Source organism: Acrocarpospora phusangensis, from assembly GCF_016862995.1.
GTDB classification, from domain to species: Bacteria; Actinomycetota; Actinomycetes; order Streptosporangiales; family Streptosporangiaceae; genus Acrocarpospora; species Acrocarpospora phusangensis.
Map to the genome: position 1 here is coordinate 1 of NZ_BOOA01000055.1, position 56,514 is coordinate 56,514.

The 56,514-nt window shown below is 69.2% G+C and carries 52 protein-coding genes and 1 riboswitch; of the genes, 28 read left to right on the plus strand and 24 right to left on the minus strand.

Annotated elements, in window-relative coordinates; all coding sequences use genetic code 11:
* Positions 1–328: 328 nt before the first annotated feature.
* Together Aph01nite_RS28290 and Aph01nite_RS28295 are read left to right on the plus strand one after the other, a co-directional pair.
* Positions 329–823 (plus strand): GNAT family N-acetyltransferase, encoded by a 495-nt coding sequence (locus Aph01nite_RS28290; protein ID WP_204044058.1) that lies wholly within the window; start codon positions 329–331, stop codon positions 821–823.
* A 575-nt stretch (positions 824–1,398) separates the two neighbouring features.
* A complete protein-coding gene (locus tag Aph01nite_RS28295; RefSeq protein WP_204044059.1) occupies positions 1,399–2,313 on the plus strand; it encodes an SDR family oxidoreductase in 915 nt (304 codons plus the stop codon).
* A 279-nt stretch (positions 2,314–2,592) separates the two neighbouring features.
* Here Aph01nite_RS28295 and Aph01nite_RS28300 read toward each other — a convergent pair whose 3' ends face one another.
* Entirely contained in the window at positions 2,593–2,805 is a 213-nt protein-coding gene (locus tag Aph01nite_RS28300; protein ID WP_204044060.1) for a hypothetical protein, read from the minus strand.
* 348 nt (positions 2,806–3,153) lie between these two features.
* Between Aph01nite_RS28300 and Aph01nite_RS28305 the strand changes: the two genes are divergently transcribed.
* The 3 genes from Aph01nite_RS28305 to Aph01nite_RS28315 are packed head-to-tail and all read left to right on the plus strand — an operon-like array spanning position 3,154 to position 6,024.
* Positions 3,154–4,221: a sensor histidine kinase gene (locus Aph01nite_RS28305; protein ID WP_204044061.1), complete on the plus strand. Its 1,068-nt coding sequence runs from the start codon at positions 3,154–3,156 to the stop codon at positions 4,219–4,221.
* A 16-nt stretch (positions 4,222–4,237) separates the two neighbouring features.
* A complete protein-coding gene (locus Aph01nite_RS28310) occupies positions 4,238–5,347 on the plus strand; it encodes a hypothetical protein (RefSeq protein WP_204044062.1) in 1,110 nt (369 codons plus the stop codon).
* Complete coding sequence (locus Aph01nite_RS28315; RefSeq protein WP_239162040.1) at positions 5,317–6,024, plus strand: response regulator; 708 nt, start codon at positions 5,317–5,319, stop codon at positions 6,022–6,024. The genes Aph01nite_RS28310 and Aph01nite_RS28315 overlap by 31 nt, the downstream gene beginning before the upstream one ends.
* A 7-nt stretch (positions 6,025–6,031) precedes the next feature.
* On the opposite strand, the gene Aph01nite_RS28320 is transcribed toward Aph01nite_RS28315, so the two are convergent.
* Positions 6,032–6,478, minus strand: coding sequence for a hemerythrin domain-containing protein (locus Aph01nite_RS28320; protein WP_204044063.1), 447 nt, complete (start codon positions 6,476–6,478; stop codon positions 6,032–6,034).
* Positions 6,479–6,637: 159 nt separating this feature from the next.
* On the opposite strand from Aph01nite_RS28320, the gene Aph01nite_RS28325 reads away from it, so the two are divergent.
* The 3 genes from Aph01nite_RS28325 (at position 6,638) to Aph01nite_RS28335 (ending at position 10,849) form a co-directional block, all read left to right on the plus strand.
* A complete protein-coding gene (locus Aph01nite_RS28325; protein ID WP_204044064.1) occupies positions 6,638–7,525 on the plus strand; it encodes an LLM class flavin-dependent oxidoreductase in 888 nt (295 codons plus the stop codon).
* A gap of 136 nt (positions 7,526–7,661) precedes the next feature.
* Positions 7,662–9,020, plus strand: a complete 1,359-nt coding sequence (locus Aph01nite_RS28330; protein WP_204044065.1) for a TrpB-like pyridoxal phosphate-dependent enzyme — start codon at positions 7,662–7,664, stop codon at positions 9,018–9,020.
* Positions 9,021–9,112: 92 nt separating this feature from the next.
* Positions 9,113–10,849: an ATP-binding SpoIIE family protein phosphatase gene (locus Aph01nite_RS28335; protein ID WP_204044066.1), complete on the plus strand. Its 1,737-nt coding sequence runs from the start codon at positions 9,113–9,115 to the stop codon at positions 10,847–10,849.
* A 1-nt stretch (position 10,850) separates the two neighbouring features.
* Here Aph01nite_RS28335 and Aph01nite_RS28340 read toward each other — a convergent pair whose 3' ends face one another.
* Positions 10,851–11,258: a DUF7144 family membrane protein gene (locus Aph01nite_RS28340; protein WP_204044067.1), complete on the minus strand. Its 408-nt coding sequence runs from the start codon at positions 11,256–11,258 to the stop codon at positions 10,851–10,853.
* Between the two features lie 361 nt (positions 11,259–11,619).
* Between Aph01nite_RS28340 and Aph01nite_RS28345 the strand changes: the two genes are divergently transcribed.
* Positions 11,620–12,189 carry a TIGR03086 family metal-binding protein gene (locus Aph01nite_RS28345; RefSeq protein ID WP_204044068.1) on the plus strand — a complete coding sequence of 190 codons (570 nt, stop codon included), beginning with the start codon at positions 11,620–11,622 and terminating at the stop codon, positions 12,187–12,189.
* Between the two features lie 7 nt (positions 12,190–12,196).
* On the opposite strand, the gene Aph01nite_RS42710 is transcribed toward Aph01nite_RS28345, so the two are convergent.
* Positions 12,197–12,274, minus strand: a complete 78-nt coding sequence (locus Aph01nite_RS42710; RefSeq protein WP_373315687.1) for a 50S ribosomal protein bL37 — start codon at positions 12,272–12,274, stop codon at positions 12,197–12,199.
* A 141-nt stretch (positions 12,275–12,415) separates the two neighbouring features.
* Here Aph01nite_RS42710 and Aph01nite_RS28350 point away from each other — a divergent pair, with 141 nt between their 5' ends.
* The 4 genes from Aph01nite_RS28350 (at position 12,416) to Aph01nite_RS28365 (ending at position 16,111) form a co-directional block, all read left to right on the plus strand.
* Entirely contained in the window at positions 12,416–13,228 is an 813-nt protein-coding gene (locus Aph01nite_RS28350) for a DeoR/GlpR family DNA-binding transcription regulator (protein WP_204044069.1), read from the plus strand.
* Complete coding sequence (gene galT / locus Aph01nite_RS28355; RefSeq protein WP_204044070.1) at positions 13,225–14,286, plus strand: galactose-1-phosphate uridylyltransferase; 1,062 nt, start codon at positions 13,225–13,227, stop codon at positions 14,284–14,286. Before Aph01nite_RS28350 ends, galT begins: the two co-directional genes overlap by 4 nt.
* A gap of 112 nt (positions 14,287–14,398) precedes the next feature.
* Positions 14,399–14,536, plus strand: a riboswitch (cyclic di-AMP (ydaO/yuaA leader).
* Positions 14,537–14,597: 61 nt separating this feature from the next.
* Entirely contained in the window at positions 14,598–15,485 is an 888-nt protein-coding gene (locus tag Aph01nite_RS28360; protein WP_239162041.1) for a coiled-coil domain-containing protein, read from the plus strand.
* A gap of 125 nt (positions 15,486–15,610) precedes the next feature.
* Positions 15,611–16,111: a DinB family protein gene (locus Aph01nite_RS28365; RefSeq protein WP_239162042.1), complete on the plus strand. Its 501-nt coding sequence runs from the start codon at positions 15,611–15,613 to the stop codon at positions 16,109–16,111.
* Here the strand turns inward: Aph01nite_RS28365 and Aph01nite_RS28370 are convergent, their stop codons facing one another.
* The gene (locus tag Aph01nite_RS28370; RefSeq protein ID WP_204044071.1) at positions 16,112–17,416 is read right to left on the minus strand and encodes a M50 family metallopeptidase; all 1,305 of its coding nucleotides are present in this window, start codon (positions 17,414–17,416) and stop codon (positions 16,112–16,114) included.
* 185 nt (positions 17,417–17,601) lie between these two features.
* On the opposite strand from Aph01nite_RS28370, the gene Aph01nite_RS28375 reads away from it, so the two are divergent.
* Positions 17,602–18,207, plus strand: coding sequence for a response regulator transcription factor (locus Aph01nite_RS28375; RefSeq protein WP_204044072.1), 606 nt, complete (start codon positions 17,602–17,604; stop codon positions 18,205–18,207).
* Between the two features lie 242 nt (positions 18,208–18,449).
* Here the strand turns inward: Aph01nite_RS28375 and Aph01nite_RS28380 are convergent, their stop codons facing one another.
* A complete protein-coding gene (locus Aph01nite_RS28380; RefSeq protein WP_204044073.1) occupies positions 18,450–19,562 on the minus strand; it encodes a PP2C family protein-serine/threonine phosphatase in 1,113 nt (370 codons plus the stop codon).
* A gap of 117 nt (positions 19,563–19,679) precedes the next feature.
* Here Aph01nite_RS28380 and Aph01nite_RS28385 point away from each other — a divergent pair, with 117 nt between their 5' ends.
* Positions 19,680–20,906, plus strand: coding sequence for a GNAT family N-acetyltransferase (locus tag Aph01nite_RS28385; RefSeq protein ID WP_204044074.1), 1,227 nt, complete (start codon positions 19,680–19,682; stop codon positions 20,904–20,906).
* A gap of 26 nt (positions 20,907–20,932) precedes the next feature.
* Positions 20,933–21,160: a hypothetical protein gene (locus Aph01nite_RS28390; RefSeq protein ID WP_204044075.1), complete on the plus strand. Its 228-nt coding sequence runs from the start codon at positions 20,933–20,935 to the stop codon at positions 21,158–21,160.
* On the opposite strand, the gene Aph01nite_RS28395 is transcribed toward Aph01nite_RS28390, so the two are convergent.
* Complete coding sequence (locus tag Aph01nite_RS28395) at positions 21,124–21,591, minus strand: ribose-5-phosphate isomerase (protein ID WP_204044076.1); 468 nt, start codon at positions 21,589–21,591, stop codon at positions 21,124–21,126. The two genes, Aph01nite_RS28390 and Aph01nite_RS28395, sit on opposite strands and share 37 nt — an antisense overlap.
* Before the next feature lie 75 nt (positions 21,592–21,666).
* Here Aph01nite_RS28395 and def point away from each other — a divergent pair, with 75 nt between their 5' ends.
* Positions 21,667–22,155 (plus strand): peptide deformylase, encoded by a 489-nt coding sequence (gene def, locus Aph01nite_RS28400; protein ID WP_204044077.1) that lies wholly within the window; start codon positions 21,667–21,669, stop codon positions 22,153–22,155.
* A 1-nt stretch (position 22,156) separates the two neighbouring features.
* Here the strand turns inward: def and Aph01nite_RS28405 are convergent, their stop codons facing one another.
* Positions 22,157–23,560: an aldehyde dehydrogenase family protein gene (locus Aph01nite_RS28405; RefSeq protein WP_204044078.1), complete on the minus strand. Its 1,404-nt coding sequence runs from the start codon at positions 23,558–23,560 to the stop codon at positions 22,157–22,159.
* A gap of 605 nt (positions 23,561–24,165) precedes the next feature.
* Between Aph01nite_RS28405 and pepN the strand changes: the two genes are divergently transcribed.
* Together pepN and Aph01nite_RS28415 are read left to right on the plus strand one after the other, a co-directional pair.
* Positions 24,166–26,724 carry an aminopeptidase N gene (pepN, locus tag Aph01nite_RS28410; RefSeq protein ID WP_204044079.1) on the plus strand — a complete coding sequence of 853 codons (2,559 nt, stop codon included), beginning with the start codon at positions 24,166–24,168 and terminating at the stop codon, positions 26,722–26,724.
* A 98-nt stretch (positions 26,725–26,822) separates the two neighbouring features.
* The gene (locus tag Aph01nite_RS28415; RefSeq protein WP_204044080.1) at positions 26,823–27,794 is read left to right on the plus strand and encodes a hypothetical protein; all 972 of its coding nucleotides are present in this window, start codon (positions 26,823–26,825) and stop codon (positions 27,792–27,794) included.
* A 56-nt stretch (positions 27,795–27,850) separates the two neighbouring features.
* Here the strand turns inward: Aph01nite_RS28415 and Aph01nite_RS28420 are convergent, their stop codons facing one another.
* From Aph01nite_RS28420 to Aph01nite_RS28430, 3 genes are all read right to left on the minus strand, one after another.
* Positions 27,851–28,204, minus strand: coding sequence for a DUF5130 family protein (locus Aph01nite_RS28420; protein ID WP_204044081.1), 354 nt, complete (start codon positions 28,202–28,204; stop codon positions 27,851–27,853).
* 5 nt (positions 28,205–28,209) lie between these two features.
* Complete coding sequence (locus tag Aph01nite_RS28425; protein WP_204044082.1) at positions 28,210–28,440, minus strand: hypothetical protein; 231 nt, start codon at positions 28,438–28,440, stop codon at positions 28,210–28,212.
* An 89-nt stretch (positions 28,441–28,529) separates the two neighbouring features.
* Positions 28,530–29,945 (minus strand): amidase, encoded by a 1,416-nt coding sequence (locus tag Aph01nite_RS28430; protein ID WP_204044083.1) that lies wholly within the window; start codon positions 29,943–29,945, stop codon positions 28,530–28,532.
* A gap of 279 nt (positions 29,946–30,224) precedes the next feature.
* Here Aph01nite_RS28430 and Aph01nite_RS28435 point away from each other — a divergent pair, with 279 nt between their 5' ends.
* From Aph01nite_RS28435 to Aph01nite_RS28445, 3 genes are all read left to right on the plus strand, one after another.
* Positions 30,225–30,905 (plus strand): nuclease-related domain-containing protein, encoded by a 681-nt coding sequence (locus tag Aph01nite_RS28435; RefSeq protein WP_239162043.1) that lies wholly within the window; start codon positions 30,225–30,227, stop codon positions 30,903–30,905.
* Positions 30,906–31,041: 136 nt separating this feature from the next.
* Positions 31,042–32,880, plus strand: a complete 1,839-nt coding sequence (gene ilvD / locus Aph01nite_RS28440; protein WP_204044085.1) for a dihydroxy-acid dehydratase — start codon at positions 31,042–31,044, stop codon at positions 32,878–32,880.
* 101 nt (positions 32,881–32,981) lie between these two features.
* A complete protein-coding gene (locus Aph01nite_RS28445) occupies positions 32,982–33,464 on the plus strand; it encodes a helix-turn-helix transcriptional regulator (RefSeq protein WP_204044086.1) in 483 nt (160 codons plus the stop codon).
* 449 nt (positions 33,465–33,913) lie between these two features.
* Here Aph01nite_RS28445 and Aph01nite_RS28450 read toward each other — a convergent pair whose 3' ends face one another.
* The 3 genes from Aph01nite_RS28450 to Aph01nite_RS28460 form a co-directional block, all read right to left on the minus strand.
* Entirely contained in the window at positions 33,914–34,132 is a 219-nt protein-coding gene (locus Aph01nite_RS28450; RefSeq protein WP_204044087.1) for an FmdB family zinc ribbon protein, read from the minus strand.
* A 712-nt stretch (positions 34,133–34,844) separates the two neighbouring features.
* Positions 34,845–35,684 carry a GNAT family N-acetyltransferase gene (locus tag Aph01nite_RS28455; protein ID WP_204044088.1) on the minus strand — a complete coding sequence of 280 codons (840 nt, stop codon included), beginning with the start codon at positions 35,682–35,684 and terminating at the stop codon, positions 34,845–34,847.
* Between the two features lie 31 nt (positions 35,685–35,715).
* Positions 35,716–36,225: an HNH endonuclease gene (locus Aph01nite_RS28460; RefSeq protein WP_155336186.1), complete on the minus strand. Its 510-nt coding sequence runs from the start codon at positions 36,223–36,225 to the stop codon at positions 35,716–35,718.
* A 323-nt stretch (positions 36,226–36,548) separates the two neighbouring features.
* Between Aph01nite_RS28460 and Aph01nite_RS28465 the strand changes: the two genes are divergently transcribed.
* Positions 36,549–38,618, plus strand: coding sequence for a prolyl oligopeptidase family serine peptidase (locus Aph01nite_RS28465; RefSeq protein WP_204044089.1), 2,070 nt, complete (start codon positions 36,549–36,551; stop codon positions 38,616–38,618).
* Positions 38,619–38,680: 62 nt separating this feature from the next.
* Here the strand turns inward: Aph01nite_RS28465 and purU are convergent, their stop codons facing one another.
* Complete coding sequence (gene purU / locus Aph01nite_RS28470; protein ID WP_204044090.1) at positions 38,681–39,529, minus strand: formyltetrahydrofolate deformylase; 849 nt, start codon at positions 39,527–39,529, stop codon at positions 38,681–38,683.
* A gap of 145 nt (positions 39,530–39,674) precedes the next feature.
* Between purU and Aph01nite_RS28475 the strand changes: the two genes are divergently transcribed.
* Entirely contained in the window at positions 39,675–40,112 is a 438-nt protein-coding gene (locus tag Aph01nite_RS28475) for an NUDIX hydrolase (RefSeq protein WP_275419304.1), read from the plus strand.
* A 64-nt stretch (positions 40,113–40,176) separates the two neighbouring features.
* Here Aph01nite_RS28475 and Aph01nite_RS28480 read toward each other — a convergent pair whose 3' ends face one another.
* Both Aph01nite_RS28480 and Aph01nite_RS28485 read right to left on the minus strand, forming a co-directional pair.
* Complete coding sequence (locus Aph01nite_RS28480) at positions 40,177–40,680, minus strand: GNAT family N-acetyltransferase (protein WP_204044092.1); 504 nt, start codon at positions 40,678–40,680, stop codon at positions 40,177–40,179.
* A complete protein-coding gene (locus Aph01nite_RS28485; RefSeq protein ID WP_204044093.1) occupies positions 40,677–42,248 on the minus strand; it encodes a tetratricopeptide repeat protein in 1,572 nt (523 codons plus the stop codon). The genes Aph01nite_RS28480 and Aph01nite_RS28485 overlap by 4 nt, the downstream gene beginning before the upstream one ends.
* A 326-nt stretch (positions 42,249–42,574) precedes the next feature.
* Between Aph01nite_RS28485 and Aph01nite_RS28490 the strand changes: the two genes are divergently transcribed.
* The 4 genes from Aph01nite_RS28490 to Aph01nite_RS28505 all read left to right on the plus strand — a co-directional run bounded on the left by Aph01nite_RS28490 (position 42,575) and on the right by Aph01nite_RS28505 (position 46,402).
* On the plus strand, positions 42,575–42,835 hold the full coding sequence (locus Aph01nite_RS28490; RefSeq protein ID WP_204044094.1) for a hypothetical protein: 261 nt from the start codon (positions 42,575–42,577) through the stop codon (positions 42,833–42,835).
* Between the two features lie 499 nt (positions 42,836–43,334).
* On the plus strand, positions 43,335–44,384 hold the full coding sequence (locus Aph01nite_RS28495; protein ID WP_239162045.1) for a mechanosensitive ion channel family protein: 1,050 nt from the start codon (positions 43,335–43,337) through the stop codon (positions 44,382–44,384).
* 104 nt (positions 44,385–44,488) lie between these two features.
* A complete protein-coding gene (locus Aph01nite_RS28500; protein WP_204044095.1) occupies positions 44,489–44,866 on the plus strand; it encodes a globin in 378 nt (125 codons plus the stop codon).
* Between the two features lie 30 nt (positions 44,867–44,896).
* Entirely contained in the window at positions 44,897–46,402 is a 1,506-nt protein-coding gene (locus tag Aph01nite_RS28505; protein ID WP_204044096.1) for a glycoside hydrolase family 13 protein, read from the plus strand.
* On the opposite strand, the gene Aph01nite_RS28510 is transcribed toward Aph01nite_RS28505, so the two are convergent.
* The 7 genes from Aph01nite_RS28510 to cobA all read right to left on the minus strand — a co-directional run bounded on the left by Aph01nite_RS28510 (position 46,392) and on the right by cobA (position 56,373).
* Positions 46,392–46,790, minus strand: coding sequence for an acyl-CoA thioesterase (locus Aph01nite_RS28510; RefSeq protein WP_239162046.1), 399 nt, complete (start codon positions 46,788–46,790; stop codon positions 46,392–46,394). The genes Aph01nite_RS28505 and Aph01nite_RS28510 overlap by 11 nt on opposite strands.
* 1 nt (position 46,791) lies before the next feature.
* Positions 46,792–48,456, minus strand: a complete 1,665-nt coding sequence (gene ettA / locus Aph01nite_RS28515) for an energy-dependent translational throttle protein EttA (RefSeq protein WP_204044097.1) — start codon at positions 48,454–48,456, stop codon at positions 46,792–46,794.
* 10 nt (positions 48,457–48,466) lie between these two features.
* Positions 48,467–49,780: a GGDEF domain-containing protein gene (locus Aph01nite_RS28520; RefSeq protein ID WP_239162047.1), complete on the minus strand. Its 1,314-nt coding sequence runs from the start codon at positions 49,778–49,780 to the stop codon at positions 48,467–48,469.
* Between the two features lie 322 nt (positions 49,781–50,102).
* A complete protein-coding gene (locus Aph01nite_RS28525) occupies positions 50,103–50,756 on the minus strand; it encodes a single-stranded DNA-binding protein (RefSeq protein WP_204044098.1) in 654 nt (217 codons plus the stop codon).
* 180 nt (positions 50,757–50,936) lie between these two features.
* A complete protein-coding gene (locus Aph01nite_RS28530) occupies positions 50,937–52,562 on the minus strand; it encodes a GTPase (protein WP_204044099.1) in 1,626 nt (541 codons plus the stop codon).
* Positions 52,559–54,565, minus strand: coding sequence for a GTPase (locus Aph01nite_RS28535; protein ID WP_239162048.1), 2,007 nt, complete (start codon positions 54,563–54,565; stop codon positions 52,559–52,561). The genes Aph01nite_RS28530 and Aph01nite_RS28535 overlap by 4 nt, the downstream gene beginning before the upstream one ends.
* A gap of 575 nt (positions 54,566–55,140) precedes the next feature.
* On the minus strand, positions 55,141–56,373 hold the full coding sequence (gene cobA / locus Aph01nite_RS28540) for a uroporphyrinogen-III C-methyltransferase (protein ID WP_204044100.1): 1,233 nt from the start codon (positions 56,371–56,373) through the stop codon (positions 55,141–55,143).
* Positions 56,374–56,514 lie beyond the last annotated feature (141 nt).

Here is a 56,514-nt window from a genome sequence, read left to right on the forward strand (position 1 = left end):
TAGAACACCTCGTTGTAGGTCTTGGGGGACAGAGTCTTGACCATTGCATCAGTTTCCACGCATAGCGCCCGCTATGACTACCCCGCGGGTCCGGGATTCCGGTTTCCGTCTGGTCAGCCCGTCACGGGCTCCCAAGGGTCCGATGGCGGCTCAAAGGTCCGGTAGTGGCGGCTGTCAACGATCCAGGTGGCGGCGGCCCTCAGGGTCCCGGGAGCGGCAGCCCTCGAGGGTCCGATGGTGGCGACTCTCAGGGATCTTGTGGCTCGGGTTTCTGTCGGACCTCGTGGCTAGTGTGGGCGGCGTGTTGAGTTCCGGTGAAGCTGTCATCGTGCGTCCCGCGACCCGGGAGGACGCGCAGGATGTCGCGAAGATCTGGATCGATGGGTGGCGGGACGCGCACCTGGGACACGTTCCCGAGGAGCTTGCCGCCGTGCGCACCGCGGAGTCCTTCGGCGTGCGGGCGTCGCAACGGGTCGACGACACCGTGGTCGCCGCCGTCGGCGGGTCCGTGGCGGGGTTCGTGATGGTGGTTGGGGACGAGGTCGAACAGGTCTACGTCGCCGAACAACATCGGGGAACCGCCGTGGCAGCCATCCTCCTGGCCGAAGCCGAACGGCTCGTCGCAGCCGCTGGGCACGGGAAAGCCTGGCTGGCCGTCGTCGCAGGAAACCCCCGGGCGCGCAGGTTCTACGAGCGCAACGGCTGGACCGACGAAGGCCCATTCGAGTACGCCGCCTCAGCCGCCGCCGGACCCGTGCTCGTTCCCACGCACCGCTACACGAAAGACGTAGTGGGAACACAACTGACTCGAAGGGCCAGGTAGACGCGACATACACGAAGACCTGACAGACCCAGGCCGTGACGAACACGTCGGGCAACGACACGAAGGGCCTGACAGATGCCAAAGGACCCCAGTGCGCGAGGTTTGTCGGATGCCCAAGGCTCGTCGAGTATCCGAGGCCACCTGGCCGACCGAACGGTCACCCCGCCGGCACAGCTCGACGATCTCGGCTTTGAACTCCGGGGTGAACGAGCGGCGTGGACGTCTCTTCTTGCCCATGCCATCCATCATGTGCACCATTCCGGGGACGAACCCCTGATCTCAGGTGTCCGTCAAACCGGATCAAGCCCAAAGATATTCGGATGCGAGAGGCCACCCGGTGCCTGAAGCCTGTCGGGCGCGAAGGCTCAGTCGGCTGACAAGAGCCAGCAGACCCGGAAGCTCTATCGGGCGGAAAGACCGAGATCTTGTTCGGAGGACAAGAGTCCGACAGATCCAGAAGCTCTGTCAGGCGGAAAGGCCGACAGGCGTGAGAAGTCATGTCGGATGACAAGAGCCCGGCAGTCCGGAAGGTCTGTCGGGCATGAGGCGCGATGGGGTGTGGAGGAGTTGTGCGTATGAGTAGGTCGCTGGATGGGAAGGTCGCGCTTGTCGCCGGGGCCACGCGTGGGGCTGGGCGGGGCATCGCCGTGGAGTTGGGTGCGGCTGGAGCCACGGTGTACGTGACCGGGCGCAGCACCAAGACACAGCGCTCTGAGATCGACCGCCCGGAGACCATCGAGGAGACCGCCGATCTGGTGACCGCCGCCGGCGGCTACGGGATCCCCGTGCAAGTCGACCACCTGGAGTCTGATCAGGTGCGTGAGCTGGTTGAGCGCATTGACTTTGAGCAGGGCCGTCTCGATGTCCTGGTCAACAACATCTGGGGCGGCGAGCAGCTGTTCAGCTGGGACCAGCCGCTCTGGGAGCACTCTTTGGAGAAGGGTCTCCGCATCCTGCGTCTGGCCATCGACACCCACATCATCACCAGCCACCACGCGCTTCCCCTGCTCATCAGGAAGCCCGGCGGCCTGGTCATCGAGGTGACCGACGGCACCGCCCAGTACAACAACGAGAACTACCGGATCTCCTACTTCTACGATCTGGCGAAGACATCGGTGATCCGGATGGCCTTCGCCCAGTCGAAGGAACTCGCTCCCCATGGAGGGACGGCCGTGGCGTTGACTCCGGGCTGGCTTCGCTCGGAAATGATGCTGGACGCCTTCGGCGTAACCGAAGCAACGTGGCAGGACGCCCTACAGGCTCAACCCCATTTCGCCATCTCCGAAACCCCCGCCTACGTGGGCCGCGCCGTCGCCGCCCTGGCCGCCGACCCCGCAGTGTCCCGCTGGAACGGCCAATCCCTCTCCAGCGGCCAACTGGCCCAGATCTACGGCTTCACCGATGTCGACGGCAGCCAACCCGACGCCTGGCGTTACATGGTCGAAGTCCAAGACCCCGGCCTCCCCGCCAACGTCACGGGTTACCGTTGACCTCCTCCAAGATGCCGATCACGGATTACCGTTGACCTCCTCGAAGGTGCTGGTCGCGGGTTAGCGCTGACTTCGCAACGGTGCAGCGCCACCATCGGACCTGCTCGATGCGCTGACCATCACCACGGGGGACGGCCGCTCCGCAGGAGCGAACCGACTGCGTGCGCGCTCAAATGCGGCCATCAGATCGGACCACACGCCAGGCTCTCGCCGTTATCCGGCGCCGTTAACGCAGGTGACACGCCATACCGGCGTCAAGGTTCATTCTGCCGAGGCCCCTCAGGGCAAGTAGGAGCGGGCTACGCGGGAGGCGGTTTCCAGGTCGACGTTCTTGGTGGTGCCGAGAAAAACGCGGACCAAGCTGCTGATCATGTTGGTGAGGGCGCCGATGTCCCCCCGGTCGACCTTGTCGTCGAACTGGACGGCGATTCTGGGGTCGGTGACGCGAGCTGAGGCGATGGTCGCTCGGATGTCGCTTTCCGTGACGTGCATGCCGGGCCTCCTATCGCGGGGCGGACGCGCGTGGCGGGTCTCCAGGGTGGGGTCCGCGCCCGGACCGTAACCGGGATCCGGTGCGGCCGTCTTTATTACAGCGGTCTGCACCCTGATCTGCGATGACGGTTTTTCAGCTGACATTCGCCTGATGCGATTGCGGCAGAACAGGGCCATACGGTCTCATGTTTGGCTGGGGAAGGCTTTACACTCGGACGGCGCTTTTCTGTCGCGACGTCGGCGAGTGAGACTCTGATGGCCCAGGGTGTTCGGCACCAGCACGGCCCCCCGGGCCGGACTCCGGCGTGGGCCGCCTTGATGAGGGTGACCGCGTTGTGCACTTCCGTCATGCGCGGGGTCACGGGCCTGGTGGCGGGCGTCGCGGGGCTGCTGAGCATCGCGCCGCCGGTGGCGGCGGATTGGCTGGTGCCCGCGGTCGCCGCCAACTTCGCCTGGACGGCGTTCTTCGCTCTGGTGGCCTGGCGGTGGGGGCTGGCGGTCTGGCTGGTCAGCGGGGAGATCCTGGTCACGACTGTGTTGTGCCTGCTGCAGGATCGCCTGATCCCGGCGGAGCTGCTGGCGGGCGGCGCGAGCTGGGTGGCCGGCCTGGTGACCATGACCATTGTCGCGGTGAGCCTGGCGTGGCCGCCGTTCGCGGCGGTGCTGGGCGGGCTGGTGGTCGCGGTGGCGCATCTGGTGGGGGCGCAGGCGGCGGGCGTCGCGGACGGCGGGTACACCGGGGCGGGGATCAATCTGGTGCAGATCGGGGCGACGGCGGTGCTGGCGACCCTGCTGAGGGGCGCGGCCCGGGCGGCGGACGCCCTGCTGTCGCAGCTGCGCGACTTCGAGGAGCGCGCCACGGTGGAGCGGGAGCGCCGTACGGATGAGCGGGCGCAGAACAGCCGGATGCACGGGAGTTTCCTGGCGACGCTCATGGTGATCGGCGCGGGCGGCATCCGGGCCACGTCGCCGATGCTCCGGGAGACCGCGTCCGCCAATCTGGCGGAACTGGAGCGCATCGCCCAGACCACCGAGCCGCACACCGCCTTCGTCGCGCTGAACGAGCGGATCCGCCTGGTGGCCGCCCGCGCCGACGTCAAGGTCAAGGAGCATCTGTCGCCATGCGCGGTCCCCTGGTTCGTGGCGGACGCCTTCGCGGAGGCGGTCGCGGAGGCGCTGGCCAACGTGCACCGGCATGCCCGTACGGACACGGCCGAGGTGCGCCTGACGACGGGCGACACCGACGTCAGGGTCGAGGTGGTCGACCATGGGACGGGGTTCGACCACGCCCTGGTGCCCGATCACCGGTACGGCATCCGCGTCTCGATCGTGGACCGGCTGGAGTCGGTGGGCGGTTCCGCGACGGTGACCTCGGACGGGCAGGGCACCCGGGTCGACCTGCGCTGGTCGCCATGACGGGGGTAGAGGCCGCGTGACCGTCACAGCGCCGGAATTACTCGTCGCCCAGCGGTATTCCAAGGCCAGCACGCGCGCCGCCGTGACCATCGCGGCCGCCTGGCATCTGGGCTCGGACCTGCCGTCGACCATTTTCGGCTGGTCGGAGTACCGGTGGCCGCTGCTGGCGCTGGGGGCCTGGATCCTGTACTCGGTGATCGGGGTGGCGGCGTCGGTGGCGCTGCTGAATCCGGGGCGGCGGCTGCCGTTCGGGCCGTGGGCCTCGGCGGGTCTCGCGCTCGTGTCGGGCGCGGTCGTGATCGTCGCGTGCCGGCCGGAGGCGATCATGTCGGCGGCGAACTGGGGCTGGGGGTCGGTGGGCTGGCTTGCGCTCATCCTGTTCTGGCCCAGGCGGACCTGGCCGTCCGATCTGGCCGTCTTCTTCCTGATCAACGCTTTGATCATGCTGGCCGGTATGGCGGCGGCGGATTCGCTGGACCGCGTCTGGATCGGCAAGTTCCTGGTGATCCTCTTCGGCAGCATGACGTTGCAGGCCGGGGCGAGCGCGGGCGCGCACGCGTTCGACCTGGCCGCGCACTGGGCGGCGGACAACTCCAGCATTCTGGCCCGCGCGGAGGCCACCCAGAAGGCCGCCGAGCAGGTGCACGCGGACCGTCTCCGCCGTTACGCGCAGGCCCGGCAGGCGGCCGCCCCGGTGCTGACGCGGCTGGCCGAGGGCGCGGACCCGAGCGATCCGGATGTGCGCCACCAGTGCGCGGTCGGCGCGGCCCGGCTGCGCCGCCTGATCGCCGAGACCGACGACGCGCCGAATCCGCTGCTGCACACGCTGCGCGCGTGCGTCTTCGACATCGAGAGACGCGGCGTCGTGGTGAATCTGCTCACCGCGGGGACGGTGCCACCCCTTCCTCTGGAGGTACGGCAAGCGCTGATCGAAGCCCCTTTGGAAGCGCTGGCGCGAGCCCGTACGCAAGCACGCGTTACATTGGTCGCCACCGCCAACCAAGTGATCATCAGCGTGCTGTCGGACGCCGAGGAGTTCGTTGTGCCCGAACCCGACGGCGTGCGTGTCGCGACGCAGGTCGAAGGAGGACTGCTGTGGATCGAGAGCGGCTGGACCGCCCCGTGAGGCTCGCCGTGGTGGAGGATCTGCCGGTGGTGCTGGAGGGCATGCGGTCGTGGGTGGCCGCCGATCCGCTGAAACGCGTCGAGATCATCGCGAGTGGCGACACGCTGGAGGCCGTACTGGACGGGCCGGGGGCGGACGCGGATGTGCTCCTGCTGGATCTGGAGCTCAACGGGGTGCTCATGATCGGGCGCATTCCGGAGCTGTGCGCGCAGGGGCGGCGGGTGGTGGTCTACTCGGTACACGAGGACGAGGAGACCGTACTCAACGTTCTCAAAGCGGGCGCGGCGACGTTCATCACGAAGGGGGAGAGCGCCGAGCACTGCCTGGAGACCATCGTCGCGGTCGCGTGGGACCGGCCTTATGTCACCCCCACGATGGCGGGCGCGCTGGTGGTCGCGGACGCGGGCACGGCCCGGCCGATGTTGTCCGCCCGCGAGCGGGAGGCGCTGCTGCTCTGGTTCCAGGGCATGAACAAGCAGTCGGTGGCCACCCGGATGGGCATCACGGAGGCGACGGTCAAGCAGTACATCGAACGGGCGCGCATCAAGTACGCGAGCACCGGCCGGGCCGCCCCGACGAAGACGACGCTGCTGGCGCGGGCCATCCAGGACGGCCTGATCACGCCGGACGACATCATCGAATACCAGTCGTTCGCCGCGGACGGCCCCCAGAACTGAGGAACCGTCAGAACTCGTCGGGCAGCAGGTAATCGGGTGTGGGCCCGGTGTGCCGGAGCGAATTGAGCGCGGCGGTGAGTTTGCGCTCCTCGAAGGCGAAATGCGAGTCGAGCAGCGCCGCGAGGCCGTCCAGTTCGCCGAGCGCGCGGGTCCGCTCGGCGGGGCTGGCCGCGGGGCCGAGGCCGTCCAAAAGGGCCTGGAGGTTGCCCATGATCGAGGTGACCATGAGGTGGTCGCGGCTGAGCGACTCCAGGGTCGGCCTGAGCTCGGGGAACTCCTCCGCGAGCTGGGGGAAGGCGACCGCGTCCTCGCCGGTGTGATGCCGTTCGAGCGCGGAGCAGAAGGCCAGGCAGTGCGCCTGGAGTTCTTTCGGGCGTCCGTCGCCGAGTGATTCGCGGAGTTCGGCCAGCTCCTCGCGCAGCCAGATGTGTACGTCGATCAGTTGGTTGCCCAACGCCGTGAGGCGATCGTTCAAGGAAATCCCAAGATCCGGCGCCTCCATGCCCTCGGCGGTCTCCTGGCCGGGTACACGCGACGCTGACGTGGGATCCCATCACCTTTTCCCGGGAAGGTCAACCGGAACAATACGCGTCACAAGGGGGTTCTCGCGGTCATGGACTACGGGCGAGACGTACAGTTCGGATATTTCCTGGTTCCTAACGCGGACGAGCCGCTGCTGGAGACCGCGCAGACGGCCGAACGGCTGGGCCTGGACCTGATCGGCGTCCAGGACCACCCCTACCAGCGGCGATATGTGGACACCTGGACCCTGCTGAGCATGATCGCCGCCACCACGCGGCGCATCACCGTCTTCCCCGACGTGGCGAGCCTGCCGCTCCGCCCGCCCGCCGTCCTGGCCAAGTCGGCCGCCAGCCTCGATCTCCTCAGTGGCGGGCGCCTGGAGCTCGGCCTGGGCGCGGGCGCGTTCTGGGAGGCCATCGCCGCGTACGGCGGAGCCGCCCGGGCCCCCAAACAGGCCATCGACGCCCTGGAGGAGGCCATCCAGGTCATCAGGAAGATCTGGAGCGGCGAGTCCAACCTGCGTTTCGCCGGCGAGCACTACCACCTGAGCGGCGCCAAGTCCGGCCCGGCCCCCGCTCATCCGATCGGGATCTGGCTGGGCGTGGCGGGCCCGCGCGCCCTGGCCCTCGCCGGGCGGACCGCCAACGGCTGGCTGCCCTCCTCCGGCTGGGCTCCCCCGTCCCGCCTGCGGGAACTGAACGACCGCATCGACACGGCCGCCGCCGGGGCGGGCCGGGACCCGTCCGACATCCGCCGCCTCTACAACGTCAACGGCACGATCACCGACGGTCCTTCGCAGGGCTTCCTCCGCGGCCCGGCCTCGCAGTGGGCCGACGAACTCACCGACCTGGCCCTCGCGTACGGCATGGACTCGTTCGTCTTCTGGGGCGAAGGCGACCAGGACACCCAGCTCCGCCGTTTCGCCGAGGACGTGGTCCCGCTCGTACGGGAACGCGTGAAGGAGGAGCGCCAGGGCTGATCACGCAACGTGATTGACCCGATCTCATGACAAATCGTGTTTTGTGAGGTCACAGGCGTGATCGCTTTGCAAATCCCGGGGAGAAGCGGAGACTGGGAGGGGTCGGATCACTCCCCGTCGCCGTGGAGGGCGTGTTATGGCCGAACCCACCAGGGTTCTTCTCGACGAATCCCGCATCCCCCGTAACTGGTACAACATCGTCGCCGACCTGCCGGCGCCACCGCCGCCGCCGCTGCATCCGGGCACGCTGCAGCCCGTCGGCCCGGTCGACCTGGCGCCGCTCTTCCCGATGGACCTGATCGCCCAGGAGGTCAGCCAGGACCGGTTCATCGCGATCCCGGAGAGCGTGCTGGACGTCTACCGGCTCTGGCGGCCGACCCCGCTGATCCGGGCGCGGCGGCTGGAGAAGAGCCTCGGCACCCCGGCACGCATCTACTACAAGTACGAGGGCGGCTCCCCGTCGGGCTCGCACAAGCCGAACACCGCCGTGCCGCAGGCGTACTACAACGCGCAGCAGGGCGTGCGCCGCCTGACCACCGAGACCGGCGCCGGCCAGTGGGGCTCCGCCCTCGCCTTCGCCTCCGCGCAGTACGGTCTGACCTGCGAGATCTGGATGGTCCGCGCGTCCTACGACCAGAAGCCGTACCGGCGGTCGCTGATGGGCGTCTACGGCGCGAAGGTGCACGCGAGCCCGTCCCCGGTGACCAGCGCGGGCAACAAGATCCTGGCCGAGTTCCCCGACTCCCCCGGCAGCCTGGGCATCGCCATCAGCGAGGCGGTCGAGGTCGCCGGCCAGCACGACGACACGCGGTACGCGCTGGGTTCCGTCCTCAACCACGTGCTCACCCACCAGACGGTGATCGGCGAGGAGGCCGTCGAGCAGCTGGCCGCGTTCGGCGAGACGCCGGACGTCATCGTGGGCTGCACCGGCGGCGGCTCCAACTTCGCGGGCCTCACGTTCCCGTTCTTCCGGGAGAAGCTCGCCGGCCGCATGGACCCCGTGATCCGCGCGGTGGAACCCCAGGCCTGCCCGACCTTCACCCGCGGCACGTACGCGTACGACTTCGGGGACACCGCCGGGTTCACCCCGCTGCTGAAGATGCACACGCTCGGCCATGACTTCGTGCCCGACCCCATTCACGCGGGCGGCCTTCGCTACCACGGCATGGCCCCGCTGCTGTCCCACATGTACGAGCTCGGCATGTTCGAGGCGGTCGCGCTCGGCCAGAAGGAGTGTTTCGAGGCGGGGCTGCGTTTCGCCCGTACCGAGGGGATCGTGCCGGCGCCCGAGCCGACGCACGCGCTGGCCGAGACGATCGCGGAGGCGGTGCGCTGCCGCGAGAGCGGCGAGGAGAAGGTGATCCTGACCGCGCTGTGCGGCCACGGCCACTTCGATCTGTCGGCCTATGACCGTTATCTGTCGGGCGAGATGGATGACTTCGCGCTTCCGCAAGAGCGGATCGATCAGGCTCTGGCGACTTTGCCGGGAGTCTGACAGGATACGGCTCCCGTGGGAAAAGCGGGAGCCGTACAAGTCTGGCAGAAAGCCTGAAATGCGTCGGAGCTCCTAATTACCATTCTGGAGAGATGAACCGGAACAGCGTGATCAAGGACCCCGTGCCCGGGGACCGGGCCGAATGGCGGCGGCGCAGTGCCAGTTCCGCGCACGAGCGGCTGGCGTTCCTCAACGAGGCCAGCCGCCGGATCGGCAGCACGCTCGATCTCGGCCAGACCAGCCGCGAGCTAATGGACGTGACCGTGCCGCGGTTCGCCGACACCGCCGCGATCATGGTGCAGGACCGGCTGGTCATCGACGGCGAGTTCCCGTCCCGCCCCACCGACGGTACCGCGCTGGTCCGGCGGGTCGCCATCGGCGTGGCCGAGGAGAGCGCCAAGGACTGGGTGGACGCCTTCCCGGTCGGCGAGGTGCTGGTGTTCCCCGCCCGGCTGCCGCACGCCCAGTGCATGGCCACCAACAAGACGATCATGTATCCGGAGCTGGACGACGAGACCGCCCAGCTGATCGGCTCCACGCTCGACCGCGAGGTGGTCGCCAAGCTGCTCTCCGGCGGCTCGTTCCTGGCGGTGCCGCTGCGGGCGCGCGGCCGGGTGCTGGGCTGCGCGGTGTTCACGCGCAGGGCGGGCGGCCAGCCGTTCGAGGAGCAGGACGTCGCGGTCGCGGAGGAGCTGGCCGCCAGGACCGCGGTCTGCGTCGACAACGCCCGCCTCTACACCCGGGAGCGCCGGACCGCGCTGACCCTGCAGAGCAGCCTGCTCCCCGCCGACTTACACCAGCCGCTGGGCATGGACATCGCCACCCGGTATCTCCCGGCCAGCGACCTGATGGGCGTCGGCGGCGACTGGTTCGACGTCATCCCGCTGCCGGGCTGCCGGGCCGCGCTGGTGGTCGGCGACGTGATGGGCCACGGCACCAGGGCGGCGGCCACCATGGGCCAGCTGCGCACCGCCGCGCGCACCCTGGCCAGCCTCGACCTCCCCCCGGACGAGCTGCTGTTCCGGCTCAGCCGGATGAGCCAGGACCTGGACCCGACCCAGATCGCGACCTGTGTGTACGCGGTCTACGACCCGGTCACCCGATCCTGCTCGATCGCCAGGGCCGGCCACGTGCCCCCGGTGCTGATCCACGAGGACGGCGCCACCGAGATCATCGAACTCCCCGCCTGCCTGCCGCTCGGCATCGGCAACGAGCCGCTGGAGATGCGCGAGCTGACACTGCCCGCCGGCAGCGTGCTGGCCCTCTACACCGACGGCCTGGTGGAAAGCCGGGCCAGGGACATCGACGAGGGCATCACCGCGCTGCGGCGGCTGCTGTCGATCCAGCGCGGCGACCTCGAGGAGATGTGCGACGTCACCATCAGCAGCCAGCGCCCCGGGCACGAGCGGGATGACATCGCGCTGCTGCTGGCCCGGGTGCACGAGCTGGCCCCCGACGAGACGGCGTTCTGCGCGCTGCCGGCCGATCCCCGCTTCGTCGGGCACGCCCGCAGGTTCGTCCGGGCCACGCTCAACGCGTGGGGCCTGGCCGGGGCGGTGGACACCACCGAGCTGATCGTGAGCGAGCTGGTGACCAACGCACTCAAACACGGCTGGCCGCCGATCGAGCTACGGCTGCTGCGCAGCCGCGGGGGCACGCTGGTCTGCGAGGTCTCCGACGGCTCCCCCACCCCGCCGGCCGTACGGACTCCGACGTCGGAGGACGACACCGGGCGGGGACTCCAGCTGATCAAACGGCTCACCTACCGGTGGGGCACCCGCCCGACCCCGGTCGGCAAGATCGTCTGGGTCGAGCTGCGGCTGCCGTGACTCAGGCCACCGAGCCTCTCGGCGGGACGACCAGCGCGTAGATGACGAACAGGCACAGCGCGATGGCGATGATCGACCAGAGCGGGAAGGCCGCGGCGAACGCGAACTGGCCGAGCATGGCCAGACCGGCCATCACGATGCCCAGGGTGCGGGCCCACATCTTGCCGGCCAGGATGCCGAACCCGGCGACGACCTGAACGATTCCGACGATCAGCCAGATCACGCCCCAGGCAGTGAAGTTCCAGAGCAGGATCTGACCGCTGCTGTTGGCGATGTAGTAGCTGCTGCGGAAGAGCGCGACGAGCCCGCCGATGATGTTGAAGATGCCCACCGTGATGCCGATGATCCCGGCGAAGCCGAGCCAGTTGGAACGCGTCGACGGCATCCGTCCGGGCGATGTGGTAGTCACCAGGTACCTCCCAGTCGAAATCCAGGGACACTTCACCATAGGCACATAAATGGGCGTATCTCATTATCTGTGACGCAAAAATGGCGGGCCATATTTTCCCTTTACCATTGAATGACTAATCATCGGGATTTTTCCGGGGAAAGGGTCTGACGGGGAAATTGTCGGGCAGGGTCGCCGGGCCGTCACCGCCTGCCGTGGAGGGCCTCGTACGCCGTCCTGGCCGTAGATGCGCGGCTGTGAGCGATCATCGTGAAAGTTCGGCCAGGGGCGTACTGCCCCTACCTGCGGATTCCGGGTCAAGGGGGCAGGACGGCGCAGGAGGGAAATGACGGGAACGCTCCGACGAGTTAACGTCAGAAGGGTGAGCATCGATATCAGAGACGCCTACCGGCGGGCCCTCGATGCCTTCGGTCAGCGCGTGCATCTTATTAGGCCCGGCCAGTGGGAGGTCGTGACGCCGTGCGTGGACTGGGACGTCCGCGCGCTGGTCAACCATCTCGTGAACGAGAACCTGTGGGCGCCCGAGCTGCTCGCGGGCCGTACCGTCGGGGAGGTGGGGGACGTCTTCGACGGCGACCTGCTGCACGACGACCCGATCAAGGCGTTCGACACGTCCGCGCACGACGCGGTGCAGGCCGCCTTCGCGGAAGGGGCCCTGGAACGGACCGTGCACCTGTCCTTCGGGGACGTGCCCGGGGCGGAGTACGTCACCGAGCTGTTCGCGGACGCCCTGATCCACACCTGGGACCTGTCCCAGGCGATCGGGGTCGCGGACCGGCTCGATCCGGAACTGGTGGACGCCTGCGCGAACTGGTTCGCGGGCGCGGAGGAGGCCTACCGGCAGTCCGGCGTGATAGGAGAACACGCCGACGTGCCGGTGGACGCCGACCCGCAGACGCGTTTACTGGCCGCCTGGGGCCGACGCGCCTGAACCCCCGCTAACGCCCGGTGGGGCGCTTGCCGTGGTTGGCCTTCTTCTTCTTGCGGGCCTTCGACTTGCGCTGACGCTTACCCATGGGTTCGTCCTTTCGCTCGTCGGCTGCTGATCTCGTCCCACTCTCCCCTGCCTGGCGTACCCCCACAAGACCCACCCCTGCCACCAGGATTCAACATTTGGTATGCCATAATTTGTTGGAATCTGTTGATAGGAGTGGTGGATGCTGGCGCAGCAACGGCAGCAGGCGATCCTGGAACGGGTCCGCAGGAGCGGTGGCGTCCGGATCGCCGACCTGGTCCGCGACCTCGGGGTCTCCGACATGACGATCCGGCGCGACCTGGAGGTCCTGGCCGAGCGCGGCCTGCTGGAGAAGGTGCACGGCGGCGCCACCGTCGCCGGTCCCGGTTCCACCGAGGAGCCCGGCTTCGCCGCCAAGTCGGTGCGGCAGCAGCCGGAGAAGGAGGCCATCGCCCGGCACGCGGCCCACCTGATCCGCCCCGGCAGCTCGGTCGCCCTCTCCGCCGGCACCACCACCTGGACCTTCGCCCACCACCTGGTGGACGTGCCGGAGCTGACCGTGATCACCAACTCCCTGCCGGTCGCCGACGTCTTCCACCGGGCCGGCCGTCCCGACCAGACCGTCGTCCTGGTCGGCGGCGTCCGGACTCCGTCCGACGCCCTGGTCGGCCCGGTCGCCGTGGCCGCCATCCGCTCCCTCAACGTGGACGTGCTGGTCCTGGGCGTGCACGGGATGAGCCTGCGGGCCGGTTTCACCACCCCGAACCTGCTGGAGGCCGAGACCGACCGCGAACTGGTGGCGGCGGCCCAGCAGCTGGTGGTCCTGGCCGACCACACCAAGTGGGGCACCATCGGCATCAGCAGCATCGCCCGGCTGGAGCAGGCCCACGTCGTGGTCACCGACGCCGGGCTGCCCGAGCCGGCCAGAGCCGAGCTGGCCGAGCAGGTCGGCGAGCTGATCGTGGCAGGAACAGACGTGGCAGGAACCGACGCCTCCCGGAGAGAAGCCCTGTGAAGAAGACCCTCACCCACCTCGCCGACGGCCGCGAACTGTTCTATTTCGACCGTTCCGACGCCGCCGACCGGAGCGCTCCAGACGAGCGCGAACTCCCCCCGCGGCCGCAGCCGTCCGAGATGCGCTACGACCCGCTGATGGACGAGTGGGTGACCATCGCCGGCCACCGCCAGACCCGCACCCACCTGCCGACGGCCGAGGAATGCCCGCTCTGCCCCGCCCACCCCGGTTCGGAGATCCCGTCCTGGTACGACGTGGCCGTCTTCGAGAACCGCTTCCCGTCCTTCAGCTTCGGCTCGCCGCATCTGGAGCCCCCCGGCGGGCTCAGCGAGGTCCGGCCCGGCGTCGGCCGCTGCGAGGTGGTCTGCTTCACCCCCGACCACCAGGCGTCCTTCGCCTCCCTCTCCCCCGGCCAGGTCGAGCTGGTGATGGAGGCCTGGGTGGACCGTACGGCGGAGCTGTCCGCGTTGCCGGGGGTCGAGCAGGTGTTCTGCTTCGAGAACCGGGGCGCGGAGATCGGGATCACGCTGCCGCACCCGCACGGGCAGATCTACGCCTATCCGTACGTGACGCCCAGGACCCGGCAGATACTGGACAGCGCGGAGCGGTACCGGGGGAACCTGTTCGCCGACGTACTGGCCGCCGAGCGGGCCGGGCCCCGGGTGGTGGCGTGCAACGCGTACTGGACGGCGTTCGTGCCGGCGGCCGCCCGGTATCCGTTCGAAGTGCATCTCTACCCGCATCGGCAGGTTCCGGACCTGCCGGCGCTCGACGCCGCGGAGCGGGCCGCGTTCGGGGCGGTGTACACGGATGTGCTGCGGCGGCTGGACGGGCTGTTCGGGGTGAGCATGCCGTACGTGGCGGCCTGGCATCAGGCGCCGGTGCGGGAGCGGAGAGAGTTGGCGTACCTGCATCTGCAGCTGTTCAGCATCCGGCGGGCTCCTGGCAAACTGAAGTACCTGGCCGGTTCGGAGTCCGCGATGGGAGCCTTCGTCAACGACGTCCGTCCCGAGGAGGCCGCCGCCATGCTCCGAGATCAGGAAAGCCAGACGGACTGATTACGGATTGATCTCTATCTGGTCGCGACTTTAGGTGGCGAGACCCTCCCTTTGCCATTACTATCCACTGCAACCGGCCGATTCACCCGGGTCTCTCCTGAGATCACATGTCTCGTCCGGTACGCCTAATCCCGAGTGCCTCACTCGGGAACCGGGGACCCAACGTACCTGGGGTGAACGCGCGTGAGCGCGAGGGCCTGCCTCCTGCCCGAACCCGTCAGCTAACCCGGTCGGCAGATGGAGAGGAGTGGGCGCTGCCCCCCACGTTCCGCCGCCATGCCTTGGTGACGGTCGGCGCGCTAGCGGCCGTCTTGACCCTGGGACAGGTCGCCACCGCGGCCCCCAAACCCACCAAGGAAGAGCTGAAGAAACAGCTCAGCAGCCTGGAGAAGAAGGTCGACGGGCTGATCGGCAAGTACCACGCCGCACGTGAGGACCTCGCGGAGGCGCGTACCGCCGAGAAGGGGGCCCGCCAGCGGCTGGCCAAGGCCGAGGCGGACTACCTCGTGGTCCAGCGAGAGGTCGCCGAGCTCGCCGGGCTGAACTACCAGTCCACCGTGGACGCCACGATGCTGCTGCCCGGCATGCAGATCTCCCCGCTGGCCGCGCAGCTCCAGGCCGAGAAGGCCGCCAAGATGAGAGAGTTCGCGAAGAAGGAGAGGGAGCGCCGCGACGCCGCGGCCACCGCCAAGAAGCTGATCGTCGACATCGACAAGCGGGCCGACGACATCGAGCGGCAGCGCAAGGACGCCGAGAAACTGATCGCCGAGATCCAGGACAAGCTCGACAAGCTCATCCCGATCGGGCCGGGCAAGCTGGCCAACGGCGGCTGGGCTCCGGAGCTGCCCACCGGCAGCGACAACATCACGCCGCGCACGCGGCTGATGCGCGAGCAGATCAAGGAAGCGTTCAAGCTGCACTACACCGTCGGCTGCTACCGGGTCGACAACATGGGCGAGCACCCGCTCGGCCGGGCCTGCGACTTCATGATGAGCACGGGCGGGTCGCTGCCGACCGCCGCCAACGCCGCCCTGGGCGACAGCATCTCCGCCTGGGCCCTGAAGAACCGCACCAAGCTCGGCGTCAAGTACGTGATCTGGAAGCAGCGCATCAACCACGGCTCCGGCTGGCGGCTGATGGGCAACCGCGGCGGCAACACCGCGAACCACATGGACCACGTGCACATCTCGATGTTCTGACCGCAGCACGATCACCCACAGACCAACTGCCCCACCCACCGATCACGCGGGTGTGCGTGTCCAGCCCCCGCGGCCGCACACCCGCGTGATCACCCCCCGGGGCCGCCACCTGGCACGATGACCCCATGAGAATCGATCCCCCACTCGTCGCCGGCGAGCGCGAGATGCTGCTGGCCTGGCTCGACTACCACCGCGAGACGCTGGCCGTGAAGTGCGAGGGCCTGTCCGAGGAGCAGCTGCGCCTCCGCTCCGCCGAGCCGTCCACGCTCTCCCTGCTCGGTCTGGTACGGCACATGGCCGACGTCGAGCGCAACTGGTTCCGCCGCGTCCTGGAGGACGAGGACGCCCCTCCCCTGCACTGGACCGAGGCCGACCCGGACGGCGATTTCGACAATGTGGACGGCGCCTCGGCCGCGGACGCCTTCACCGTCTGGCGCGCCGAGATCGAGGTGGCCAGGGCGAACGTGGCCCGCTGGCCCGACCTGGGCGCCGTCGGCCGCCGCAAGCGCCACGGCCGGGACTTCTCACTCCGCTGGATCCTGATCCACATGATCGAGGAGTACGCCCGGCACAACGGCCACGCCGACCTCCTCAGGGAGCGCGTCGACGGCGTGACCGGCGAATGATCACCCCGTGAGGCGGATCGGGTTGACGATGTCGGCGAAGATCAGCAGGCCGCCCATGAAGAGCAGCACGACCGCCATCGCGTACGTGAGCGGCAGGAGCTTGGCCACGTCCACGTAGCCGGGGGCCGGGCGGCGGGTGAGGCGGGCCCAGCCGCGCTTGACGCCCTCCCAGAGGCCGCCCGCGATGTGGCCGCCGTCCAGCGGCAGCAGCGGGATCAGGTTGAACATGCCGACAGCCAGGTTGAGGCCGGCCAGCAGGTTGATGAAGATTATGATCTTGTTTTCCAGCGGCGCGGAGGAGGCCGCGATCTCGCCGCCGATACGGCCGGCGCCGACCACGCCGATCGGGCCGTTCGGGTCGCGCTCCTCGCCGGAGAAGGCGGCATGCCAGACGCCCACCATCTTGCTGGGGATGTCCACCATCGCCACGGCGGTCCTGGCGGTCATCTCCCACATCTCGCTGAGCACGTAACCGGGGCCCTGGCGTTCCATGACCGGCGTCGGCTTCACGCCGAGGAAGCCGACCTTGACCAGCTTGTCGGGGTTCTCCAGGTCCGGCATGTCCTGGGTGATCAGCTGGGCCTGGAGGGGCAGCTCGCGCCCGCCCCGCTCCACCACCAGGGACACCGGACCGGCGCCGTGCTCGCGGATGAGCTTCTGGGCACCCTCCCAGGTGCTGATGGGAGAACCCTCGATGGACACGATGCGGTCCTTGGGCAGCAGCCCGGCCTGCGCCGCGGGGGTCATCGGGTCGGACGGCAGGCAGTTGTCGCGCTTGTCCGCCTGGGCGGCCGGGATCACGCACTTGTTGACCTCGGAGAGCACCGGCTTCTGGACCAGCACCCCGAAGCCCATCATGACCACCGCGAACAGCACGAAAGCCAGCAGGAAGTTCATGAACGGGCCGCCGGCCATGATGATGACCTTCTGCCACCACGGCTTGCGGTAGAAGACCCGGTTCTCGTCGCCGGGGCGGATCTCCTCGGAGGCGACCGCGCGGGCGTTCTCGATCAGGCTCTGCCAGGGGCCGGTGGAGATGTTGCGGAGCTTGGTGGGGTCGTCGCTGGCCCGGGGCGGGAGCATGCCGATCATGCGGATGTAGCCGCCGAGCGGGACGTACTTCACGCCGTACTCGGTCTCGCCACGGCGGCGGGACCAGAGGGTGCCGCCGAAGCCCACCATGTACTGCGTCACCCGGACGCCGAAGATCTTGGCCGGGACCAGGTGGCCGATCTCGTGCAGGGCGATGGACACCATGAGCCCGACGAAGAGGAGCAGGAATCCAGCCAGATAGACCCAGCTCATCGGCGCATACCCCCGTAGCGGAGAAAGGTGTCGTTCCCGTTTGAGGGTAGCCCACCGGCCCGGGGCCCGCGTCTGCCCGGGATGACCCGCTTTCCTTGATCAGCTTGCCAGGAGTTTGCCGAATGGAGAGACTTCGTTGACACTATGCGTCTGGCCGATCACCCTGAGGTAAGGAGGGAGCCTCTTTGATCAGGATTCTGGTCGCCGAGCACCTGCCACTGGTCCGCCACGGACTCGTCGTGTCGCTCGCCGCCGAAAGCGACTTCGAGGTCGTGGCCGAGATCGCGGCCGGGGAGGACATCGTGCCCACCGCCCTGGAGGTGAAGCCGGACGCCGCCGTCATCGACGTGGACCTGCCGGGGGTGGACGGGCTCACCGCGGCGGCCCGGCTGCACGAGAAGGCCCCCCGCTGCCGGGTGATGATCCTCTCCAGCCAGCCCAATCCCGGGCAGGTGCGGCGGGCGTTCGCGGCGCGGGCGCTCGGCTTCATGAGCATCCAGGTGGGGACCGAACAGCTGGCCGACGGCATCCGGCGGATCGCGGCGGGGCGGCGGGCGGTCGACTCCGACTTAGCGGTGGCTGCGTTACAGACGGCGGACAATCCGCTCACGCCCCGCGAGCTGGACGTGCTGCGCATCGCGGCGCAGGGCGCGCCCTCCAAGGAGATCGCCGACCAGCTGTTCCTGACGGTGGGAACGGTCCGCAACCACCTGTCCCGGATCATGTGCAAGACGGGGGCGCGCAACCGGGTGGACGCGGTCCGCATCGCCGCCGACTCAGGCTGGTTATAGAGGCACCTGGTCATAGAAATCCGGGTCCCGGGCGAGCCGCGCCGCTCGCCCGGGACCGGGAATCGGTGCCGGTTCGCCCCGGGCGCACCCCCCTGGGCACCCCTGGTCGCGTGCTCCGCCGGCGGCACCCCCGCGCCGCCGGTGGCGACGATGGTTCACGTTGCGTGGGGGGTACTTCAGGGTCCCAGAGCCGGAGCGCCGCCAACCAGTGACTACACGCATGCTCAGACCCATGAGGTTCGTCAGGGACGCCAGATCAGCACGAGCGCGCAGTCGTCGTTGTGCCCCGACGACATGGACGTCACCAGCTGGCGCGCCCCGCCCGCGAAACCGGACGGGAGCAGGCGTTCCGCCTCGCCGAGCAGCCGGTCGAGGCCCGCGTCGATGTCCCGCCCCGGCTGCTCGATCAGCCCGTCGGTGTAGAGCATGAGCGCGTCGCCCTTGCGCAGCACGCCCCGGTCCGGCTCGCAGTGCAGGTCGGGGACGACCCCCAGGACGACGCCCTTGGCCGCCGACACCCGCCAGGTGCCCGTGCCCGCGTCGAACTTGACCACGGGCGGATGGCCGGCCGAGGTGATCACGTACCCGCCGGTGGCCAGGTCGAGGCTGAGGTGCACGGCCGTGACGAAGCCCTCGCCCTCCCGCTGCCGGTGCAGGTACGCGTTGCAGGCGCCCAGGAAGTCACCGACCGAGCCCAGCAGACCGCCGAAGGTGCCGGAGAGCATCAGCGCCCTGGTGCCCGCGTCCACGCCCTTGCCGGACACGTCCACGACCGCGATCTCGACCCGGTCGCCCTCCCGCATGGACACCACGAAATCGCCGCCGAAGGAGGACCCGCCCGCCTGCTTGAGCACCACCTTGGCGCCCCAGTCCTTGGGCAGCGCGGGCAGCTCGCTCTGGCGTTTCAGCCGGTCCCGCAGCTCCAGCAGCATGGCGTCGCCGCGCAGGCCCTGGACGCCCAGCGAGCCACGGGTGCGCGCCATCAGCCAGGCGAGCACGGCGGTGACGCCGACGGCGATCAGCAGCCCCGGCCCGACATACCGGTCGTCAGCGGAGACGTCCAGGATGGTGAGCGCGACGGCCACGGCGCACAGCAGCACCGCCAGACTGCGCAGCTTGAGCTGCAGCCCGGCGAGCAGCGTGATCAGGATCAGCAGCGACGGCGAGAACCAGAGCACGGAGACCTTGACGCCGAGCACCCCGATGAGCAGGGCGGCGGCGACGAAGGCGACGAGCAGATGACGATCTTTCGACGAACTCTTCCTCACAAACCGGACAAGTGGCACCAAAAACGGCACCCGCACCAATATCGCGCGGAGCCGGGGAGGAATAAGCGGCACCGGACGGGAACTCATGATGCACTCGACTGTATCGGTCGACACCTCCGCAAGGCAGCCTCTTGACCAAGACCTTGATCATTAAGCACGGATATTGGGTGGCCGTCCCTCTTTGCCCGGGCCTACCGTGGAGCGGTGAACCTCCCGATACGTCCCATCTCCGAGGCCGAATGGCCCGCCTTCTGCGATGTGCTGGATGAGGCCTTCGCGACCACATTCCATCCCGTACAGATCGACCGATTCAAGGCGCTCACTCCCCTGGAGCGCACGCTGGCCGCCTTCGACGGCGACCTCCCGGTCGGGGTCACCGCGATCTTCGACTTCGACATGACGATCCCCGGCGGGACCCTCCTCCCGGTCGCCGGAGTCACCGCCGTAGGGGTGCTCGCCTCCCACCGCCGCCGCGGCATCCTCAACGGGCTGATGCGCCGGCAGCTGCGGGACATCAAGGAGCACGGCGAGTCCGTCGCCGTCCTGTACGCCTCAGAGGCGGGCATCTACGGCAGATTCGGGTACGGCCGCGCCGCCGACAACGTCTTCTACCGCATCCCCAAGCACGGCTCCGCCTTCGTCGCCAACGCCCCTGCCGACCCGGCCCTGCGCCTGCGCACCGCCGTACCGGCCGCGGCCCGCGAGGAGTTCGTGCAGGTCTTCGACGCCGTGCTGCGCACCCGGCCCGGCCTCTACACCCGCTCGCCGGAGCGCTGGGACTCGCTCCTGGCCGATGAGGAGTTCGACCGGCGCGGCGACGGCCGGCTCCGCTGCGTCCTGGCCGAGGACGACGGCGGCGTGCGCGGCTACGCGCTCTTCAAGATCAAGCGGGGGTTCACCGACCACGACGTGCCCGAGGGCGAGGTCCGCCTGATCGAGCTGTTCGCCGTCGACCCGGCCGCGTACGCCCTGCTCTGGCGGAGCGTGCTGGACCGCGACCTCTGCGCCAGCGTGTACGCCTGGAACCGCCCGATCGACGACCCGATCCAGCACCTCATCGCCGAGCCCAGGCACCTGAACGCGGGCACGCTGGACGAGCTGTGGGCCCGCCTGGTGGACCTGCCGGCCGCGCTCACCGCCCGCGCGTACGCGGCCCCGGCCGAGCTGGTCATCGAGGTCGCCGACGAGGTCTGCCCGTGGAACGAGGGCCGCTGGCGGCTGTCCACCGGCAAGGGCACCTGCGAGCGGACCGATGACGCCCCGGACCTGACCCTGCCCGTGCAGTACCTCGGCGCGGCGTATTTCGGCGGGCGGCCGCTCCTGCCGTACGCCGCCGCCGGGCTGGTGACCGAGCACCGGGCGGGAGCACTGCGGGAGCTGTCGGCCGCCATGGCGTGGGAGCCGAGGCCGTGGGCGGGGCTGGTGTTCTAGCGGGGGCAGCGCCGTACAGTAACGGCATGGCCTTGCAGAGCTTGCAGATCACGGCGATCACCGCGATGCGCGCCCGGGACGTGTCGCGCCCGACCCGCGAACAGCAGGAGGCCGCCGACCGGCGGCCGCTGCGGGACGAGATGCCGCGGCGGGAGACCCGCAGGGTCCCGGTCAGGGAGACGGGACCCTTGGGATCCTCGGGGCAGTTCGGCGGGGATCAGGGCAGCGGGGGCAGTTCGCCGTCGGTCTCGTAGTCGGCCAGCATGGCGATGCGGCGGGCGTGCCGCTCCGCGCCGGAGAACGGCGTGGCCAGGAACAGCTCCACGAAGCGGACGGTCTGCTCCGGCAGGTGCTGACGGGCGCCGATGCTGATCACGTTGGCGTCGTTGTGCTCGCGGGCGAGCTTCGCCGTGTCCTCGTTCCAGGCCAGGGCCGCCCGGATGCCGGGCACCTTGTTGGCGGCGATCTGCTCGCCGTTGCCGGAACCGCCGATCACCACACCGAGGCTGCCCGGATTCTCGGCCACCCCGACGGCCGCCCTGAGCACGAAGGGCGGGTAGTCGTCCTCGGGGTCGAAGTGCGCCGGGCCGCAGTCGATCACCTCGTGATGCTGCTCCTTGAGCCACGTGACCAGGTGGTTCTTGAGCTCGTAGCCGGCATGGTCGGAACCTATGTAGACGCGCACCCCGCTAGTTTCGCAGGTCCACTAGAGTAATGGCCAACCCTCCCCTCCGGCCCTTACCTGTTCATGGAGAGCGCGATGCGCGAGATCCGTTATCTCGGCGACCCGGTGCTGCGCACCCCGGCCGAGCCGGTCACCGAGTTCGACCGCGACCTGCGCCGGCTGATCGACGAGATGTTCGCGACCATGTACCTGGCGGACGGGGTGGGCCTGGCCGGCCCGCAGGTCGGCGTGGGCAAGCGCCTGTTCGTGTACGACATCAGCAACCGCAAGGGCCACGTGGTCAACCCCGAACTGACCGTCGACGACCCCGACGAGGTCGTCGAGGAGGAGGGCTGCCTGTCGGTGCCGGGACGGGAGACCCGCAAGCCGCTCTACGCGCCCACCCCGCGCGCGGCGGGCGTCACCGTGCGCGGCTTCGACCAGCTCGGACGGCCGGTCCAGGTCACCGCGCGCGGCATGCTGGCCCGCTGCTTCCAGCACGAGTTCGACCACCTGGAGGGGCGGCTCTACGTGGACCGGCTGCCCAGGGAGACCGCCCGCAAGATCATGCTCCAGACCCCCTGAGCTACAGCTGGAGGGCCTTGACCTCCAGGAACTCCTCCAGGCCCGGCTCCCCCAGCTCGCGCCCGACGCCGGACTGCTTGAAGCCGCCGAACGGCGCGAGCGGGTTGAACCGCCCGCCGTTGATCGCGACCTGGCCGGTCCGCAGCCGCCGCGCCACGCGTACGGCCTTCTCCTCGCTGCCCGCCCAGACCGCCCCGGCCAGCCCGTACGGCGTGCCGTTGGCGATGTCCACGGCCTCGTCCACCGAGCCGAACGGCACGATCGACAGCACCGGCCCGAAGATCTCCTCCTGCTCGATCGCCATGCCGGGCGCGACCCCGGCGAAGACGGTCGGCTCGACGTAGTACCCGCGCTCCAGCGGATAGTCGGTGCCCCCGGTGACCAGCCGGGCGCCCTCCTCCTGGCCCAGGTTGATGTAACGGATCACCCGGTTCCGCTGGGCGGCGGAGACGAGCGGGCCGAGGCGGGTGCCCTCCGCGAACGGGTCGCCCACCGTGTACGTGCGGGCGGCGGCGACGGCCAGGGAGACCGCGTCGTCGTACTGGTCCCAGTGCACGAGCATGCGGGTCAGCGCCGAGCAGGTCTGGCCGGAGTTCACGAACGCGTGCGACACCCCGGAGGCGACCGCCTTCTCCAGGTCGGCGTCCGGCAGGATGATGTTGGCCGACTTGCCGCCGAGCTCCAGCGCGACCCGCTTGACGGAGCCGCCGGCCAGCGCGGCCACCCGGCGCCCGGCCTTGGTGGATCCGGTGAAGGACACCATGTCCACCTGGGGGTGGGCGGCCAGGGCCTCGCCGACGACCGGGCCGTACCCGCTGATGAGGTTGAAGACGCCCGAGGGCAGGCCGGCGTCGTGCAGCACGTCGGCCAGCGCGTACGCGGCGAGGGGGGCGATCTCGCTGGGTTTGAGGACGACCGTGCAGCCGGCCGCGAGCGCCGCGGCGACCTTGCAGACGGCCTGGTGGAGCGGGTAGTTCCAGGGGGTGATCGCGCCCACGACACCGGCGGGTTCGCGCAGGATGAGCGAGTTGCCCACCCGGCTCTCGGCGGCCAGCGTCTCGGCCATCCGCGCGTAGGACTCCATCACCCCGGCGGGCATCAGCGTCTGCACCTTGAGAGCCAGCTTGATGGGCGCGCCCATGTCGGTCGCGATGGTGGCCGCGATCTGCTCGGCCCGGTCCTTGAGCAGCCCGGCCGCGTCGGCGAGCAGCTTGCCGCGGTCGGCGGGCGCGGTGGCGGACCAGGCGGCGAAGGCGGCGGAGGCGGCGGCGACCGCGGAGTCCACGTCACTCGTCGTGCCGGCCGGAACCTGGTCGATGACCTCCTCGGTGGCGGGGTTGATCACATTGACCACCTCGCCCGAGGTGGAGGGCGTCCAGGAGCCGTTCACGTAAAGGTGACGCATGTACCTCATCCTTGCGCGGGGACTGTCTGATGGCGAGCACACGAACCAGTAAGTGTTGCCATGAGCCATCCCGAAACGGCACATGCCTCAACTTGATCTTGCGGGTCGGCCGTGTGCGGTCCCGCGCAGAGGCAGCACACGATCTCCGATATTCAATTGGCCCCGTTGACTCGGCCTTGACCATGTGTTGGCCGTCTTTGCTCAGCGTACGGCGCGCCCGCGCGGAAAGACGAAGTCTTCCAAGATCGGTCTGACTCCCGCAATACCTGACGGAGAACGATTCCATGCCAAGAGGAAGCCCTGTACCACCCAGGGGGAAAGCTTCCTCCCCGCCCGCTCGACGGCTTTCGCCGCATCTGCTACTCAGTGTCATCGACCCGGCTGGGGACCGGGGCAGAGGGGGGCGAACCAGGAAACCGACTGCGCGCCTGACATTTGTTAGGGCGCGCAACTGGATTAGGGTTTGCATGGATCGACAACCGAAGTCAGAGTTCTCCCTATTACAGGTAGGGCAAATCTTGATTGCGGCTTTGTCAGAGCGTCGTGGCAGGATTCAGGGGTCCCGCGGCGACGAAGCGGCGGGGTCGTGTGGATGAGGAGCGGATGTGGCAGGCAATCTGACCCGTGACGAGGCCCGGGAGCGCGCCCGGCTGCTGACCGTCCAGTCGTATGCGGTGGAGCTCGACCTTACCGAGGGCGAGGAGCGGTTCGAGAGCGTCACGACCGCTCACTTCACCTGTGCCGAGCCGGGGGCGGACACGTTCATCGACCTGCACGGCGCGCACCTGCGCAAGGTCGTCCTCAACGGCGCCGAGCTGGACGTCAGCGCCTACGACGCGGAGCGCGGCCGCTTCCCGCTGCCCGGCCTGGCCGAGCACAACGAGGTGCGGATCGACGCCGACGCCTCCTACATGCGCACCGGTGAGGGTCTGCACCGCTTCGTCGATCCGGTGGACAAGAACGTCTACCTGCACAGCCAGTTCGAGACCGCCGACGCGCACCGGATGTACGCGTGCTTCGACCAGCCCGACCTCAAGGCCACCTTCGAACTGTCCGTCATCGCTCCGGGCGACTGGGAGGTCGTCTCCAACGCGGCCCCGGACTCCGTGGACGAACTCCCGGCCCACGAAGGGCGTCATGGCACGCTCCAAGCCGCCAAACGGTGGCATTTCCCCCCAACCCCGGTGATGTCCACCTACATCACCGCTCTGGTGGCCGGGCCGTACGCGGTGGTGCGGGACGAGCACGACGGCATCCCCCTGGGTCTTTACGTGCGGCAGTCGCTGGCCGAGCACCTGGACGCCGACAACCTCTTCGAGGTCACCAAGCAGGGCTTCGACTTCTTCCACCGGGTGTTCGGGCTTCGCTACCCGTTCGGGAAGTATGACCAGCTGTTCGTGCCCGAGTTCAACGCGGGCGCGATGGAGAACGCGGGCGCCGTGACGTTCCTGGAGGACTACGTCTTCCGGTCCCGGGTGACCGACGCGATGGTGGAGCGCCGCGCCGAGACCCTGCTGCACGAGATGGCGCACATGTGGTTCGGCGACCTGGTCACCATGCGCTGGTGGGACGACCTGTGGCTGAACGAGTCCTTCGCCACCTACATGTCGGTGCTCTGCCAGGCCGAGGCCACCCGGTGGGGGCAGGGCGCGTGGACCACGTTCGCCAACGTGGAGAAGGCGTGGGCGTACCGGCAGGACCAGTTGCCCTCCACGCACCCGATCTCGGCCGACATCCCGGACATGCAGGCGGTCGAGGTCAACTTCGACGGCATCACCTACGCCAAGGGCGCCAGCGTGCTCAAGCAGCTGGTGGCCTACGTGGGCCTGGACAACTTCCTGGCCGGCGTCCGCGACTACTTCAACGAGCACGCCTGGGGCAACACCGAGCTGAAGGACCTGCTCGGCGCGCTAGAGCGCACCTCGGGCCGGGACCTGTCGGCGTGGTCCAAGGAGTGGCTGGAGACCGCCTGGGTCAACACCCTGCGCCCGTCCTTCGAGGTGGACGCGACCGGCAGGTTCACCAGCTTCGACGTGCTCCAGGAGGCCCCGGCCGCCTACCCGACCCTGCGCTCGCACCGGATCGCCATCGGTCTGTACTCGATGGACGAAGGCCGCCTGGTCCGCGTCAAGCGGGTCGAGCTGGACGTGGTCGGCGCGAGGACCGCGGTGCCCGAGCTGATCGGCGAGGCCCGGCCCGACCTGGTGCTGGTCAACGACGACGACCTCACCTACGCCAAGATCCGCCTCGACGAGGAGTCGCTGGCCGCCCTGGTGGGCGGCGGCATCCTCGCCTTCACCGAGTCGCTGCCGCGCGCCCTCTGCTGGTCGGCGGCGTGGGACATGACCCGCGACGGCGAGATGGCCACCCGGGACTACGTGCGCCTGGTGGCCTCGGGCATCAACTCGGTCAGCGACATCACCGTGCTGCAGACCGTGCTCCGGCAGGCCCGCCTGGCCGTCCAGCAGTACGCGGCGCCCGAGTGGCGGGCCACCGGCATGGCCCAGCTGGCCAGCACCCTGCGCGAGCTGGTGCACGGCGCGGAGGCGGGCTCGGACCACCAGCTGGCCTACGTCAACGCGTTCGCGACCGTGGCCACCTCAGCGGAGGACCTGGCGCTGCTGGAGAACATCCTGTCCGGCACCGCCGTGCCCGACGGCCTCACCGTGGACGCGGACCTGCGCTGGACGCTCACCCACGCGCTGGTCTCCGGCGGCGTGCTCGGCGCCGAGGACATCGACGCCGAGCTGGTCAGGGACGCGACGGCCACCGGCGAGCGCTCGGCGGCCGCGGCCAGGGCGGCCATCCCGACGGCGGCGGCCAAGGCCGAGGCGTGGGCCTCCATCACCGGCGGCACGCTGAGCGGCGCGCTGCTGCGCTCGACCGTCACCGGCTTCATGGACCCGCACCACGTGGACCTGCTGGAGCCCTACGGCGCGGCCTACTTCGAGGAGGTCGGCCAGATCTGGAAGTCGTGGACGTCCGACATGGCGCAGACGTTCGCGATCGGCTGCTTCCCGGCGCTGCTGATCTCCCAGGACACGGTGGAGCGCACCCAGGACCTGATCTCGTCCTCGCAGCCGCCGCACGCGCTGCGCCGGCTGCTGCTGGAGGGCGCGGACGGCATCGGCCGGGCCCTGCGGGCGCGGGACAAGGACGCTTGATCCGTCGGAGGCCCGGGGCGTGCTCCCGGGCCTCCGCTAGGTCCGTTATGCGGTGCCTCGTGCGGCCGGGTCGCTCATGTCCATGAGAGGCTGACCCGATGGAATCGGCCCAGGACCTGCTGATCGCGCTCGCCCGGCGATATTCGTTCGGGGACGTGGGGGCGCTGGCTCCCGCCGTACTGGCCAATCCGGTCAAGGCCGCTCATGTGTCGGCGGTGTGCGAGTTCGGGCAGCGGCTGCTGACGCTGGACGCGGAGGATTTCGCCAGCGAGCTCGACGTGCCGACCATCCCCGCCGACCTGCGCCGCCGGGCGCGGGCCTGTCACATGCCGCAGACGCCGAAGGGGCAGCCGCGCGGGGCGCTGGACTCGCTGCGGCCGGCGTACGCGCTGCTCCTTGAGGTGATCAAGGTCCGCTGGGACCAGCGGGAGCTGAGCGCGATGATGGCCGCGCTGCACATCTCGGCGGAGTACCTGCCGCTCCTGGCGTACGAGACGACGCTGGGCCACTCCGGCGACCCCGCCCGCTGGCCCGCCGGGTTACGCGCGCCCGGCAGCAGGTTCGGGGTGATCGGCGACCGCGACTGCGACCACACCCGCTCCGAGCAGTCGGCGACCGAGCGCACGCTCCGGGTGGCGGGCGAGCCCGGCGAAGGCTGGCGCGCCTACTTCGACCGGCAGCACAGCCAGGTCGCCGGAGCCCTCGCCACCTGCGTGGCCAAATGCCGCAACCCGTGCCCGGCCGTGGACTGGGTCCAGGACCGCGAGAACCTCGCCCTGCGCTGCCGGGTGGCGCTCGCCTACGCCGAGACCCCGCTCGTACGGCTCCGCCACGCGGCCCCCGTCGGCCACGGCTTCGGCGTGCCGTCCCCGGAGGAGGTCCTGGACGCCTGGCAGCGCAGCCGGAGCGCGCTCGACAAGAACGGCGTCGGACACCAGGTCATGCGCCGGGACGGTTTCCCGCTGGCCGGTCTGCCCAGCCTGTTCTCGGCCATCGCGGGAGCGGACCTACGGCCGGCGCGCCTGCTCGCGGACGTGTCCGAGCATGTGATCACGCTCCTGCGGGCGTAGTTCCACCGCCATGGCTTGATAGCCGTGACTTCGCGGCTGTGGCTCCAGCGGGTGCTCTATCGGGCGCGTTCCGCGAGGGCGCCGATGCCGCCGGCGAGGCCGCCCATCAGGTCGCCGACGCTGAACCTGGTCGCCATGGACATGGCCACCAGGCGGCAGTCGCCGTCGGAGACGCGCTGCCGGGCCTCGGCCCCGGTGACGATCTCCAGGCCGCGCCCGGCGGTGTCCACCATGATCAGAACCGCGTGCGGCGCGATCTCGCCCAGCGCGGCGTGCAGGCGTTCGGCGAAGTGCCGCCGTGGCCCCCTCGCCGGGCCGGTGTACACCGCGAAGTGCAGCCCGGTCCTGCTGTCGGCGGCGCGCACCACCGTACGGATGTCGACCGCCTGAAGCGTGCTCAACGTGGCCATGCCGCTCACCACCCCGCCGACGCGCCGCCGACGTGGCGGCCGGGTTCCGCTGTCTCCGCCATCTCAGGCCAATCCACGTCCGGCGGATCGCCCTTCGGCACCACGCTGGTCAGTTCCAGCGTGCTCCGTCCCACGCCGTGCTCGGTGTCGTACGGGCCGCCGATCCAGACCACGTCGTCCTTGGTCCTGCGCCGGCCGCGCCCGGACAGCAGCAGCACCAGCAGTCCGATGCCCACGAATAGCGCACCTGACGTTATGACAAGAAACGCAAGAATCTCGAGCGCACTGTCCATATATCGACGTTACGCCCGATTTCTCGTATTTCCTAGTCCCAGATCTGCGGTCTGCGACCTCCCCAGAACCCGCCGACCGAGGCCTCTACCTGGGACGACAGCGAGATCAGGGTGCCCTCGTCGCCGTACCGGCCGGAAAGCATGACACCAATGGGCAAACCCTCGGGAGTCCAATAGAGCGGCAAATTCACGGCCGGTTGGCCGCTCACATTGCTGGTCGCGGCAAAGGGCGCGAAAGCCTTCATCCGCTCGAAAGTTTCCTTGGGGTCGTCCACGTCCTCGAACCAGCCGACCGGGGCCGGAGGCTGGGTGACGGTGGGGGTGAGGACGGCGTCGTACTCGTCGGTGACGAGCAGCGCGAAGCGCGTGGAGAGCTGGAGCGCCGACTGGGCCTTGAGGAAGTCGGGGGCGGGCGTGGCGAAGCCGCGCTCCCGCAGCCACACAGTCAGCGGCCTTAACTGGGACTCCATCTGCTCGGCGACGGGGTGCATGCAGGCGAAGCTGAACCACATGCGCTCGAACTCGGGCACCATGTCCGGCCCGAACGGCGTCGGAATGTCGATGATCTCGTGGCCGAGCCCGGCCAGCACGGCGGAGGCGCTCTCGTAGGCGGCGCGCACCTCCGGGTGTACCTCGGCCTCCTGGATCACCGGATCGAGGTAGCGGGCGATGCGGAGCCGTCCGGGGTCGCGCCCGACATAGGCGGAGAAGGAGCCCAGGGCGGGCGGGGGCGCGTAGTAGAGGTCGCCGGGGTTGTTGTGGGCCATCACGTCCAGCAGCGCCGCCGCGTCGGCGACGTCACGGGTGATCGGGCCGTTGGTGGACAGGCCCGCCAGGTCGGGGATGATGGGGGCGAACGAGATGCGGCCACGGCTGGGCTTGATGCCGTACAGGCCGCAGACGGAGGCCGGGATGCGGATCGAGCCCGCGCCGTCGCTGCCCTGCGCGGCGGGCGCCAGCCCGGCCGCCACCGCCGCCGCGGCGCCCCCGCTGGACCCACCCGCCGACCTGGTCACATCCCACGGCGTACGCGCCGGGGGGCCGACCGAGGTCTCGGTGTAACACGGCAAACCGAACTCTGGCGTGCTGGTCTTACCCAGCATGATCGTGCCGGCGTCCCGCAACCGTTCCACGACGCTGTCGTCGACCGGGGCGACGAACCCCTCGTACGTGGCCGAGCCGAAGCGGATCGGCACGTCCTTCACCAGATTGAGATCCTTGATCGGAATCGGCACGCCGAACAGCGGCCGCTTCTCCGGATCTTGTTCCGCCAACTGTCGTGCCTGGTCAAGAGCCCTCTCCGCGGCAACGGTGACGTAAGCCCCGACAGCGGCACCATGCCTGTCGATACGTTCCAGATAATGCTCAGTGATCTCAACCGGGGACAGTTCGCGGTTTCGTACGGCTGCCGCCAACTCCAGCGCGGTAAGGTCATGAATGCTGGTCACGCCACTGAACGGTATGCGCCCGGCGCGGAGATATCTAGAGATGGTGCCCACAAATGGTGCATGCGAATCGGCAGAAGCGGGCAACAAAAGTGTGAACCAGGCAACACTAGGCAACCTGTCGGCAGCTCAACTACCGTGAGTGACGTGGATACCGGTCTAGCGCCCGATGAGGGTCACGATACGTCACCGATCTGGGTGAGCGATCGTGAACGGTCCTCGACGCGACCTGATGCGCCCGCGTCGACGTATGCGCCCGTAGAGCGCGCATCCCTGCAGAGCATGCTCAAGCAGCCCAAATACCAGCATCTGCGGCGTCGAGCCGTGATCGCCGTAGCGGCCGGAGTCGTCTTCGGCGTGCTGCTGCTGAGCTGGCGCGTCGGCCTCACCGCCGCGATCCTCGCGGCCATCGCGGACACCGTCTATCGGGCCAGGACCCAGTCGTCGGTCCCCGCCTGGCGGCGACCCTCGGTGGCGGAGCGGCGGACCGAGAGCCAGCTCAAGAAACTGGAACGTGGCGGCTACAAGACTCTGCACGCCCGCGCCATCCCCAACAGCGACGCCCAGATCGACCACCTGGTCGTCGGGCCCACGGGGGTGTACGCGGTCGACTCCGAGAAGTGGGACAGGCGGCTGCCCGTGCGCGTGCAGTCGCACCGCAAGCTGTTCCACGGCCCCTTCAACCAGAAACCCCGGCTGGACGAGGCGCGCTGGGAGGCCAACCAGGCCAGCGACCTGATCACTCAGGCGCTCGGGCGCGAGGTGACGGTCGTGCCGTCCCTGGCGATCTACGGCCCGGCCATCCCGTGGCGCATTCTCAACATCCGGGACGTGGACGTGTTCTCCGGCAGCCTGGTCCGCAAGTGGATCACCAAACGGGAGAAGTCGCTCACCCCGGGCGAGATCGACTCGATCTACCAGGCCGCGGAGCACGTACTCCCACCCCGCTACGGCACCGACTGACCCCTTTGCCCGTCCTGTACGGCCCGCGCCAGTTTTGGCGTGGGCCGTACCGCTTTGTGGGACAGACGTCTCAACGACTGGGCGCTGGTCGTAACATGGGGAGACTCGAATTCGTCTTCCGATGGGAGTCCCGGCCATGCCCGCCCTCAGGTCTCGTACGGTCACTCACGGCAGGAACATGGCCGGTGCCCGGGCCCTGCTCCGGGCGACCGGGGTAGCCGGCAGCGATCTCGGCAAACCGATCATCGCGGTCGCCAACAGTTTCACCCAGTTCGTGCCCGGTCACGTGCATCTGCGCGAGGTCGGCGACGTGGTGGCCGGGGCCATCCGGGAGGCGGGCGCGATCCCGCGCGAGTTCAACACGATCGCCGTGGACGACGGCATCGCGATGGGCCACGGCGGCATGCTGTACTCGCTGCCGTCCCGCGAACTGATCGCCGACGCGGTCGAGTACATGGTGAACGCGCACTGCGCGGACGCGCTGATCTGCGTCTCCAACTGCGACAAGATCACGCCCGGCATGCTGCTGGCCGCGTTCCGGCTGAACATCCCGACGATCTTCGTCTCCGGCGGGCCCATGGAGGCCGGCAAGACCCCCGGTCGCAAGCTGGACCTGATCGACCCGATGATCGCCGCCGCCGACGACAGCGTCTCCGACGCCGAACTGCTGGAGATGGAGGAGAACGCCTGCCCGACCTGCGGCTCGTGCAGCGGCATGTTCACCGCCAACTCGATGAACTGCCTGGCCGAGGCGATCGGCCTGGCGCTGCCCGGCAACGGCACCATCCTGGCCACCCACGTGGCGCGCAAGAAGCTGTTCCAGGACGCCGGGCGGCGGCTGGTGGAGCTCACCCGCCGCTACTACGAGGACGACGACGAGAGCGTGCTGCCCCGCAGCATCGCCACCAAGGACGCCTTCGAGAACGCGATGGCGCTGGACGTGGCCATGGGCGGCTCCACCAACACGATCCTGCACATCCTGGCCGCGGCCAGGGAAGCCGAGGTCGACTTCGGCCTCAAGGAGATCAACGAGATCTCGCTGCGGGTGCCGTGCCTGTGCAAGGTCGCCCCGGCCACCGCGAAGTACCACGTCGAGGACGTGCACCGGGCCGGCGGCATCCCCGCCATCCTGGGCGAACTCGACCGGGCCGGCCTGATCCACCGGGACGCGCTGACCGTCAACGGCGGCACCATGGGTGACCTGCTGGCCCAGTGGGACGTGAAGTCCCCGGCCGCCCTGCCGGAGTCGGCCGAACTGTGGCACGCCGCGCCGGGGAACATGCGCACCGTCAAGCCGTACTCGCAGGACGCGCGCTGGGACACGCTCGACCTGGACCGCGCCGAGGGCTGCGTGCGCGACGCCGAGCACGCCTACACCCGCGACGGCGGCCTCGCCGTCCTGTACGGCAACATCGCCGTCGACGGCTGCATCGTGAAGACGGCCGGGGTGGACGAGTCCATCTGGCGCTTCTCCGGCCCCGCCGTGGTGTTCGAATCGCAGGAGGACGCGGTCGAGGGCATCCTCAACAACCGCGTCCGCGAGGGCGACGTCGTCGTCATCCGCTACGAGGGCCCCAAGGGCGGCCCCGGAATGCAGGAGATGCTCTACCCGACCTCGTTCCTGAAGGGCAAGGGCCTCGGCAAGGCCTGCGCCCTGATCACCGACGGCCGCTTCTCCGGCGGCACCTCCGGCCTGTCCATCGGCCACGCCTCCCCCGAGGCCGCCGAGGGCGGCGCGATCGCCCTGGTCCAGGACGGCGACATCATCGAGATCGACATCCCCGGCCGCTCCATCGACCTCAAGGTCAGCGAGGCCGACCTGGCCGCCCGCCGCGAAGCCCTCCTGGCCGAACTGGGCCGCCACCGCCCGCGCGACCGCAACCGCCCGGTCTCGGCCGCCCTCCAGGCCTACGCGGCCCTCACCACCTCCGCCTCCACCGGCGCCTCCCGGGACCTCACCCAGCTGTCCCGCTGACAACTCCTCAGGGCGCCCGCGACTCCTCGCGGGTGCCCTTTCCATCGATTCCTCAATCACGCGTTCGAAAAATGTCAGTGCGGGCCGGTAAAATCTGAGGTATGGCCAACGTCATTAGGCACACGGGGTCGCTGACGACCGCCGAAATCGCCGCGCTCGCGCTCTCCCTCGCTCACCTCGGCGCGGGCCCGCAGTCCGTGACGGCCCGCCGCGGCCTCCGGCACGCCTTCGAACACCTCGACCTCGACGACGACGTGATCGCGACCACCCTCGCCACCCTGACCACCCCCATGCCCCCCGACGTCGCCCGCCGCGCCCGCGCGGCCGCCGGCGCCATCACCACCCGCCAGGTCATCCGCCTCCAGTACCTCTCCGCCGACTCCACCCTCACCATCCGCGACATCGAACCGGTCACCTGCCTGGTCCACCGCGACTACTGGTACCTGGTCGGCTGGTGCCGTTTACGGCGGGGCATCCGGGCGTTCCGGTTCGACCGCATCATCGCGGTAGAGCCGACGGACATCCCGGCACGGCCGCATCTGCCGGAGCGGTATCTGCCGTTCCAGCGGCGCAAGGTCGCCTAAGTTGGATAAGCGCCCGGCATGTTTTCGGGCCGGGCGCTCATCGACAGGTTGCCAGGGGTACCGGTAAGCGCCCGTAGGCCTCGCTCGCCGCCGCCTCCAGTGGGTTGCACGTCCACTCGTGGGACGACGCCTTAAGAGCGCCTGACAGAATGACCCGAGGCACCGGCCTCTCGCCGTTATCCAGCGCCGTTAACGCAGGTGACGCTGCTCGCCGCACCGGCGCCAAGCGTGATCGGCTTCATTCTGTAGGGGTTCTTCACGTCGCCTTAGTAGTCGCTGATGAGCGTGACGCATTCAGTTGATCGTTCTTGTTCGCCGGCTCGATCAGGCCGCAGGTGTCCTGACCATGACGCCGGGGCTGTTGGCGCCGGTTCGCGGGTTTCAGGCGCGCGGGGGCGAACCGGCGGCTCCGGAGGGTCGGATTCGCCTGCCGGGTCCGGGTGTGGCGGTCAGCCGCAGCAGCCGCCTCCGCAGCAGCCACCGCCGCCACCGGAGGCGCGGGGCGCGCTCGCAGCCGACGCGGCTCCTGTCACCGCCACGGTGGACAGCAGTTTCACCGTGTCGTCGTGTCCGCCCGGGCAGGTCGCGGGCGCATTCGCCTCGGCCATCGGCCGGTTCAACTCGAACGTGGAACCACAGGACCGACACCGGTAGTCATAGCGAGGCATAGGCGCATCATAATCCGTGCCGGAGCCGGCATCGCGCCGGAACGGAGCCGATCGGTTCGATCCTGCGTCTGTGATCGGCTTGACAGGATGCCATAACTACACCGCCAGGGGTATGGGCGACGGTAGGCGGACGGGGCAACAGCCGTGCCGCCGGAGGCAGTGGCCATCGGAACTGGCGGTCGCGTGTGGGACATGGGCGCGTGGTCGGCTGCGCGCGAGCGCAAAGACGGGGATGCGTGGGGAGCAACCGTCCCACCGCCGGGGGCATGGGTGACGGCAACCGGGTGCGGCAGCAGCCGTGCCGCCGGAGGCACGGACGACCGGAGCCGGTGGCCGCGGCGCCGGGGAACGTGTCCGGCTGCGCGCAAGCGCAAAGACGGGGATGCGTGGGGAGCAACCGCACCACCGCCAGCGGCACGGACGACGGCACGCGGGCGGGGAACAGCCGTGTGGCCGGAGGCATGGGCCATCAGAACCGGTGATCACGCGTGGGGGCATGAGCGGATGGCCGGCTGCGCGCAAGCGCGACAAAGGGTGGGCGGGTGGGGCAGCAACTGTGCCGCCGCCGGAGGCATGGACGACGGCAACCGGCTGCCGCAACAGCCGTGTCGGCGGAGGCATGGGCCATCGGCACCGGTTGCCGTGTGTGTCGGGGCAGGAGCCGCGTGGTTGGCTGCGCGCGAGCGCGAACGAGAGTGGGTGGGGGAAACGCTCAAGAGAAACTGATGGTTGCGTAATCGGCTACCGGGACATAGCCGATCGCTTGGTAGATCGAATTGGAGATCGGATTCGAGAGATCCGTGAAGAGAAGGATCTCCGTCGCCCCATCGTCGATCGCTTTACGCGTCGCCGCGTACGTAACCGCCGACCCGTACCCATGCCGACGAAACTCCGGCGGCGTATAAACAGGCCCAATCCGGGACATTCCCGAGATCGGCACAGAGACCCCCGCCAAAGAGACAGGCTGCCCCGCCAACTCCCACCAAACAAGCTCTTTGCGATTCAACCGCGCCGAAACAACCGGCCCAGGATCAGCAGCGGCATCCACATGCGCCTCATGCTGAAACATCCTGAACCAGTGAACAGCGGCCCCAAGATCCTCCGGCGTCGCCAGCCGAGCCCGCCCAGGGCCGTACAAAGCGGACTGCCCACCAGGCCCCATGGGCGCCACCAGCGTGCTAAGCCGGTAAAGCCGCTCCGACCGCCGCTCCTTCTCCTGCTGCCACCACGCCGACGAGAACGTGGACACGGTCTCCACCGGCCCCGTCACCCCCGGCAGTTCCCTCCCCCGATTCACCAATTGCCCCACCAACGCCGGCAACTCCGCGAACGGCGAAGCCCCCAGCAACAGCGGATACGGCGGCGTATGACATAACGCCCCCCGAACCTCCCCGTGCTCGACATACCAGCCCAGCAAAGGATCCGAGTACTGGCCGCTCCGAATCCAGCGCAACACGGTCAACAGCACCGTGTTGCGCACAGGGTCACGGAGCAGCCAGGGCTCGGCTGCTTCGGCGTAGGCCGACACGTCTGAGGTGAGCGTCCACGTCATGATTCGATTGTGCCCGTCCGATCAGCGAGGTTCAGGCCGCCGACTCCGAGAGGTAAGGAGCCCACTGCGGATCACCGTCGAATTGTGCACCAATCAGCCGCCAGTGCGCACCGCGAGGTACGGCTGGGCTGACCCGGAGCGACCATCCGATCTCTTCCAGCAGCTTGTCCGCCTTGCGATGATTACAAGGCATACACGAGGCGACGCAATTCTCCCAGGTGTGCGGGCCACCTTTGGATCTAGGGATAACATGGTCAATGGTCTCGGCCCGCTGCCCGCAGTAGGCGCAGCGGAAATCGTCCCGGCGCATGAGCGCCGCCCGTGTGAGCGGGATCCGGGACCGGTACGGTATGCGGATGTACCGCCTCAGCCGGATCACGGACGGCACGTCCAGGGTCCGGGTGGCGGATCTGAGAACCGTGCCCCTGCCGTCCCGGTGGACGACGTCGGCCTTCTCCCGTAGCACCAGGATGATCGCCCGATGCAGGGAGAGCGTGGTCAGCGGCTCGTAGGTGGCGTTGAGGAGTAGGACTTGGCGCATCAGCCGGCCTCCACGGCAGTCTCGGCGGGCTTCGCAGCCGGCCGGAGAGTGGCGTGTCGCGGTGCGACGACTGTGCGCCTACGTTGTGGCCCCACCTGTTGGGACTCGGGTGTTTCCTTCACGAAGACCTCCGCCGGACGGTCCAGCGGATGGTCACCACGGCACCGTCCTCAACCAAAGTGTGGCCTTTGCGATGACCTGTCCGCCACCCCATAACCTGGGCGACTGATACGCCTGGTGCTCTTTATGCCCCAGCGATCATCTTTTTACTCCCCGCTATTCGGGGGTACGACTCTGTCGGTGGCCTGCCCTAAAGTGCGAGCATGACGTCACCGCCATACCCACCGGCTCCCCGGTCCGACATCGTCGACGAGCTGCACGGCACCCCCGTGCCCGATCCGTACCGATGGCTGGAGGATCCGGACGCGCCCGAGGTGAAGGAGTGGCTGGAGGCCCAGGGCGAGCTGTTCGCGCAGGCCGGCCTCTCCGGCCGGGAGCGCTTCCGCGGGCGGGTCGAGGAGCTGCTGAAGTCGGGGTCGATCGGCTCCCCGACCTGGCGCGGCGACCGGCACTTCTTCATGCGGCGCACCCCCGAGCAGGAGCACGCGGTGCTCTACGTGGTCGACGACGGGGTCGAACGCGCCCTGATCGACCCGATGGCGCTGGACCCGTCCGGGCTGACCACGCTGGACGCCTGGCAGCCCGACAAGGAAGGGCGGCTGCTGGCGTACCAGATCTCGGTCGGCGGGGATGAGGAGTCCCAGCTGTTCGTGCTGGACGTGGCGAGCGGCGAGGTCCTGGAGGGCCCGATCGACCGCTGCCGCTACTCCCCGGTCGCCTGGTTGCCCGGTGGCGGGACGTACTACTACGTCCGCCGGTTGGCCCCCGACCGGGTCCCGGAGGGCGAGGAGCAGTATCACAGGCGCGTCTACCTGCATGTTCTCGGCACTCCCGCCGACGATGACGTCATGATCTTCGGCGAAGGGCTGGAGAAGACCAACTACTACGGGGTCTCGGTCTCCCGCGACGGCCGCTGGCTGACCGTCTCCGCCTCCCGTGGCACGGCTCCGCGCAACGACCTCTGGGTGGCCGACCTGGAATCCTCCCCGGTGACGGCCCCCGCGCTGGTCACCGTCCAGCAGGATGTGGACGCGCAGACCGGCCTGCACTTCGGCCGGGACGGCAGGCTCTACGTCTTCACCGACAGGGACGCGCCGCGCGGCCGGATCTGCGTGGCCACCCCGCAGGCTCCTGCGTACGAGAACTGGCGGGACCTGATCCCGGAGGACGCGGAGGCCGTGCTCAGCGACTTCGCGATCCTCGACGACCTGGACGAGCCCATCATGCTGGTGGGCTGGACCCGGCACGCGATCTCGGAGATCTCGGTGCACCGCCTCGCCGACGGCGCCAGGACGGGCTCGGTGCCCACCCCGGGGCTCGGCACCATCGGCGGCATCTCGGAGCGCCCCGAGGGCGGCCACGAGGCCTGGTTCGGCTACACCGACAACACCACCCCGCCCACCATCCAGCACTACGACGCCAGAACCGGCGAGACGACCCTCTGGGCGGCCTCCCCCGGCTCGGTGGACGTGCCCCCGGTCAGGACCGAGCACGTCGTCTACTCCTCGGCCGACGGCACCGAGGTGCACATGCTGGTCATCTCCCCCGTCGACGGATCGGGCCCCCGTCCCACCGTGCTGTACGGCTACGGCGGTTTCGGCATCTCGATGACGCCCGGCTACTCGGCCTCCATCCTGACCTGGGTCGAGGCCGGCGGCGTCTACGCGATCGCGCAGCTGCGCGGCGGCGGTGAGCAGGGCGAGGAGTGGCACCGGGCCGGGATGCTCGGCAACAAGCAGAACGTCTTCGACGACCTGCACGCCGCCGCCGAGCACCTGATCGCCACGGGCGTCACCACGTCGGAGCAGCTGGCCATCTCCGGCGGCTCCAACGGCGGCCTGCTGGTCGGCGCGGCCCTCACCCAGCGCCCGGACCTCTACGCGGCCGTCGTCTGCTCGGCCCCCCTGCTGGACATGATCCGCTACGAGCGTTTCGGCCTCGGCGCCACCTGGAACGTGGAATACGGCTCGGCCGACATCCCGGAGGAGTTCGGCTGGCTGTCGTCCTACTCCCCGTACCACCACGTCCGGGAAGGAGTCGAGTATCCGGCGACGCTGTTCACCGTGTTCGCCTCCGACACCCGCGTGCACCCGCTCCACGCCTGGAAGATGGCCGCCGCGCTCCAGCACGCGACCGCGTCCGACCGGCCGATCCTGCTCCGCAACGAGACCGAGGCCGGCCACGGCGCCCGCTCGGTCAGCAAGACGGTGGCCCTGGCCGCCGACCAGCTGGCCTTCCTCGCCACCCACACCGGCCTGGCCAAGGACCGGTAACCACACCGCCACAGCCCGGCGGGAAGCCCTTCTCAGGGCTCCTGCCGGGCGCCAGGGTCCGGCTAGCGCGGGAAGATGACGGTCTTGTGCCCGTCCAGAAGGATCCGGTGCTCCGCGTGCCAGCGCACCGCGCGGGCCAGCGCCTGGCACTCGAGGTCCTTCCCGATGGCGACCAGGTCGGCCGCCGAGTGCGTGTGGTTCACCCGCGCCACCTCCTGCTCGATGATCGGCCCCTCGTCCAGGTCGGCCGTGACGTAGTGCGCCGTGGCCCCGATCAGCTTGACCCCCCGGGCATGCGCCTGGTGGTACGGCTTGGCCCCCTTGAACGACGGCAGGAACGAGTGATGAATGTTGATCACTCGCCCGGACAGCTTGGCGCACAGATCCTCGGACAGCACCTGCATGTACCGCGCCAGCACCACCAGATCCGCCCGGTAGTGATCGACCAGGGTGAGGATCTCGGCCTCCTGCCTGGCCTTCGTCTCCGGCGTCACCGGCAGGTGGTGGTAGTCGATCCCGTACGACTGGGTGAGCGGCCGAAGGTCCGGATGGTTGGACGCGACCGCGACGATCTCGATGTCGAGCAGCCGGGAGCGCACCCGGTAGAGCAGGTCGTTCAGGCAGTGATCGAACTTGCTGACCAGCACCAGCACCCGGGGCTTCACCGCCCGGTCGAAAAGTTGTAGCTCCATCCGGAATTCGGTGGCGAGCGCGGCGAAGGCGGCGTTCAGATCGTCCATCGGCGCCTCGCCGGTGAACTGCACGCGCATGAAGAAACGGTCCTCAGCGGGATCGCCGAACTGCTGGCTCTCGGTGATGTTGCACCCTCGCCCGGCGAGCAATCCGGAGACGGCCGCGACCACCCCGGGCCGGTCGGGGCACGACAGGGTCAGCACATATTCGGCAGTCATCCGGATTCCTTAGTGGCGCGTGTCCATCGGCAAAGATGATAGCGCTCCGGTGATTTCCCGGCCCGAATGCGACAGCGAGGCACTTCGCCGTCCCTTTGTCCCCCGCGCGCCCGCGGCCATGCGCCAGATGGCAGGATTGGCGGACGTGGCTGACTCCCGACCCGCGGCCCGGGTTCTCTGCGTGGACGGTCAGGGCCGTGTGCTCCTGCTGCGCTGGCATGATCACGTGAGCGATGTCGTGTTCTGGGAACCGCCCGGCGGCGGCATCGAACCCGGCGAGACACCCTTGGAAGCGGCCCGCCGGGAACTCGCCGAAGAGACGGGGCTACCCGGCGACAACGTCCTTGACCAGTGGATTCCCGTCGAACGGGACTACCACTGGCTGGGCGTGCACTACATCAAGACCGAGCCGTTCTTCCTGGCCCGGTACGACGGCACGCCCGACGTCGCCTCGGCGGAGCTCACCCCGGAGGAGCACGGCACCTATCGGGGGCACGCCTGGCATTCCCGGGCGGAGCTGGCCGCGCTCCCCGAGCCGGTCGAGCCGCCGAACCTGCTCACGATTCTCGACCACTTACTCTGAGACGCTTCAGGACCCCGCCCGGTTACCGGCAGACCTCGGAAACTTTCATTCCACCGGACATCATTTACCTGGTGAATTGACCAGAATTCACAGGAATTAGCGATTTTTCGCCATAAAGGACGACGCTGTCTCCGCGGACCTCGCGGCTCAGTTCGCGCCAGCCGTACTTGCGGTAGAGCTCGATCGCGGCGCCCTGCTGGAGGGTGGTGTCCCCCCGCAGCAGGCTGTAGCCCAGCTCGCGGGCGCGCTGTTCGAGGAGTTCGAGGATCTGCGCGCCGTACCCGCGGCGCTGGTGCTCCGGGTGCACGCGCAGGCGGCACATCTCCGCCGTCTCGTCGTCCAGGCGGCGCAGTCCGCCCATGGCCACGATCCGGCCGCCGGGCACCTCGCCGACCAGGAACTCGCCCCGGTCGGCCAGATACACCTCGGTGATCCGGGGGAAGTCGTCGTCGTAGTAGACGCCGTCGCCGGGAGCCAGCCCGACTTGGGCAAGGCTGATCTGGTGCAGCGCCCAGACCGCGTCCAGATCGGACCAGCGATAGCGCCGCACCCGTAACGGGAAGCTCATAAACCCCCCACCAGATCGCCGAGGTCGAGCTGGGCCCGGTCCAGGGCGACGTCCCTGAGCCGGTCCAGGCCCTTGACGTCCCCGTGCTTGGTCGTCACGCCGTTGATCAGCTCGTTCACGCGGGCGATCACCAGTTCGGTGCGGTGGATCTTCTCGATCATCTCCAGCGCCCTGGTGGCCAGCTGCACGGCTTCCTCGGGGTCGCCCTCGATCAGGCGGCACTGGGCCAGGTCGAGCCGGATGAGCGTCTGGTCCAGCGGCTCGCCCTCGTACTGCCCCAGGGCCTGCTCCAGGACGACGTCCGCCTCAAGCGTCTCGCCGAGCCGTACCAGCACGTCGCCCTGGTAGAAGTAGAGTTGGCGCTCGGTGTAGCCGAACGCGGTGTCCTCCTGCTCGGAGGGGACCATCTGGGAGAACGCGGTGCGGGCCCGGGACAGCGCCCGCTTGGCCTGGTCGACCACGTCCTTCTTCTGGCCGTTGCTGCCGGCCAGCATGGCCAGCGCCCTGGCCTCCACGACCGGGGCCATGGTCTTCGCCGCGCAGGGCGTCTGACCGGCCATGTCGCGGCTCTTCTTGGCCAGGGTGAGGGCCTCGCGCGGGTCGCCGTAGTACAGCGGCACGAGCGCCTCGCGGGCCACCACCCAGGCGCGCAGCGCGCGGTCGCCCGTCTCGTCCGCCGCGGTCCTGCCGGTGCGGAAGAAGGAGCGCGCGAGCCGGTGGTCGCCCAGGTCGATCATGATCATGCCGCACAGCCCGGAGAGCTGCGCCGCCATCCGGCAGAGCCGCTCCTGCAGATCGACCGGCTGGCGCCGTTCCATCGCCTTGCGCACCGCCGCGAATTCCAGCAGCACGTCGCAGAGCAGCCGCAGCGGCGGGGTGTTCATATATTGGCGGCCGAAGCCGATCGTGGACTCCTCCCACTGATCGAGCATGGCGGGCGAGACGGTCGCCGACACCATGGTGTCGTCCATCCGCCGCCTGATGTTCTCAACCGCACCCAGGACCTGGCCGTCCAGGCTCACCGAGGTGCCGGCGAGGAGCTTCAACAGCGTCCTCCGTAGCACGTTCTCGTCCTCCTCGCCCCCGCCCGTTGAGGGGTCGCCGCCGTCCGAGAGGATCAGCAGCTCACGCGAGACGGGGGATGTGTCGGATCTTCCGTCCTGCAGGTCGCCGCCGCGGACGACGCCCGGCATGCGGTGCCCATGACCGCAGATGCACGGACCGTCGTAGCCCAAGGCGACCGGCTCGACCCGGTAGACGCAACACAGGTAGTGGAGGTATTCGGGCCCGGGGCGTTTCAGTCCGGACTCGTACGCGGACAGCAGCGTTTCCCCGATCCCCGGGATCGCCTTCCCGTCCCGCTCGAAGAGGGCGCGCACCTGCTCGATCACGTCGGCGAGCGCGATGCCGTTCGAAAGCCGGTGGGATTTGATCCGGGTGGTGCCGAACAGCGGCGAGCATGTTTCGAAGATCTCTTCGGCGATGCTCGCCAGGCTCCGTCCGGCGGCCAGGCCTCGCGCCCGGACCCGCCTCGCGGTCTCCGTCTCCTTGTGTTGCCTGCCGGACATACCGGCCCCTCTCTCGTGGCCGGCCGTACGCGCCGCCCACATGTCCCTGACCGGTCCACATCTGCTGACTCAGCGTAACCCTGAGGTCGCACTGCGCCCAGACAAAATGATGGACCAGGTTTGCCCGGCCCGGTACCGCTGTCGAACGTGCTGATTAAGGATCGTCCACCCCCGGGCTGTTTCTTTCAACCCACTTGGTGGTAACCGCATCCAGAGCTGCCGTTCCGCTTCGTTGACCGGTGCGGCCCAGTAAGTCATCTTGGGCCAACCAGCACCGAAACGCAGAATCGCAAATCACCAAAAGAGCCTGAGAAGGAGGACGAACGGTGGGGGAGGACGATTTCGGGCATCTGGAGCGCCTCGCTTCGGAGCTCGGCACTCGGGGGTTTCATGCGCGAGTGGTGCACAGTCAGACCGGCCGTGCCTTCGTCCGCGTGATCAACCCGAATGCGACCAGTCTCACCGAGAACGTCGTCTGCAGGGCGGCGGACTACTGGTGGTCCTGGGGGGAGCGGATGCACCGGGCGGATGATCCGGCCGGCGCCGCGACGAAGGTCGCACGCGTACTCGCCGCGGTGGGCGAATAACCGAAATGATCGCACCCGCGATGAACCAGGTGAAGCGCAGTCACCTCGGCATATCGCGGCCACCGCGGCTCGACGGGACCGGCGGAATGCCCGGTGCGGAACGTTCCCTGGAGCGTTGTGGCATTCCGCCGGTCCCGAAACCAGCGAATGTGATCGGTACTGGTACGTGAATTTCGTGGGCCTTCGGGCTCACGCGGCTCGGGTACGGCTCCGGCGCGGAGCCGTACCCGGCTGAATGCCGTTCGGCACGGGAGACCGGGCTGGACGGCCATCGGGGGGATCCCCCTCCCGGAGAACGGCTTGGATCTGCTTCCGGGTGCATGTCCCAGCCCTGCCAGTCGTCACAGGAAGGTCCTGTCCCGCCCTCCGCGGCCCGGGTCAGGGCCCTCACGTCTCCCCGGCGTAATGTGACGGAGGCCGGTTCGCTCGGCAATAGGGTGTTGGTCGACCAGCGTTGACCATTTTTGCCGAATGAACTGATCCGAGGGGGATCCACCTCGTGTTCCTGCTCTCCCCGAGCCCGAGCCCGACACCGAGCATCACGCCCAGCGTGACGCCCACCCCATCCCCCAGCCCGTCCCCGCTCATCGATCTGAAAGAGGCCGGCCAGCACCTGGTCGAAGCGTGCTCGCAGGGCGACGGCATGATCTGCCAACTGCTGAACGCCCTGCTCCCGATGCGGGGCGCCTACCCGGCGTGGATCCAGCTGGCCGCCGGGGTGGCGGACGTGATCCTGATCGTGGTGCTGATCCTGGTCGCGGCCATGGTGGTCAGGAAGATCGCGCACCGGCTGATCACCCGGATCACGCTGCGGGCCGGCGAGGGCGTGCTGCCGGACCGGCTGCGCCGGACCGCCACTCCCGAGGACGCCACCTCCGCCATCCTGAGCGAACGGCGCAGGCAGCGCGGCGACACCCTCGGCTCCGTGCTGCGCAGCATCGCCTCCGTGGTCATCCTCGGCACCGCGTTCCTGACCATCGCCACCAAGCTCGGCATCCCGATCGCCCCCTTACTCACCAGCGTGGGCGTGCTCGGCGTGGCCGTCGGCTTCGGCGCGCAGGAGCTGGTCAAGGACTTCATCGCCGGCATGTTCATGCTGGTCGAGGACCAGTACGGCGTCGGCGACGTGATCGACACCGGCGTCGCCGTGGGCACCGTCGAAGCGGTCACCCTGCGCATCACCCGCCTCCGCGACGCCGACGGCAAGGTCTGGTACGTCAGGAACGGCACCATCACCCGCGTCGGCAACGAGTCCCAGGGCTGGTCGAGGGCGGTGATCGACGTTCCCGTGGCGTACGACGCGGACGTGATCCGGGTACAGGAGCTGCTGAAGACGATCACCACGGAGCTGTGGGAGGACTCGGACTTCCGGGACACCCTGATCGTCGAGGAGCCGCAGGTCTTCGGCATGGAGCAGATCTCCGACTCCGCCGTGATCTTCCGGGTGAGCGTGAAGACGGTGCCCGGCGAGCGCGCCACCGCCGCCCGCGAGGTGCGCCGCCGCATCAAGCGCGCCTTCGACGAGAACGGGCTCGTCTTCGCCGCCTGACCCACTGCCGGAGGAATCTTCCTCCGGCGGGGAACAACGCGGGATGAGAATTGTCCCCCGGGACCCGCGCCTTGACTGGTGAGTAGCTGTCTTAGGCTGAACCTGTGACCAGCGAGGAGAGTTTTTACGACCTCATCGGCGGCGAGGACGCCTTCAAGCGCCTCGTCCACCGGTTCTACGAGGGTGTGGCCGAGGATCCCCTGCTACGTCCGCTCTACCCGGAAGAGGACCTCACCGGAGCCGAGGAGCGGCTGCGGCTCTTCCTGATCCAGTACTGGGGCGGCCCGAACACGTACAGTCAGGAGCGCGGCCACCCCCGGCTGCGTATGCGGCACGCGCCATTCGTGATAGGCGAGGCGGAGCGGGACGCGTGGCTCAAGCACATGGGCGACGCCGTCGAGAGCCTGGAACTCCCTGAGGAGCAGCACCAGAAGCTCTGGCAGTACCTCGTGTACGCCGCGCACAGCCTGATAAACGCTTAGACGCCGTCATCGCGGGGCAGCCAGTGACACATGGACCAAATCCCCTGGTGGCATGACGCCGTCGTCTATGAGATCTACGTACGCAGCTTCGCCGACGCCTCGGGTGACGGAGTGGGTGATCTGGCGGGGGTGCGGTCCCGCCTGCCGTACCTGGCGGAGCTGGGGGTGGACGCGATCTGGCTGACGCCCTTCTACCGGTCCCCCATGGCGGACGGCGGCTACGACGTGGCCGACTACCGCGACGTCGACCCGCTCTTCGGCGACCTGGCCGAGTTCGACGCGCTCGTCAGCGCGGCGCACGAGACCGGTCTCCGAATCCTGGTCGACATCGTGCCCAACCACAGTTCGAGCGCCCATCCGTGGTTCCAGGAGGCGCTGAAGGGCATCGGCAGGGACCGCTACATGTTCCGGGACCGGCCCAACAACTGGCTGTCCGTCTTCGGCGGCCCGGCCTGGACGCAGCTGCCCGACGGGCAGTGGTACCTGCACCTGTTCGCGCCGGAACAGCCGGACTTCAACTGGCACAACCGCGAGGTCCACGAGGAGTTCCTGGACATCCTGCGCTTCTGGCTGGACCGCGGCGTGGACGGCTTCCGCATCGACGTCGCGATGGGCCTCTACAAGGCCGACGGCCTGCCCGACACCCAGCCGGGCTTCAGCGCCGCCTCCCCCATCTGGAGCCGCCCGGAGGTCCACGAGGTCTACCGCGAGTGGCGCAAGGTCCTCGACTCCTACCCCGGCGACCGCGCCGCCGTAGGCGAGGTCTGGACCGACTCCGCCGACGACTTAGCCCGCTATGTACGCCCCGACGAGCTCCACCAGAGCTTCAACTTCGCCTGGCTGGAAGCCCCCTGGTCGGCCACCGCCTTCCGCAAGGTGATCGACGACACGCTGGCCGCCGTCCCCGCGCCCACCTGGGTGCTCTCCAACCACGACGTGGTCCGCCACGTCACCCGTTACGGCGAGGGCTCCCTCAATCCGGCCGCCGGGCCCGCTCGCGCGCACGCCGCCCTGCTGGCGATGCTGGCGCTCCCGGGATCGGCGTACCTCTATCAGGGGGAGGAACTCGGCCTTCCGGAGGTCAAGGACATTCCCCCAGAAGCGCGCCAGGACCCCATCTTCTTCCGCTCCAACGGCGAGATCCCCGGCCGCGACGGCTGCCGCGTCCCCCTCCCCTGGTCCGGTACGGCCCCGCCGTACGGTTTCGGGTCGGGCGGCAGCTGGCTCCCCCAGCCGGACGCCTGGGCGGACCTCACAGCCGAACGGCAGGCGGGCGACCCGGCCTCGGCGCTGTCCTTCTACCGGCGCGCCCTGGCCACCAGGAAGGCCATGCGCGGCACGCTTCCCGGCACCATCTCCTGGCTCGACAGCCCGCCCGACACGCTCTACTTCAGCCGGGGAAGCCTCATCTGCGCGGTCAACTGCGGCGAACAGGCGGCCGAACTCCCCGCCCACCACCAGGTCCTGATCTCCAGCGGCCCGCTCGACGGCGACATGCTCCCGCCGGACACGGCCACCTGGCTGCTCACCCGGTGAACTTCTCCAAGTAGGCCCGCTCGTCCTCGGTGAGCCGCCGCGGCCTGCCCTCGGCCGCGTCGTAGGCCACCATGACCGAACTCGCCTCCACGAAGACCACGTCCTCGTCCCGAATCTCGTACGCCAGGGTGAAGCGCACCGGGCTGACCGAGGTCACCCAGGTCTCCACCCGTACGGGTTCGGGACGGAACGTCAGCGCCCGCCGGTAGTCGATCTCGTGCCGCGCCACGACCAGCCCGCGGTGCGGCCGGCCGCCCGCCCGGATCGGTTCCAGGTAGAGCATGGCCAGCCGCGCGTCCTCCAGGTAGTCGAAGAACCGCACGTTGTTGACGTGCCCCAGCTGATCGATGTCGGCGAATCGGATCTGCCGGGAGAAGACATGCCGCACGTTACTCGCGCGTCAACTTGCGGTAGGTGACCCGGTGCGGCCGGGCCGCGTCGGCGCCGAGCCGCTCGATCTTGTTCTTCTCGTAGTCCGCGAAGTTGCCCTCGAACCAGAACCAGTTCGAACCCTCTTCCCAGGCCAGGATGTGGGTGGCGATACGGTCCAGGAACCACCGGTCGTGCGAGGTGATGACCGCGCAGCCGGGGAAGTCGAGCAGCGCGTTCTCCAGCGAGGAGAGCGTCTCGGTGTCGAGGTCGTTGGTCGGCTCGTCCAGCAGGAGCACGTTGCCGCCCTGCTTGAGGGTCAGCGCCAGGTTGAGCCGGTTGCGCTCGCCGCCCGACAGCACGCCCGCCTTCTTCTGCTGGTCCGGGCCCTTGAAGCCGAACGCGGCGATGTAGGCCCTGGACGGCATCTCGACGTTGCCGACCTTGATGTAGTCCAGCCCGTCGGAGACGACCTCCCAGACGTTCTTGGCGGGGTCGATCGCGGCGCGGGTCTGGTCCGCGTAGGAGATCTTGACGGTCTCGCCGATGGTGATCGAGCCCTTGTCCGGCGTCTCGCTGCCGGTGACCATGCGGAACAGCGTGGTCTTGCCGACGCCGTTCGGGCCGATCACACCGACGATGCCGTTGCGCGGCAGGTCGAAGCTGAGGTTGTCCATCAGCAGCCGGTCCTCGAAGCCCTTGGTGAGGTTCTCGGACCGGATGACCGTGGTGCCCAGGCGGGGCCCCGGCGGGATCTGGATCTCGTCGAAGTCGAGCTTGCGGAACTTGTCCGCCTCGGCGGCCATCTCCTCATACCGCTGGAGACGGGCCTTGCTCTTGGTCTGGCGGGCCTTGGCGTTGGAGCGCACCCACTGGAGCTCGTCCTCCAGGCGCTTCTTGCGCTTGGCGTCCTTCTGGCCCTCCACCTTCAACCGGGCGGCCTTGGCCTCCAGGTAGGTGGAGTAGTTCCCCTCGTACGGGTAGCAGCGGCCGCGGTCGAGCTCCAGGATCCAGCCGGCCACGTTGTCGAGGAAGTAACGGTCGTGGGTGACGGCCAGCACGGTCCCCGGGTACTTCTCCAGGTGGGACTCCAGCCACTGCACGCTCTCGGCGTCGAGGTGGTTGGTGGGCTCGTCCAGCAGCAGCAGGTCGGGCTGCTCCAGCAGCAGCTTGCACAGAGCGACCCGGCGGCGCTCGCCACCGGAGAGGGTGGTGACCGGGGAGTCGGCGGGCGGGCAGCGGAGCGCGTCCATGGCCTGCTCCAGCTGGCTGTCGAGCTCCCACGCGTTGCGGTGGTCGATCTCGTCCTGGAGCTTGCCCATCTCGTCGAGGAGCTCGTCCGAGTAGTCGGTGGCCATCTGCTCGACGATCTGGTTGTAGCGGTCGAGCAGCGCCTTGGTCTCGGCGACGCCCTCCTCCACATTGCCGAGGACGGTCTTCTCCTCGTTGAGCGGCGGCTCCTGCTGGAGCATGCCGACGGTGAAGCCGGGCATCAGCTTGGCCTCGCCGTTGGAGGTGTTCTCGATGCCCGCCATCATCTTGAGCAGGGTGGACTTGCCGGTGCCGTTCGGACCGAGCACGCCGATCTTCGCTCCGGGCAAGAAGGAGAGCGTGACGTCGTCAAGGATCACCTTGTCGCCGACAGCTTTGCGCACACGTCGCATCGTGTAGATGTACTCGGCCATGGGCTCAAGCTTAGTGGGCCGCGGCGGACGTGCCGTCCGTCGGCGGATTCTGGGTGGCGGGCAGGCAGATACGGTCTCGGCCGAGTTCCTTGGCCCGGTAGAGGGCCAGGTCGGCGGCGGCGAGCAGCTCGATCAGATCGTCCCCGTGCATGTTCATGATCGCGACTCCGGCGGAAATGGTCACGGTGATCATCGCGTCGTCGGCGGCCACGGCCATCCGGCCGACCCTGGTCCTGAGCCGCTCGGCGACCCGGCGCGCCTCGGCCACGTCGGCCCTGGGCAGGAGAACCACGAACTCCTCACCACCGAACCGCCCGACCACGTCGTAGTCACGCAGCTGACTGCGCAACGTGGCCGCCACCCCGATCAGAACCTGATCACCGACCAGATGGCCATAGGTGTCGTTGACCCGCTTGAAGTGATCGATGTCGACGATGAGCAACGCCAGCATCTCCCCGGTACGGCGAGCCCTGACGATCTCGGTGTCCGCCTCGCGCTGCCAGGCGGCGGCGTTGAGCAGGCCCGTCTTGGGGTCGGTCCGCGCGGCGGCCTGAAGCTGCGCGTGGAGCAGGCTGCGCTGCAGCAGCATGACGGGCGGCAGCGCGAGCAGCAGCAGGGCCAGGTTGAGCCCGCACAGGATGGCCACCGAGACGCCCAGGCAGAGCTCGACCGCGTCGAGCAGCAGGCTCTCGCGATCCCACAGCACGTCCCGCCAGCGGCTGTCGGGGTCGGCGGTGTGGGCGGCGATGGCGATCAGCGCGGTGTTCAGCACGGTGAACAGGGCCGCGCAGGCGACCGCGGTCACAATCGGCCAGCCGGTGCCGTGCGCCAACTCCCCCGGATCGGCCACGCGGGCGTGGAAGACCACCGAGGCGGCTCCGGCGGCCAGGCCGATCGCGGCCGCGCTGAACACCCGCCGGTAGGTGACGGTGGCCCGGACCCGCAACTGCAGCAGGATCTGCAGCGGGATCGGCGCCACCAGCGCGTAGACCGGCGGCAGCAGCAGCGCGGCCGGCAGCCACCAGGCGGAGAGCAGGTCCCGGTGCACCCCGGCGGGCATGCCGAGCCGCCGGGTCGCTTCGATGCAGACCGCGCCACAGGCCGTCAGGGCCAGGAACGTGGCCAGGTCGGCGACCGCGAACGTGGTGGTCGCGGCGAAGTAGCAGATCGCGGCCAGATCCAGCGCCACGATCGCCACCAGGTACAGCACCAGCGGACGCCGCTGCGCCAGCAGAGGCCACCGGCCGCCGCGTGCGGGCATGCCGCCGAGCGGTTTGGCCGAGGTCTGACTGGGCGCCGTCATCCCGTCCCCCAACGCATCCATACGCTGACTCCAGCGTCTCACGATGTGTAACACAATAGTTGCGGAGTGTGCGGCGTGCGATGGGAACCGCTACCTTGGGCACCGTGGCCATTCGTTCTGATGGCCTGGGGGCTGTTCTGTGGTGATTCGCCACAGGCCGCCCGTTGGTGGGGAACCGCTCCTTCGCGGGGGCGGGCCGTGTGGGAAAGGAGCAGCCATGGTGCGGGGCGTCACCTGGACCTGATCTGGTGCTCTTGCAGCGACGCGGATCGTCGCCATCGGCCGATCTCCGGTCCCCTGATCGAGGGCACCGGCCGCGCACGGCCGATGCCCCCTCCCCACGTCAAGCTGCCAGCGGCATCGCGTTGTCAGGCCACGGAGTCTCGTTCCCGTCGTCCTTCGAACCGTCGGCGGCGCTGACAACACCGGCGGCATCGCCGTGTTCGTCGTTCGACCCTTCCGCATGGCTGTCGTAAACGGCGTCGAGGCTGTCCTGCTCGTCGTCGGGCCGGCCCGCGCCGCCTTCCAGCAGGCGCAGCGTGCTGGGCGGGACCGCCACCGTGGCGAGTTCCCATTCGCGGGTGGCGTCCTCCATAGCCCGGAGGTCACGAGGGGCGGCGACCGGGCCCGAGGAACCGCGCACCGGACGCTCGAAGCTGGTGATCCCCCATTTGAGGTCGTGGCCGACCGAGACCGCCTCCACCTCGACCCAGAAGCGCTGCTCTCCGCCCCGCTCGAACTGCTTCACCCGCAGCTTGCCCGACACCACCACCGGATGGCCCCGCCGCACCGACTGGGCCACATGATCGGCCAGTGCCCGGTAGCAGCGCACGGTGTAGTAGGTGGTCTCCCCGTCCTGCCAGGTCTGCGTCTGGCGATCCAGGAACCGGCGGTTGACCGCGACCCGCATCGAGGTCGCCCGGGACCCGTCACCGAAGTGGAACTGTTTGGGATCGTCGGTGACATTCCCCGACAGGGTGACGTAGATCTCGCTCATGAGTGCCTCCACGGTCCGGACCCTCGCCGGACTCGCACTCACCGTCCCGCGGGCCACCCTGGCGGCGAGCGGCCGAACGCCGCTCTGTGGATAACGCCCGCACTGTGGACGAACGGCGAGCGCCGGTCAGCGTGAAGGGCTGTGGACAACCGAGTTATCCACAGCCCTTCAAGCGGCGGCCTAGTACTTCGCGGTATTCAATGCCTCGTGATAATCGTTGTAGCGCTGCAGCTCGCGCTCCACCGGCTCCACCACCAGCTCCTGCGCCACGCCGGAGACCCGGCGGCGCATGTCCCGCTCCAGCCGGTCCCGCTCGGTCCCGGCCGCCAGCACCACGAAGTTGCGGCTGGCCACCGCGGAGAGCAGCCCGACCCCGAGCACGCTGACCATCATGAGCAGCACCCAGGGCAGCACGTCGAGGTCACCCAGCAGCTCCGTGGGCGGCGGTCCCGTCTTGAACCCGCCGTAGGCGATGATCGCACCGGTCACGCCGAGACCGGCCACGAACAGCAGGACCAGCAGGTACTGCCAGATCTTGGCCAGCCACCACCAGGCCGGCACCCGGTCCAGCGGCGGGGCGATCTCGCCCAGCTCGTCGGTCAGCACCTTGGGCAGCTGACCGGAACGCGACCTGGCCGCGTCCCTGATGCCGTCCTGCCAGACCTCGGGCATGCCCTGGCTGAGCCCGTCGGAGAGGGCCTGCACGGCGTTGTCCACCTCGGCGGGCTGGGCTCGGACCGAGCCGCCGACGAGGGTGCGGATGTCGTCCTTGACGTCGCCGAGGCGCAGGCTCTTGAGCGGATCCGGCCGCAACCTGCCCGCCCACCGGGCGTACGGCCAGCCGACCCAGTCGATCGAGCGCACGCCGTAGACGTTCTCGATGGCCTCGCCCACGGCGGGGGCGCCGACGGCGTCGCAGAGCGCGTCGGTGAGCCCCACCCGGCGGGCCCCGTCCACAGTGGGCTCGACGTGCAGCACGTCGGGCATGTCCTTGGCCACCCGGAGCATGAGCTTGTCGAGGTCGGCCTCCAGGCGGAGGTAGCCGGCCCGGCGCGCGCTCACCGACTCGGCCAGCACCGCCTTCAGGCTGTCGATGCCCTTGCCGTTCGTCGCCGAGGTGGCCACCACCTTCGGATTGGCCACGCCCTCCCGCTCCAGCAGGTCCTCCAGGTCGGCCACGCAGATGGCCTGCTCCTCCGGGGTCAGCCGGTCGGCCTGGTTGAGCACGAAGACGGTCACCGCGTCGTGTCCCGCCAGCTCGGCCACGTAGCGCCGGTGGGTGGCGGCGTCGGCGTACTTCTGCGGGTCGAGCACCCAGACGATCAGGTCGGCGGCGGTGATCAGCCGGTCCGCCTCGTTGTCGGTGAGCGCCCGGATGGAGTCGTGGTCGGGCAGGTCGAGCAGGATCAGGCCGTGCAGCTGGCTTTCGCCCTTGTCCAGCGCGCTGGCCCGGGCGAACCGGTGCCGCCACTGGATCTGCAGCCAGTCCAGCAGCGGCGCGGCGCCCTCCAGGCCCCACACGCAGGCGTGCGTGCGGGCCGTGGTCGGGCGGCGCACCCCCGTCGGCGAGAGTTCGAGCCCGGAGACCGAGTTGAACAGGGATGACTTGCCGCTGCCGGTGCCTCCGGCGAGCGCCACCACCGTGTGGTCGGGCGAGAGTTTGAGCCGGTTGCCGGCTCGCAGCAGGAGCTGGGTGGCCTCGTCGAGCAGCTCCGGATCGACCCGTCCCTGGCCCAGCTCGACCACCTTGGCGAGGGCGGCGAGCCTGGTGCCGAGTCCGTGCCGGGGTTCGGCGCTGATTGTCATCGGGCGACCTCGAGGTTGTAGGTGGCCTGGTACAGCCGGGTTGCCGCGGCCTCGTCCGGGATCCCGGCGCTGTCCAGGGCGTCCACGTAGCGCAGGGTCTCGTCGTCGAAGAGCAGGCCGATCCTGGCCCGCAGGTCGCTCCGCGCCTTGGCGCTGATGCTGCGCAGCGACTCGGCGCCGAGCAGCCCGCGCAGCAGCCGCTGCGGCAGGGCGCTGTTGCCGGAGCCGACCGACACGTCGGTGGTCCCGTATCCGAGCAGACCCACCGTGAAGATCAACGACAACGACTGCACATCGAAGGAGACCAGCTTGGCCACCGAACGTTTGGTGACGCCCTCGGTCCTGATCAGCTCGGTCACGTGGTCCTGCCACGAGGTGACCATCCGGGCGGTCCGGCGCACCGCCTCCTCGGTCGGGCGGCCGAGACCGGGGATGGCGGCCAGCTTGTCGCCGGCCCCGGCCCGCTGCCGCCAGCGGGTGACGACCTCCTCGGCGGCGCGCTGGGCGGCCGAGGTGATCACCGATTCGAGGCCGGTGTGCAGGGCACCCTTGAGCGCGCGTAGCCGTTCCGGGCCGTGCTGGCCCGACTTGGAGGCGCGGCGCAGCTGTAACGTGCGCATGAGATCACCGGATCCGGCGAAGTCCTGCCACCGGGCCAGCACCTCGCCGCGCAGCAGCGAGCCGTTCCTGGTCGCCTCGTCGATCTCGGCCAGCGCGCTCATGTACGCGGAGTCCACGTCGGAGCGCAGGTCCGCGCGGAGCGCCACCTGGGTCTCCAGGTGGCGGGCGAGTGCCGGGACACGGTTGCGGAAGCTGTTGAGCACGCCGTTCAGGGTCATCTGGATGGCCTGGGTGCGCCGCTGGTCGTCCACGGACAGTTCGGCCAGCCACATGCGCAGCTCGGTGACCTGGTCGTCGGGGAGGCGGCCGTTGGTGACCGCGGTCTCGTTGACGACGAAGCGTTCGACTTCGCCCAGGCCGTACTCGTCGAGCATGCGGACGAAGTGCTTCACGATCACGTCGCGGGACTTGACGGGGACCCGGGACAGGATGATCACCAGGCGGGCGTTGCGCTCCTTGGCCAGGCGGAGCAGGCCCCAGGAGGGGGCGTCGGCGTACCGGGCGGCGGTGGTGACGAACACCCAAAGGTCGGCGGCGTCGAGCATGCGGTGCGCGATCTGGTGGTGTTCCTCGACGACCGAGTCGATGTCGGGGGTGTCGAGCAGGGCGACGCCCTGGGGCAGCCGTTCGGTGGGGGCGATCACGATGCTGTCCACGCCCGCGCCCTCGCCCGGCTTGTCCAGCCTGGTCAGGCCGGCGAGCAGGTCGCCCTTGACGAACCAGTCGCGGTCGTCGGGATGACAGGCCAGGACGGGCGTACCGGTGGTCGGGCGGCGGACCCCGGTGGCGCTGACCTGCTGCGCCGCGAGCGTGTTGACCAGGGTGGACTTGCCCGCGCCGGTGCTGCCCGCGACCACGATCAACGCGGGGGCGGTGCTCATGTGCACGCGCGGGATCACGTAGTCGTCCAACTGCGTCAGGACGGCGGCCTGTGCCTTGCGCGCTTCGTCGGCGCCGGGCACGTCGAGTCCGAAATGCAGGCCGGTGACGGCTTCCCTGAGCTGGTTCAGCGCGGACGTCAACGCGGCCGAGACCGTCGTGGGCAGCTTCTCCTCATGGACGGGTTCCGTGAACTCGCGGACGGGTTCCGTGAACGTTCCACTCGCCTGCGGCGACCCCGCCGCGTCACGGGGGATATTCCACCGGGTATCGTCGGTGGAGCCGCTGGCGGCGAAATGGCCTACGGAGCGGCTTTCGGGCTTCTCTGGTTCGGGAGAATCGGCCGCGAAAGGCTCAGGGTCGGCGGAGTCGGCGACCTGGTCTGCGATGTCGTCCAGGGTTGCGTCATCCGCGGAGTCCGAAAGATCATCCGGACGGTCCGTGAGGCCGTCGCTCTTGGGGCCGCTGCCGGCCTTCGGCGGATGTGTGGCGGGCGAGGACACGGAATTGTCCTCCTTGGTGCTCGCCGTTTCGATAGAAGAGTCCGGCTCACGTTTAGGACTGTTCGCCCTGGCGATCGGCGTGAACGCGTCGCGAGGCGGAGAATCGCTCGCGGAATCGCGTGGCGCCTTGGTTCTGGAGGGCGGGGTGAAATAACTCCGCGGTTCGTCGGATTCACCGAATTCCGACTCCGCAGGAGTTTTGTCGGATTCCGCCGCACCAGGCTCCGCGTCGGACTCCGAGGCGGAGGGGGCTCCTGGTTCGGGGTCCGGCTCCTCCGCTGGGGTCGAACTGACCGACAGGTGGGCCCAGGCGCTCTCCGATTTCCTGCCCGCCGACCCTTCCTGGGCCGGGAGGACCTTCGCCTTGGCGGCCGTGACGGCAGCAGAGTTGATCACTGGTTCCGGAGTGGAGTCCGGTGGCGGGTCGTCGGGCCTGATGGCGCGGAACGACGCCGTCTGCTCACCAGGACCCTCGTCGACCTGGTCATTCACGATTTCTCCCGAGGCGCCGCTCGCTGGGTCACCCGGTGCGTCACCGGAAGCATGCTCGTGTCCGGGCACGTTGGCGGCCGACTTCACGGAACCCGCTCCGCTCGCACCATCTCAATCTCCTGGCCGACTCCGACGACGTCCCCGACGATCACGATCGCCGGGGGCCGAAGCCCGGCGGCGGTCACTCGCTCCGCCACAGTGGACAAGGTGGCGATTACTGCGCGCTGGGTGGGAAGAGTACCGTCCTGTACCACCATTACGGGAGTTTCCGGCGAACGTCCGTCACCTTGCAGCCTTTCGGCGATCTCAGCGATACGTTCAACCGCCATCAGAAGTATCAGGGTTCCCTGGGATCGCGCCAATCCCATCCAGTCCACCGTCGAATCCGGATGCCCCGGCGGCACGTGGACGGAGACCACGTGGAAGTCCTGGCTCACCCCGCGATGGGTGACCGGAACCCCCGCCGCGGCCGGGACCGCCACCGCGCTCGTGATGCCGGGCACCACGGTCACCGGGATGTCCGCCTGCGCGCACGCGATCATCTCTTCGCCACCGCGCCCGAACACGAACGGGTCGCCGCCCTTGAGGCGGACCACGAAACGCCCGGCCTTGGCGTGTTCGACGAGCAGTTCGTTGATGCGTTCCTGGGACAGGAACCGCCCGTACGGCACTTTCGCGGCGTCGATGAGTTCGACGTCGGGCGGGAGTTCGTCGAGCAGGCTGCGCGGGGCGAGCCGGTCGGCCACGACCACGTCGGCCTGGGCGAGGAGTTGGCGGCCGCGGACCGAGATCAGGCCGGGGTCGCCGGGCCCGCCGCCGACCAGGGCCACGCCGACCGGTTTGGTGCGGTGGCGGCGGGCGTCGACCGTACCGTCCCGGAGGGCGCTCACCACGGCGTCGCGGATTCCGGCGGCGCGGCGGGGGTCGCCGCCCGCGGTGACGGCGATGCCGACCTCGTCGACCCGGCCGCTCGCCGGGGTCCAGGCGGCGGAGGCGTCCTTGTCGTCGGCGCGTACGCACCAGATGCGTTTGGCGTCGGCTTCGGCGGCGATGGCCGTGTTGGCCTCACGGTTGCTGGTGCAGGCGTGGACCAGCCAGGCTCCGTCGCAGTCGCCGGGCTGGTATCGCCGGCGCTCCCAGATCACGCGGCCGTCGGCGATCAGGTCGTCCAGGGCCGGGGTGACGCTCGGCGAGACCAGGGTGATCGACGCACCCGCGTCCAGGAGGGCGGGCACCCGGCGCTGGGCGACGCGGCCGCCTCCGACGACAAGCACCCGCCGTCCGTCGAGCTGCAGTCCGAGCAGATAGGGCGCCATCTCTCCCCATTGGGTCAACACCAGTCTGTTTAAGAGGTAAACCTACCTCCTGACCTGTGACGCCACTCACGAGATGGGCCTTATCGCCCGTCAAACAAGGGCTTCAGCGCCCTTCGGGCCGGGACTACGGCGCGCTACGTG

Bases quoted from the DNA above. Each gene is read 5' to 3' on its own strand.
- Aph01nite_RS28525 (WP_204044098.1), bottom strand. From the start codon at position 50,756: ATGAGCGAGATCTACGTCACCCTGTCGGGGAATGTCACCGACGATCCC.
- Aph01nite_RS28480 (WP_204044092.1), bottom strand. From the start codon at position 40,680: ATGAGCTTCCCGTTACGGGTGCGGCGCTATCGCTGGTCCGATCTGGAC.
- Aph01nite_RS28460 (WP_155336186.1), bottom strand. From the start codon at position 36,225: ATGCGCCAAGTCCTACTCCTCAACGCCACCTACGAGCCGCTGACCACG.
- Aph01nite_RS28350 (WP_204044069.1), top strand. From the start codon at position 12,416: ATGCTGGCGCAGCAACGGCAGCAGGCGATCCTGGAACGGGTCCGCAGG.
- purU (WP_204044090.1), bottom strand. From the start codon at position 39,529: ATGACTGCCGAATATGTGCTGACCCTGTCGTGCCCCGACCGGCCCGGG.
- Aph01nite_RS28305 (WP_204044061.1), top strand. From the start codon at position 3,154: ATGCGCGGGGTCACGGGCCTGGTGGCGGGCGTCGCGGGGCTGCTGAGC.
- Aph01nite_RS28335 (WP_204044066.1), top strand. From the start codon at position 9,113: ATGAACCGGAACAGCGTGATCAAGGACCCCGTGCCCGGGGACCGGGCC.
- def (WP_204044077.1), top strand. From the start codon at position 21,667: ATGCGCGAGATCCGTTATCTCGGCGACCCGGTGCTGCGCACCCCGGCC.
- Aph01nite_RS28445 (WP_204044086.1), top strand. From the start codon at position 32,982: ATGGCCAACGTCATTAGGCACACGGGGTCGCTGACGACCGCCGAAATC.
- Aph01nite_RS28505 (WP_204044096.1), top strand. From the start codon at position 44,897: ATGGACCAAATCCCCTGGTGGCATGACGCCGTCGTCTATGAGATCTAC.
- ettA (WP_204044097.1), bottom strand. From the start codon at position 48,456: ATGGCCGAGTACATCTACACGATGCGACGTGTGCGCAAAGCTGTCGGC.
- Aph01nite_RS28390 (WP_204044075.1), top strand. From the start codon at position 20,933: ATGGCCTTGCAGAGCTTGCAGATCACGGCGATCACCGCGATGCGCGCC.
- Aph01nite_RS28295 (WP_204044059.1), top strand. From the start codon at position 1,399: ATGAGTAGGTCGCTGGATGGGAAGGTCGCGCTTGTCGCCGGGGCCACG.
- Aph01nite_RS28450 (WP_204044087.1), bottom strand. From the start codon at position 34,132: ATGCCTCGCTATGACTACCGGTGTCGGTCCTGTGGTTCCACGTTCGAG.
- Aph01nite_RS28435 (WP_239162043.1), top strand. From the start codon at position 30,225: ATGCTCAAGCAGCCCAAATACCAGCATCTGCGGCGTCGAGCCGTGATC.
- Aph01nite_RS42710 (WP_373315687.1), bottom strand. From the start codon at position 12,274: ATGGGTAAGCGTCAGCGCAAGTCGAAGGCCCGCAAGAAGAAGAAGGCC.
- Aph01nite_RS28465 (WP_204044089.1), top strand. From the start codon at position 36,549: ATGACGTCACCGCCATACCCACCGGCTCCCCGGTCCGACATCGTCGAC.
- Aph01nite_RS28380 (WP_204044073.1), bottom strand. From the start codon at position 19,562: ATGAGTTCCCGTCCGGTGCCGCTTATTCCTCCCCGGCTCCGCGCGATA.
- Aph01nite_RS28415 (WP_204044080.1), top strand. From the start codon at position 26,823: ATGGAATCGGCCCAGGACCTGCTGATCGCGCTCGCCCGGCGATATTCG.
- Aph01nite_RS28530 (WP_204044099.1), bottom strand. From the start codon at position 52,562: ATGACAATCAGCGCCGAACCCCGGCACGGACTCGGCACCAGGCTCGCC.
- ilvD (WP_204044085.1), top strand. From the start codon at position 31,042: ATGCCCGCCCTCAGGTCTCGTACGGTCACTCACGGCAGGAACATGGCC.
- Aph01nite_RS28485 (WP_204044093.1), bottom strand. From the start codon at position 42,248: ATGTCCGGCAGGCAACACAAGGAGACGGAGACCGCGAGGCGGGTCCGG.
- Aph01nite_RS28300 (WP_204044060.1), bottom strand. From the start codon at position 2,805: ATGCACGTCACGGAAAGCGACATCCGAGCGACCATCGCCTCAGCTCGC.
- Aph01nite_RS28325 (WP_204044064.1), top strand. From the start codon at position 6,638: ATGGACTACGGGCGAGACGTACAGTTCGGATATTTCCTGGTTCCTAAC.
- Aph01nite_RS28520 (WP_239162047.1), bottom strand. From the start codon at position 49,780: ATGGATGCGTTGGGGGACGGGATGACGGCGCCCAGTCAGACCTCGGCC.
- Aph01nite_RS28370 (WP_204044071.1), bottom strand. From the start codon at position 17,416: ATGAGCTGGGTCTATCTGGCTGGATTCCTGCTCCTCTTCGTCGGGCTC.
- cobA (WP_204044100.1), bottom strand. From the start codon at position 56,373: ATGGCGCCCTATCTGCTCGGACTGCAGCTCGACGGACGGCGGGTGCTT.
- Aph01nite_RS28455 (WP_204044088.1), bottom strand. From the start codon at position 35,684: ATGACGTGGACGCTCACCTCAGACGTGTCGGCCTACGCCGAAGCAGCC.
- Aph01nite_RS28330 (WP_204044065.1), top strand. From the start codon at position 7,662: ATGGCCGAACCCACCAGGGTTCTTCTCGACGAATCCCGCATCCCCCGT.
- Aph01nite_RS28365 (WP_239162042.1), top strand. From the start codon at position 15,611: ATGAGAATCGATCCCCCACTCGTCGCCGGCGAGCGCGAGATGCTGCTG.
- Aph01nite_RS28405 (WP_204044078.1), bottom strand. From the start codon at position 23,560: ATGCGTCACCTTTACGTGAACGGCTCCTGGACGCCCTCCACCTCGGGC.
- Aph01nite_RS28420 (WP_204044081.1), bottom strand. From the start codon at position 28,204: ATGGCCACGTTGAGCACGCTTCAGGCGGTCGACATCCGTACGGTGGTG.